The sequence below is a fragment of the Ruminococcus sp. AF31-8BH genome (assembly GCF_003460605.1).
Taxonomy (GTDB): Bacteria; Bacillota; Clostridia; order Lachnospirales; family Lachnospiraceae; genus Blautia_A; species Blautia_A acetigignens.
This window is the reverse complement of the sequence record NZ_QTVN01000003.1, coordinates 231,014-288,684: the sequence shown is the minus strand read 5'-3', so window position 1 is coordinate 288,684 and position 57,671 is coordinate 231,014. Positions and strand designations below refer to the sequence as shown.

Annotated in this window: 59 protein-coding genes, 2 pseudogenes and 1 riboswitch (2 of these 62 running past the window's edge); of the genes and pseudogenes, 49 read left to right on the top strand and 12 right to left on the bottom strand. The window is 45.5% G+C overall.

The genetic code is table 11. The annotated features are described in order from the left end of the window. Positions 1–894: the 5' portion of a TIGR01212 family radical SAM protein gene (locus DWZ38_RS05645; protein WP_117850798.1), read on the bottom strand. 36 nt of this gene lie to the left of the window's left edge; only the first 894 of its 930 coding nucleotides appear in the window; it begins with the start codon at positions 892–894; its stop codon lies beyond the left edge, outside the window. Then, positions 891–1,562, bottom strand: a complete 672-nt coding sequence (locus tag DWZ38_RS05640; RefSeq protein WP_243000165.1) for a YesL family protein — start codon at positions 1,560–1,562, stop codon at positions 891–893. The genes DWZ38_RS05645 and DWZ38_RS05640 overlap by 4 nt, the downstream gene beginning before the upstream one ends. 249 nt (positions 1,563–1,811) lie before the next feature. Here DWZ38_RS05640 and DWZ38_RS05635 point away from each other — a divergent pair, with 249 nt between their 5' ends. Further along, positions 1,812–2,138 (top strand): YerC/YecD family TrpR-related protein, encoded by a 327-nt coding sequence (locus DWZ38_RS05635; RefSeq protein WP_021926156.1) that lies wholly within the window; start codon positions 1,812–1,814, stop codon positions 2,136–2,138. Positions 2,139–2,262: 124 nt separating this feature from the next. Here the strand turns inward: DWZ38_RS05635 and DWZ38_RS05630 are convergent, their stop codons facing one another. After that, entirely contained in the window at positions 2,263–2,886 is a 624-nt protein-coding gene (locus DWZ38_RS05630; protein ID WP_117850794.1) for a DUF1836 domain-containing protein, read from the bottom strand. A 217-nt stretch (positions 2,887–3,103) separates the two neighbouring features. Here DWZ38_RS05630 and pcrA point away from each other — a divergent pair, with 217 nt between their 5' ends. The 6 genes from pcrA to DWZ38_RS05600 all read left to right on the top strand — a co-directional run bounded on the left by pcrA (position 3,104) and on the right by DWZ38_RS05600 (position 9,460). Then, complete coding sequence (gene pcrA / locus DWZ38_RS05625) at positions 3,104–5,335, top strand: DNA helicase PcrA (RefSeq protein ID WP_117850792.1); 2,232 nt, start codon at positions 3,104–3,106, stop codon at positions 5,333–5,335. A gap of 245 nt (positions 5,336–5,580) precedes the next feature. Beyond that, positions 5,581–5,811, top strand: a complete 231-nt coding sequence (locus DWZ38_RS05620; RefSeq protein WP_021926153.1) for a hypothetical protein — start codon at positions 5,581–5,583, stop codon at positions 5,809–5,811. Positions 5,812–5,889: 78 nt separating this feature from the next. Next, positions 5,890–7,269, top strand: a complete 1,380-nt coding sequence (gene rlmD, locus DWZ38_RS05615; protein ID WP_117850790.1) for a 23S rRNA (uracil(1939)-C(5))-methyltransferase RlmD — start codon at positions 5,890–5,892, stop codon at positions 7,267–7,269. Between the two features lie 80 nt (positions 7,270–7,349). Further along, on the top strand, positions 7,350–7,532 hold the full coding sequence (locus DWZ38_RS22135; protein ID WP_021926151.1) for a hypothetical protein: 183 nt from the start codon (positions 7,350–7,352) through the stop codon (positions 7,530–7,532). A 252-nt stretch (positions 7,533–7,784) separates the two neighbouring features. Then, positions 7,785–8,639, top strand: a complete 855-nt coding sequence (locus DWZ38_RS05605) for an alpha/beta hydrolase (protein WP_117850788.1) — start codon at positions 7,785–7,787, stop codon at positions 8,637–8,639. A gap of 14 nt (positions 8,640–8,653) precedes the next feature. Next, positions 8,654–9,460 carry a class I SAM-dependent methyltransferase gene (locus DWZ38_RS05600; RefSeq protein WP_117850786.1) on the top strand — a complete coding sequence of 269 codons (807 nt, stop codon included), beginning with the start codon at positions 8,654–8,656 and terminating at the stop codon, positions 9,458–9,460. Between the two features lie 85 nt (positions 9,461–9,545). On the opposite strand, the gene DWZ38_RS05595 is transcribed toward DWZ38_RS05600, so the two are convergent. The 3 genes and pseudogenes from DWZ38_RS05595 to DWZ38_RS05585 form a co-directional block, all read right to left on the bottom strand. Continuing rightward, complete coding sequence (locus tag DWZ38_RS05595) at positions 9,546–10,094, bottom strand: DUF2812 domain-containing protein (protein ID WP_021926148.1); 549 nt, start codon at positions 10,092–10,094, stop codon at positions 9,546–9,548. Between the two features lies 1 nt (position 10,095). Further along, entirely contained in the window at positions 10,096–10,410 is a 315-nt protein-coding gene (locus tag DWZ38_RS05590) for a PadR family transcriptional regulator (protein ID WP_117850783.1), read from the bottom strand. 111 nt (positions 10,411–10,521) lie between these two features. Beyond that, positions 10,522–10,938, bottom strand: a pseudogene (locus DWZ38_RS05585) (type III toxin-antitoxin system ToxN/AbiQ family toxin). 181 nt (positions 10,939–11,119) lie between these two features. On the opposite strand from DWZ38_RS05585, the gene DWZ38_RS05580 reads away from it, so the two are divergent. From DWZ38_RS05580 to DWZ38_RS05500, 17 genes are all read left to right on the top strand, one after another. Then, on the top strand, positions 11,120–11,470 hold the full coding sequence (locus DWZ38_RS05580; protein ID WP_021926146.1) for an arsenate reductase family protein: 351 nt from the start codon (positions 11,120–11,122) through the stop codon (positions 11,468–11,470). A gap of 109 nt (positions 11,471–11,579) precedes the next feature. Next, entirely contained in the window at positions 11,580–12,131 is a 552-nt protein-coding gene (locus tag DWZ38_RS05575; protein ID WP_021926145.1) for a flavin reductase family protein, read from the top strand. Between the two features lie 27 nt (positions 12,132–12,158). Beyond that, a complete protein-coding gene (locus DWZ38_RS05570) occupies positions 12,159–12,923 on the top strand; it encodes a tRNA threonylcarbamoyladenosine dehydratase (RefSeq protein ID WP_117850780.1) in 765 nt (254 codons plus the stop codon). A 308-nt stretch (positions 12,924–13,231) separates the two neighbouring features. Next, a complete protein-coding gene (locus DWZ38_RS05565; protein ID WP_021926143.1) occupies positions 13,232–13,954 on the top strand; it encodes a LytTR family DNA-binding domain-containing protein in 723 nt (240 codons plus the stop codon). 102 nt (positions 13,955–14,056) lie between these two features. Next, on the top strand, positions 14,057–14,590 hold the full coding sequence (locus tag DWZ38_RS05560) for a hypothetical protein (protein ID WP_021926142.1): 534 nt from the start codon (positions 14,057–14,059) through the stop codon (positions 14,588–14,590). Positions 14,591–14,605: 15 nt separating this feature from the next. Continuing rightward, positions 14,606–15,580 carry a choloylglycine hydrolase gene (bsh, locus tag DWZ38_RS05555; RefSeq protein WP_117850778.1) on the top strand — a complete coding sequence of 325 codons (975 nt, stop codon included), beginning with the start codon at positions 14,606–14,608 and terminating at the stop codon, positions 15,578–15,580. A 207-nt stretch (positions 15,581–15,787) separates the two neighbouring features. Continuing rightward, on the top strand, positions 15,788–18,055 hold the full coding sequence (lon, locus tag DWZ38_RS05550; protein WP_117850775.1) for an endopeptidase La: 2,268 nt from the start codon (positions 15,788–15,790) through the stop codon (positions 18,053–18,055). Positions 18,056–18,214: 159 nt separating this feature from the next. Continuing rightward, the gene (locus DWZ38_RS05545; RefSeq protein WP_117850772.1) at positions 18,215–19,816 is read left to right on the top strand and encodes a DUF1002 domain-containing protein; all 1,602 of its coding nucleotides are present in this window, start codon (positions 18,215–18,217) and stop codon (positions 19,814–19,816) included. Between the two features lie 210 nt (positions 19,817–20,026). Further along, a complete protein-coding gene (locus tag DWZ38_RS05540; protein ID WP_021926138.1) occupies positions 20,027–20,638 on the top strand; it encodes an ECF transporter S component in 612 nt (203 codons plus the stop codon). Between the two features lie 197 nt (positions 20,639–20,835). Continuing rightward, positions 20,836–22,038: a class I SAM-dependent rRNA methyltransferase gene (locus DWZ38_RS05535; RefSeq protein WP_021926137.1), complete on the top strand. Its 1,203-nt coding sequence runs from the start codon at positions 20,836–20,838 to the stop codon at positions 22,036–22,038. 46 nt (positions 22,039–22,084) lie between these two features. After that, on the top strand, positions 22,085–22,498 hold the full coding sequence (locus tag DWZ38_RS05530; protein ID WP_021926136.1) for a hypothetical protein: 414 nt from the start codon (positions 22,085–22,087) through the stop codon (positions 22,496–22,498). Position 22,499: 1 nt separating this feature from the next. Then, positions 22,500–23,354, top strand: a complete 855-nt coding sequence (locus DWZ38_RS05525; protein WP_021926135.1) for a DUF5685 family protein — start codon at positions 22,500–22,502, stop codon at positions 23,352–23,354. Beyond that, complete coding sequence (locus DWZ38_RS05520; RefSeq protein WP_117850770.1) at positions 23,338–23,991, top strand: J domain-containing protein; 654 nt, start codon at positions 23,338–23,340, stop codon at positions 23,989–23,991. Before DWZ38_RS05525 ends, DWZ38_RS05520 begins: the two co-directional genes overlap by 17 nt. Before the next feature lie 193 nt (positions 23,992–24,184). Further along, on the top strand, positions 24,185–25,171 hold the full coding sequence (locus tag DWZ38_RS05515; protein WP_021926134.1) for a diaminopimelate dehydrogenase: 987 nt from the start codon (positions 24,185–24,187) through the stop codon (positions 25,169–25,171). 266 nt (positions 25,172–25,437) lie between these two features. After that, positions 25,438–26,943: an N-acetylmuramoyl-L-alanine amidase family protein gene (locus DWZ38_RS05510; protein WP_117850767.1), complete on the top strand. Its 1,506-nt coding sequence runs from the start codon at positions 25,438–25,440 to the stop codon at positions 26,941–26,943. 291 nt (positions 26,944–27,234) lie between these two features. Beyond that, the gene (locus DWZ38_RS05505) at positions 27,235–28,620 is read left to right on the top strand and encodes a C40 family peptidase (protein ID WP_021926132.1); all 1,386 of its coding nucleotides are present in this window, start codon (positions 27,235–27,237) and stop codon (positions 28,618–28,620) included. Positions 28,621–28,879: 259 nt separating this feature from the next. Further along, a riboswitch (cobalamin riboswitch) is annotated at positions 28,880–29,068 on the top strand. A 343-nt stretch (positions 29,069–29,411) separates the two neighbouring features. Continuing rightward, positions 29,412–29,717 (top strand): cysteine-rich small domain-containing protein, encoded by a 306-nt coding sequence (locus tag DWZ38_RS05500; protein ID WP_021924987.1) that lies wholly within the window; start codon positions 29,412–29,414, stop codon positions 29,715–29,717. 111 nt (positions 29,718–29,828) lie between these two features. On the opposite strand, the gene DWZ38_RS05495 is transcribed toward DWZ38_RS05500, so the two are convergent. Beyond that, positions 29,829–30,542: a phosphatase gene (locus tag DWZ38_RS05495; protein ID WP_021924988.1), complete on the bottom strand. Its 714-nt coding sequence runs from the start codon at positions 30,540–30,542 to the stop codon at positions 29,829–29,831. A gap of 330 nt (positions 30,543–30,872) precedes the next feature. Between DWZ38_RS05495 and DWZ38_RS05490 the strand changes: the two genes are divergently transcribed. The 16 genes from DWZ38_RS05490 to DWZ38_RS05415 all read left to right on the top strand — a co-directional run bounded on the left by DWZ38_RS05490 (position 30,873) and on the right by DWZ38_RS05415 (position 43,372). Next, entirely contained in the window at positions 30,873–31,250 is a 378-nt protein-coding gene (locus DWZ38_RS05490) for a BMC domain-containing protein (RefSeq protein ID WP_021924989.1), read from the top strand. 6 nt (positions 31,251–31,256) lie between these two features. Further along, positions 31,257–31,805: a EutP/PduV family microcompartment system protein gene (locus DWZ38_RS05485; protein ID WP_117850765.1), complete on the top strand. Its 549-nt coding sequence runs from the start codon at positions 31,257–31,259 to the stop codon at positions 31,803–31,805. Between the two features lie 235 nt (positions 31,806–32,040). Next, positions 32,041–32,913, top strand: coding sequence for a class II aldolase/adducin family protein (locus DWZ38_RS05480; RefSeq protein ID WP_117850762.1), 873 nt, complete (start codon positions 32,041–32,043; stop codon positions 32,911–32,913). A gap of 75 nt (positions 32,914–32,988) precedes the next feature. Then, positions 32,989–34,377, top strand: a complete 1,389-nt coding sequence (locus DWZ38_RS05475; protein WP_117850760.1) for an aldehyde dehydrogenase family protein — start codon at positions 32,989–32,991, stop codon at positions 34,375–34,377. Between the two features lie 17 nt (positions 34,378–34,394). After that, positions 34,395–35,633: a zinc-binding dehydrogenase gene (locus DWZ38_RS05470; protein WP_117850757.1), complete on the top strand. Its 1,239-nt coding sequence runs from the start codon at positions 34,395–34,397 to the stop codon at positions 35,631–35,633. 23 nt (positions 35,634–35,656) lie between these two features. After that, on the top strand, positions 35,657–35,971 hold the full coding sequence (locus tag DWZ38_RS05465) for a BMC domain-containing protein (protein WP_117850755.1): 315 nt from the start codon (positions 35,657–35,659) through the stop codon (positions 35,969–35,971). Between the two features lie 126 nt (positions 35,972–36,097). Continuing rightward, positions 36,098–36,373, top strand: coding sequence for a BMC domain-containing protein (locus DWZ38_RS05460; protein WP_117850752.1), 276 nt, complete (start codon positions 36,098–36,100; stop codon positions 36,371–36,373). A 21-nt stretch (positions 36,374–36,394) separates the two neighbouring features. After that, positions 36,395–36,697 (top strand): BMC domain-containing protein, encoded by a 303-nt coding sequence (locus DWZ38_RS05455; protein ID WP_117850750.1) that lies wholly within the window; start codon positions 36,395–36,397, stop codon positions 36,695–36,697. A gap of 203 nt (positions 36,698–36,900) precedes the next feature. Further along, positions 36,901–37,179 (top strand): BMC domain-containing protein, encoded by a 279-nt coding sequence (locus DWZ38_RS05450; protein ID WP_005427721.1) that lies wholly within the window; start codon positions 36,901–36,903, stop codon positions 37,177–37,179. Between the two features lie 47 nt (positions 37,180–37,226). Beyond that, positions 37,227–37,871 carry a phosphate propanoyltransferase gene (locus DWZ38_RS05445; protein WP_117850748.1) on the top strand — a complete coding sequence of 215 codons (645 nt, stop codon included), beginning with the start codon at positions 37,227–37,229 and terminating at the stop codon, positions 37,869–37,871. A 107-nt stretch (positions 37,872–37,978) separates the two neighbouring features. After that, on the top strand, positions 37,979–38,245 hold the full coding sequence (locus DWZ38_RS05440; RefSeq protein WP_117850917.1) for a EutN/CcmL family microcompartment protein: 267 nt from the start codon (positions 37,979–37,981) through the stop codon (positions 38,243–38,245). 4 nt (positions 38,246–38,249) lie between these two features. Then, positions 38,250–39,578: a 4Fe-4S dicluster domain-containing protein gene (locus DWZ38_RS05435; RefSeq protein WP_117850744.1), complete on the top strand. Its 1,329-nt coding sequence runs from the start codon at positions 38,250–38,252 to the stop codon at positions 39,576–39,578. Positions 39,579–39,594: 16 nt separating this feature from the next. Then, on the top strand, positions 39,595–40,143 hold the full coding sequence (locus DWZ38_RS05430) for a BMC domain-containing protein (protein ID WP_117850741.1): 549 nt from the start codon (positions 39,595–39,597) through the stop codon (positions 40,141–40,143). Positions 40,144–40,180: 37 nt separating this feature from the next. Then, positions 40,181–40,942 carry a DeoR/GlpR family DNA-binding transcription regulator gene (locus tag DWZ38_RS05425; RefSeq protein WP_021924669.1) on the top strand — a complete coding sequence of 254 codons (762 nt, stop codon included), beginning with the start codon at positions 40,181–40,183 and terminating at the stop codon, positions 40,940–40,942. 26 nt (positions 40,943–40,968) lie between these two features. Next, on the top strand, positions 40,969–42,120 hold the full coding sequence (locus tag DWZ38_RS05420; protein WP_117850739.1) for a 1-propanol dehydrogenase PduQ: 1,152 nt from the start codon (positions 40,969–40,971) through the stop codon (positions 42,118–42,120). Between the two features lie 187 nt (positions 42,121–42,307). Continuing rightward, positions 42,308–43,372, top strand: coding sequence for a cob(I)yrinic acid a,c-diamide adenosyltransferase (locus DWZ38_RS05415; protein ID WP_117850736.1), 1,065 nt, complete (start codon positions 42,308–42,310; stop codon positions 43,370–43,372). 111 nt (positions 43,373–43,483) lie between these two features. Here DWZ38_RS05415 and DWZ38_RS05410 read toward each other — a convergent pair whose 3' ends face one another. The 3 genes from DWZ38_RS05410 to DWZ38_RS05395 form a co-directional block, all read right to left on the bottom strand. Next, entirely contained in the window at positions 43,484–43,744 is a 261-nt protein-coding gene (locus DWZ38_RS05410) for a heavy metal-associated domain-containing protein (RefSeq protein ID WP_021924666.1), read from the bottom strand. A 29-nt stretch (positions 43,745–43,773) separates the two neighbouring features. Further along, positions 43,774–44,010, bottom strand: a complete 237-nt coding sequence (locus tag DWZ38_RS05405; protein WP_117850733.1) for a hypothetical protein — start codon at positions 44,008–44,010, stop codon at positions 43,774–43,776. A 631-nt stretch (positions 44,011–44,641) separates the two neighbouring features. After that, positions 44,642–45,490 carry an AraC family transcriptional regulator gene (locus DWZ38_RS05395; protein WP_021924664.1) on the bottom strand — a complete coding sequence of 283 codons (849 nt, stop codon included), beginning with the start codon at positions 45,488–45,490 and terminating at the stop codon, positions 44,642–44,644. A gap of 244 nt (positions 45,491–45,734) precedes the next feature. On the opposite strand from DWZ38_RS05395, the gene DWZ38_RS05390 reads away from it, so the two are divergent. Then, the gene (locus DWZ38_RS05390) at positions 45,735–47,531 is read left to right on the top strand and encodes an L-fucose isomerase (protein WP_117850728.1); all 1,797 of its coding nucleotides are present in this window, start codon (positions 45,735–45,737) and stop codon (positions 47,529–47,531) included. A 229-nt stretch (positions 47,532–47,760) separates the two neighbouring features. On the opposite strand, the pseudogene DWZ38_RS05385 reads toward DWZ38_RS05390, so the two are convergent. Then, positions 47,761–47,997: pseudogene (locus DWZ38_RS05385) on the bottom strand (transposase); the annotation flags it as partial. A 500-nt stretch (positions 47,998–48,497) separates the two neighbouring features. Here DWZ38_RS05385 and DWZ38_RS22130 point away from each other — a divergent pair. Further along, the gene (locus DWZ38_RS22130; RefSeq protein WP_178105279.1) at positions 48,498–49,730 is read left to right on the top strand and encodes a hypothetical protein; all 1,233 of its coding nucleotides are present in this window, start codon (positions 48,498–48,500) and stop codon (positions 49,728–49,730) included. A gap of 111 nt (positions 49,731–49,841) precedes the next feature. Here the strand turns inward: DWZ38_RS22130 and DWZ38_RS05375 are convergent, their stop codons facing one another. Further along, positions 49,842–50,285: an RbsD/FucU domain-containing protein gene (locus DWZ38_RS05375; RefSeq protein WP_021926662.1), complete on the bottom strand. Its 444-nt coding sequence runs from the start codon at positions 50,283–50,285 to the stop codon at positions 49,842–49,844. A 253-nt stretch (positions 50,286–50,538) separates the two neighbouring features. Between DWZ38_RS05375 and DWZ38_RS05370 the strand changes: the two genes are divergently transcribed. From DWZ38_RS05370 to DWZ38_RS05340, 7 genes are all read left to right on the top strand, one after another. Beyond that, complete coding sequence (locus tag DWZ38_RS05370; protein ID WP_021926663.1) at positions 50,539–51,387, top strand: class II fructose-bisphosphate aldolase; 849 nt, start codon at positions 50,539–50,541, stop codon at positions 51,385–51,387. A gap of 11 nt (positions 51,388–51,398) precedes the next feature. Beyond that, entirely contained in the window at positions 51,399–52,406 is a 1,008-nt protein-coding gene (locus DWZ38_RS05365; protein WP_117850725.1) for a LacI family DNA-binding transcriptional regulator, read from the top strand. After that, positions 52,403–53,917 (top strand): xylulokinase, encoded by a 1,515-nt coding sequence (gene xylB, locus DWZ38_RS05360; RefSeq protein ID WP_117850723.1) that lies wholly within the window; start codon positions 52,403–52,405, stop codon positions 53,915–53,917. The genes DWZ38_RS05365 and xylB overlap by 4 nt, the downstream gene beginning before the upstream one ends. 14 nt (positions 53,918–53,931) lie before the next feature. Continuing rightward, complete coding sequence (locus tag DWZ38_RS05355; protein ID WP_117850720.1) at positions 53,932–54,981, top strand: galactitol-1-phosphate 5-dehydrogenase; 1,050 nt, start codon at positions 53,932–53,934, stop codon at positions 54,979–54,981. 4 nt (positions 54,982–54,985) lie between these two features. After that, entirely contained in the window at positions 54,986–55,915 is a 930-nt protein-coding gene (pfkB, locus tag DWZ38_RS05350) for a 1-phosphofructokinase (protein WP_117850718.1), read from the top strand. A gap of 44 nt (positions 55,916–55,959) precedes the next feature. Further along, complete coding sequence (locus DWZ38_RS05345) at positions 55,960–56,970, top strand: aldo/keto reductase (RefSeq protein WP_021926668.1); 1,011 nt, start codon at positions 55,960–55,962, stop codon at positions 56,968–56,970. A gap of 365 nt (positions 56,971–57,335) precedes the next feature. Next, positions 57,336–57,671, top strand: the 5' portion of a protein-coding gene (locus DWZ38_RS05340; RefSeq protein ID WP_021926669.1) for a response regulator. Its footprint extends 1,287 nt past the window's final position; the window shows 336 of its 1,623 coding nt (coding positions 1–336); the start codon lies at positions 57,336–57,338; its stop codon lies off the right edge, out of view.

Genomic DNA, 57,671 nt, shown 5'->3' with positions numbered 1-57,671 from the left:
TCTTTCCTTCAATCGGTGGTGAAGAAGATTGAGGACTTCTCTTTTGCGGCTTGCCCATAAAGGTGCAATGAGCAGATCTTTTGGGCCGTCCCCGGTAACCCGGTGGATCACAATGGACGAGTCCAGATGCTCCAGACAGTCGATTACAAGGTCAATGTATTGGTCTCGTTCCAACACTTTAAATTTCCCGGCAAGATAATCATATGCAAGGTCGGTGCCTTTCAGAACATGGAGAAGCTGCAGCTTAATGCCCTGGATGTCACAGGCACTTAAGTAATCCATAGTTGCCAGCATATCTTCCCTGTTTTCCCCCGGAAGTCCGAGAATGGTGTGCACCACCACTTCAAGTCCAGCTTTTCGAAGCCTGCAAAGTGCATCCTCGAAGCAGGAAAGAGGATAGCCCCGGCGGATATAGGCGGCAGTAGATTCATGGATGGTCTGCAGTCCAAGCTCTACCCAGACGGGCTTTCTTTTATTCAGGCGAGAGAGAAGTTCTATCACATCCTCTCCCAGGCAGTCTGGACGGGTGCCGATGGAAAGCGCCACAATCCCTGGATGGGAAATGGCTTCCGTGAAAATCCGCTCCAGATAAGGAACCGGAGCATAGGTATTGGTATATGCCTGGAAATAGGCAATATATTTGTGGATTGGACGCTTGGCGGACAGCATTTCAATCTGGCTGTCAATCTGCCTGGTGATGGAAAGGGCTGCGCTTGCGGCGAAATCTCCGCTGCCCCCTTCACTGCAGAAAATACAGCCGCCGTGCCCGATGGTGCCGTCCCGGTTGGGACAGCTCATGCCTCCGTTCAGTGTAACCTTGTAAACCTTTTCCCCGAACCGTTCCCGCAGCATATAGTCAAGGGAATGATAGGGCTTGCCGTTCCAGTTATTCATCGCACATCAGGATCCTGGCTGTGATTTACTACACAATCCGGATCTGGTTCGCTGGTTTCCTCCGGGATGTATTTGTCAAAAATTTTCACAAAGAAATGTGAATTGATGTAAGCAATTCCGGAAAATCCAAGGAGCACCAGAAGCAGGATCACGGTAGACTGGAGCTGGGCGCTTGGAATAAAGAATGCCAGGGCCGGTGCAGCAGAGATCAGGATCATCAGTGCTGTATAAGGAAGATGACGGATGGACATCAAAAATGCGTTGGTAAAGGTGTTCTTGATGGTGTTGTAAAATTTGGCAAGTACCGGGTAGATGTACATGAAAAGCATCAGGTAAACCACCAGGATCATCATGAAGATCACCAGGAGTACCTTGCCAAGGGAGCCTGCTGTGCCGCGGCAGATGCTGATGTCAATGGCAAGGAGAACTGCGGCAGCCAGCATGATCAGATTGATGACGATGCCCTGCTTCAGATTCTGCTTAAAGGATTTGAAAAAGCCGCGTACAATGTAGGATTCTTCATTGCGTACCATCTTCATTGTGACATAGAACATGGCAGAAATGGAAGGGCCGATTGTAACAATTGGGATACAGCAGACGATGCACAGAATATTCAGAATGATAAGATCTGCTACTCTGCTCATAAAGGTGAAAAATTTGTTATCCATGTTGAAGAAACGATCCATTCATATACTCCTCTTTTCTGTTTGTTGTAAAGCCGGAATCAGTCCCGGCGTTATAGCTTATGCAATAGTATAACGAATCTGTGGAAAAAAAGCAATTTGAAAATCAAAATGTATAAAATTTTCACAAAAAAATATTCTCGAAATTGCTTGCTTATCACACGTTAGCGTGTTAAAATAGTAATTATTGAAAATAGAATAGCAACAATTAAAGATAGAAAAAGGAGTAGCGAAATGAGTAAAAATATCAGAACTGAGGCAGTTGACCATCTTTTTGAGGCCATACTTTGTCTGAAGGATAAGGAAGAGTGCTACACTTTCTTTGAGGATGTGTGTACCATTAATGAGCTTCTTTCTTTATCCCAGAGATTTGAGGTTGCCAAGATGCTGATGGATAAGAGAACTTATCTGGACATCTCTGAGAAGACAGGTGCTTCCACAGCGACCATCAGCCGTGTAAACCGTTCCCTGAACTATGGTAATGACGGCTACGACATGGTATTTAAGAGAATGGAAGAGAAGAAGGAGCAGAATCGTCCGCTGGACCAGAAGGACGAATAAGGAGCTTTGAAGTTCCCGCTCTGGAAATGACAGACAATAGAACAGGACTTACATGCACGAAAGAAAACCCGCGGATCATTGGATGGTGATTCGCGGGTTTTGTGGCGGTGTAGGGAGAGAAGTTTTATTTCTCTTTTGTTTTCTTGGAGGATTTATCCTCTGCGGGGGAGATGTCATCGATCATTTTCTCAATGATCATCTTCTTGATGTAGACGTCGAAGCTCATCAGGCAGATAAAGCTGAAGCGCTTTAAGAATTCCTGGTCCTCCTCGTCTGCATCCTGGAAGGTAGCGCTGGAGAAACGGTAGTCCTTGAGGACATTCTTGATCAGCTGGTCGATCTTGCGGTTCTCCATGCCGAATACTTCATTATATACATAGGTCATGTCCTTGCCTGGCTCGCCCTTGAAATACTTCTCCGTGATAGGACCCAGAAGCTTCTGGATGTCTGTGATGGACAAAATATTCTTAAAATAATAGATGAAGATCAGCATGAGAAGATGATCCTTGGAATAACGCTTCTTCTCCGGGGAAGGGAGCAGGTTGTTCTTCGCATAATTGTTGATCATGGTCTTGGTGAGGATCTTGTCGTCCTCGTGGCGCTTGGTGGATGCAAGCTGATTTTCCATGAAGGTTGTGACCTGATCCATGTAAAGATCAATGTTCGGGAGATCTTCCGGCTTTATATAATCCATTCCGGAAATGTGGTCCAGAATGCTTCTGAATACGGATTTATCGTCTTCTGTCATTTTTTTATCACCTCTGCTCCCTATTATATAGTTTTTAAAACTACTTGTAAACTGTTTTTTTCAGTTTCTGTAAAAATGGAAGAGGGAAACCGAAACTATGTTTGCTTTTTTGCATGCGCGGGGTTGTGGGAAAAGAGGATTTCATGTATAATGAATTTTACTGTTATGGTTACCCATATGAGACAATGAACCTGGAATTTTATATAGGAGAAAATAGATGAGCATATACGATACATTAAATCCGCCGCAGCGCGAGGCAGTGGCGCAGACTGAAGGACCGGTTCTGATTCTGGCTGGTGCAGGGTCAGGCAAGACCAGAGTGCTGACTCACAGAATCGCCTACCTGATGGAAGAGATGGGGGTCAATCCATGGAACATCCTTGCTATCACTTTTACCAACAAGGCAGCCCAGGAGATGAGAGAACGTGTGGACAAGCTGGTGGGATTTGGTTCCGAGAGCATCTGGGTGTCTACCTTCCATTCTGCCTGCGTGCGGATCCTGCGCAGACACATTGACAATCTGGGATATGACACCAATTTTACCATCTACGATACAGATGACCAGAAATCCCTGATGAAGGATGTGTGCAGGAAGCTGAACATTGATACCAAGGTGTATAAGGAGCGGTCCCTTCTGGCTCAGATTTCCCATGCCAAGGACGAGCTGCTGACACCGGACGATATGGAGATGAAGGCTGCAGGAGATTATAATATGAAGAAAGTAGCCTCCGTTTACCGGGAATATCAGGCTGCTCTTCGCAAGAACAATGCTCTGGATTTCGATGACCTGATCGTGAAAACTGTGGAACTTTTCCAGAACTGCGGCGCTGTTCTGGAGTACTATCAGGAGCGGTTCAAATATATTATGGTAGACGAGTACCAGGATACCAATACTGCGCAGTTTAAATTTATCAGCCTTCTGGCACAGAAATATGAGAATTTGTGCGTGGTGGGTGATGATGACCAGTCTATTTACAAGTTCCGCGGGGCAAATATTGGGAATATCCTTGGCTTTGAGCGTGTTTTTCCGGATGCAAAGGTAATCCGCCTGGAGCAGAATTACCGCTCCACCAAGAACATTCTGAACGCTGCCAACCAGGTGATCGCCAATAATACCGAGCGTAAGGCCAAGACGTTGTGGACCGAGAATGAAGAGGGCAGCAAGGTGCATTTCCGGCAGTTTTTCAATGCTTATGAGGAGGCGGAATATGTAGCAGGGGAGATTGGCAAAATGAAGCGGGAAGGGCTTGGAAGCTATCGGGACTGCGCCATTCTCTACCGTACTAATGCCCAGTCCCGAATTTTTGAGGAGAAATTTATTGCAGCCAACATTCCCTATAAGCTGGTGGGCGGCGTAAACTTCTATGCCCGTAAGGAAATCAAGGATCTTCTGTGCTATCTGAAAACCATTGACAATGCCAGAGATGACCTTGCTGTGCAGAGAATCATCAATGTGCCCAAGCGCGGAATCGGTGCCACTACACTTGGACGTGTCCAGGACTATGCAGACAATATGGGGATCAGCCTGTATGAGGCTCTTCGGGTGGCAGAGGAGGTTCCTTCCATTGGAAGAAGCCTGTCCAAGATCGACGGTTTTGTTACGTTTATCCAGAGCCTAAAGAGCAAGGCGGATGTGCTTTCTGTGGAAGAACTGCTGCAGGAGGTGATTGATGATACCGGATATGTGGCAGAGCTGGAAGCTGAGGATACGGAGGAATCCAGGGCCAGAATCGAGAACATTGACGAGTTGATTTCCAAAACTGTGGCTTATCAGGAGGCTATGGAAGAGCAGAATCAGCCTGCTACACTTTCCGGTTTTCTGGAAGAAGTGGCGCTGGTTGCCGATATTGATACGGTAGATCCGGATCAGGATTATGTACTGCTTATGACCTTACATAGCGCCAAGGGCCTGGAGTTTCCAAAGGTGTTTATGGTGGGAATGGAGGACGGCATTTTCCCAAGCCATATGACCATCAGCTATGGAGATGACGGAGAACTGGAAGAGGAGCGCAGGCTCTGTTATGTGGGAATTACCCGTGCCATGAAGGATCTGACGCTGACATGTGCACAGCAGAGAATGATCCGCGGGGAAACCCAGTACAATAAGGTTTCCCGTTTTGTAAGAGAGATTCCCCGTGAGCTTGTAGATCTGGGACATACTATCCAGGAGAAAAAGCCGAAGGCCGAGGATCTGATCCCAACTCCTACCAAGTATTCCAAGATGAAGGAGATTCTCCAGAGCCGTAACTACAAACCAAGGGAATTTAAGGTGACCAAATCCGGTTCCCTAGATTATGAGGTTGGAGATACGGTTCGCCATATTAAATTCGGCGTGGGAATCGTAAAGGAAATCGTGGAGGGCGGCCGGGACTACGAGGTTACGGTGGAATTTGACAAGGTAGGCGTCAAGAAGATGTTCGCAAGCTTCGCCAAGTTGAAGAAAATATAATTGTGCGCCCTGCGATTAGCGCTATGCTTTGAAACGAAAAATTCAAAATAAAAAGATTAACTATGGTAAAATGGTAGCAAAAGTGGTATAATAAATAAACCTGATGAAGATTGCAATAAATGTAAGTCGGGTGCCGGAGACTTTTTGAATACGCTCTGGTGTTTCGGTGCAGAAGTTAGTTGGCTATTTTAGGAAACTGCTTCAGAATGCACATGCAAGCTATATGAAAGAGAGGATGGTATCACATGAACATTAAAATGGATAAGCTCGAGGAATTATTATCATTACTTAAGAAAAAAGAAGAAGAGAAGCAGAAAAATACAGTCCTCTGGGTACTGGCAATCGTTGGTGCTGTAGCTGCTGTTGCAGGAATTGCATTTGCAGTATATCGCTTCTTTGCACCGGATTATCTTGAGGATTTCGAAGAAGATTTCGATGATGACTATGACGATTATTTCGAGGACGAAGAGAAATGATTAAGGATTAACGAATGAGGTATACGGGCATATGGCATTTATGCTCTCCCGTATACCTTATTTTTTTACGGAGGAATTATGAAAAAAGGCGAGATTTACGAAGGGGTTATTGAGAAAGTGGATTTTCCCAATAAGGGATATGTAAATATAGATGGAGAAAAAGTAATTGTAAAGAATGGAATTCCGGGACAGAAGGTCCGTTTTATGATCAACAAGAAGCGTTCCGGCCGGGTGGAGGGAAGACTTCTGGAGGTTCTGGAGAAATCACCTCTTGAGGTGCGGGAACCTGTCTGTAGCATTTTCCCTGCCTGCGGAGGCTGTATGTATCAGACCATGTCTTACGAAGAGCAGCTGAAGATGAAAGAAAATCAGGTGAAGAGTCTTCTTCAGGCAGCAGTTGGGGAGGACGTGGATCTTCACTGGGAGGGAATCCATGGAAGTCCCATTGAGTTTGGATACCGGAATAAGATGGAATTCTCTTTTGGGGATGAGTTTAAGGACGGTCCCCTGTCTTTGGGACTTCACAAGAAAGGAAGCACCTATGATGTGCTGACTGCATCCGATTGTAAGCTGGTGCATCCGGACATGACTGCCATTCTTTCCTGCGTGCTGGACTTTTTCACAGAGCTTGGAGCTGTACATTATAAGAAAATGCAGCACACCGGATATCTGCGCCATCTGCTTCTTCGAAGAGGGGTAACCTCCGGAGAGATTCTGGTTCACGTGATTACCACAAGCCAGGCCCAGTACGACTATGCGCCGCTGGTTTCCAGACTGCTCGCCCTTCCTCTTGAGGGCAAAATCGTGGGGATCATGCACATCATCAACGATTCCCTGTCTGATGTGGTGCAGAGCGATGAGACGCAGATTCTTTATGGACAGGATTATTTTTATGAGACACTTTTGGGCTTGCGCTTTAAGATCAGCACCTTTTCCTTCTTCCAGCCGAACTCTCTGGCAGCAGAAGTACTGTATTCCATTGTGCGGGATTACATTGGGGATACCAAGGATAAGGAAGTGTTTGACCTTTACAGCGGCACCGGAACCATCGCCCAGCTTCTTGCTTCTGTAGCGAAAGAAGTGATCGGCGTGGAGATTGTGGAGGAAGCTGTAGAAGCAGCCAAAGTAAACGCTGCCCTTAACGGCCTGACCAATTGCCGTTTCATCGCCGGAGATGTACTGAAGGCGCTGGATGACCTTACCGAGAAGCCGGACATGATCGTCCTGGATCCCCCACGCGACGGCATCCACCCCAAGGCTCTTCCAAAGATCCTTGCATACGGCGTAGAAAACATCGTCTACATCTCCTGCAAACCCACCAGCCTGGCCCGGGACCTCCCCTCCTTCCTCGCCGCCGGCTACCAGATCCAGCGCACCTGCAGCGTGGACCAGTTCTGCGAGACGGTACATTGCGAGACAATTTGCCTCTTGAGCAACCGAAAACCAGATGCACAGTAAAATCAGTGCGAATATGGAAGATTATTATTGCAATGTGTTAGCTGATAATGTATCTGATTTTTTTAGGGAGAAAATGATTTATGAACAAAGAAAAAACAGATATGCTTATTTATACGACAGAGGATGGTCTGACAAAAGTTGAAACAACTTTTGATGGTGATTTCAAGGAATTATTGCTTAGAAATTTGGCAATTAAGCAGATGGATACATTAGACCGTATCAATTTATCAGCAGTTTCGGCACTTCCTGGAGGTGCTATGTAAATGAAAGAAAAATAAAAGTATATTTATACACCAGTATTTCCATAACCATGTGGATAAATGGATATTCTGTGGATATCTGACTTATCCAAATTATGATTCGATTGAAAACATCTATCAGAAATGGTAGATGTTTTTTGATGCTTATATTTTTCTAAAAGATAAAATTGAAAAAATGAGAAAAAGAGCATATAATAAAAGTTAGTTGCAACGTACTGCAAAAACGTGGATGAAATAAAAGCGGGGAGGAAAGTTATGTCATATTCAGAGGATTTGAAAGCATTTGCGGCTTCACACAAATATGAAGATGTGATGGTTGATGGTGCGAAATTTCATTATGTATTAAACGGCAGGAAGGACAGCCAGACGCTCGTCATGCTGAACGGCGGCATGAATACGCTGGAAATGTGGATGAACTATGTGGATGCCTTTTCGGAAGATTACCAGGTACTGCTTTTCGATTACCCACAGGAGCTTCGGACCAACCAGGAACTGGTAACGGGCATGCATGCCTTTTTCAGGAAAATTGGCGTAAAAAAACCAATCTTTGTAGGAGCCAGTGACGGTGGAATGGTGGCGCAGATTTACATTCAGAAATACCCGGGTGAGGCAGGGGGAATGGTTCTGGTTTCCACCGGCGGAATGGATGCCGAAACCTTGAAAACTTTGAAAAAGAAGTATTTCTTTGCCCCGGTCATGCTCTGGTATATGAAGCACTGCAATTATGAAAAACTGAAGCCAAAACTGATCAAAGCAGGAATGAGCCATATCCGCAATGAAAGCAAGGAAGAGATTGCCTACGCCCAGGATATGTTTGAAATCATATTTAAAGATTACACAAAAGAGAAAGATGTACATATCTCTGGTTTGCTGGCAGATCTGATGAACCAGACTCCTGTTACAGCAGAAAATTTCCAGCAGCTGAAAGGAAAAATCCTTCTGATTCTTCCAGACCAGGATTTCTTTTCCGGCAAAATGCAGGAGAACCTGATTCGTCTCATGCATGATCCGAAAATTACATATGTTTCCGGAGGTCATCTGTCTACGATTTTGAAGTCGGAGGATTACGTGCGTACAATCCGCGATTTTCTGAAAACCTTTGAAAATTAGGGGGAACATCAGAAATGAATAATGAGAAAATCAAACCCAAATTAAACGGCACCGCCGAAACCATGCTTCAATGCTTTTATGCCCGTGCCATGCACAGCAAAAATCCCAAAAACAAATTTCACGATGCCAAGGCAGAGGAACTGATCGACCGTCTGGATTACGATTTCAGCAATGCAAAAAAAGATACCGCCATGAGCGGCGGAATTGTGGCAAGGAGCGTTGTTTTTGATGAACTGGTCAGTGAGTTTATTTCCAAATACCCGGACTGCACTGTGGTGAACATTGCCTGCGGACTGGACACCCGTGCATACCGTATGGACAATGGAAGGCTCACCTGGTATAACCTGGATCTGCCGGAAACCATAGAGGTGCGCGATTCAATCTATCAGGAAAAGGGCAGGATTTCAACGATCGCCTGCTCTGTTTTGGACGAAAAATGGGTGGAGCAGGTCAAAGTGCGGGGCAAAATGCTGTTTATCATCGAGGGGCTTACCATGTATATGACTGCAGACGAAGTAAAGAAGATGCTTGCAATTATACGGGATCATTTTGACAATGCCTATGTATGCATGGAAACCCTGTGTCCTTACTTCGTGAAAAAAGAAGGAATCGAGAAGTCCATCAAAGCTACCGGAGCCACCTTTACCTGGGGTGCCAACTGCTTTGACGACCTGGGAGACATTGCCGCAGGTTTCCGAAAAGTAAAAGACGACAACATCGTCCGCGGCATGCTAACCCTGACCCCTCTGTACGGCCTGGTAGCCTGGATGCCTATTGTGAAGAAATTCGCACAGAAGATTCTGGTATTTGAGAAAGCATAAAGAACAAACAAATTTAGAAAATATTACAGACAGCAGGTGGATTTTCGCCCGCTGTCTGTTTTCCGCTTGGAAACCTTAACTTATTTCATTTTATTGTAACTTCATCTTTTAATTTTTTTAGCTTCACTGTGCAGTGCACGATCAGATAAACATAAAATACAAGCAGGATACTGCAAATTACACTAAAAATAATATTACCTACACTTTCGGCAGAGATTCTTGTGGCGTTTGGAACCACGGCGCACAGGAAAATGGCCAGAATCGGGAGTAAGCGGACTTTGATCACATGCGCAATCATAGCGGCACGGGATTCATTATCAGAAAACAGCTCGCCGTCATTTTCTGTATGTACCTCTGCAGCTGGCTTCCTAAAATATAGCCATCCTACACAATGTTCGAAATATTCCCAGTTATAATCTTTCATCATTTGCATATAATCTGCATTTTCTCCGTTGTTTTTGAAATCAAGACGGTAGATTACATCCTCTGGCTGGCATTTCTCGAAATGATAGAAACAGGGCGGAACCATTTTCACAAGCTTCCATCCACTTTGGTGTTCTTTTCTCAGCCAGATTTCTTCTTCATTAAAGTCGGCAATTGTGTAAAATCTGATTTTAACTTTGGTCTCGCTCATACTATATTTCCTCCATGCTGTTTCTATACAGTCGTTTAATGCGCTGAATTTCCAGATCCAGTATTTCCCGTCCAAGAGGGGTGATCTGGTATAATTTTCGTTTCTCTTTTTCAGCAAAAAAGGCGATAAGCCCATCTTTTTCCATTTTGGAAAGAGTTCCGTACATAGTTCCCGCACTGATGGAAACTTCTCCATCTGTCATCTTTTTCACCTGCAGCCCAATTCCATACCCATGCTGCGGCTTCTGCAGACAAAAAAGAATGTAAAACCCTGTTTCCGTCATGGGAACATAAATCCTTTTTAATTTACTGTCCATATGTCCTCTTATACATTTTATTTCGATGTATCGAACTTCGATATAATGATTATATCGAGATTCGATATATATGTCAATGAAAATTTTGCACAATATAAGAATAAAAAATATTTAATGCGAACAATAGAGCATACATTTTTCTTCCAGCAACTTAAAATTGCAGCATCTCATAGCAAGGGAAGAGTCAGGCTTGGCAATGCATTTTTGATATAACTTCAGGGCTTTTGCGTGCAATGTGGTTTGAAGCTTATCAATTAGGTATTTTTCTTTTTGCAAAAGATATATATAATCTGTTTTTTCTTTGGAATTTTTAAAAGAACGGAATTGGTCGATTTGATTGTATTTTAATTAAGTTAGGCAGAAATCAGGAACCGGAATCATATTGTTGAGATTTAGTACGGCATAAAGATATCCAGTGCTTTCATCCTGGAGTTTGTGAAAATCCAGACTGTTTGCCATTTTTTGATGTTTGGGTTTTGCAGAAGAAAGGGGAACATAATAATGAAATTCGCCAATGGTAAAAAGAATGCCGACATGAAGTATTTATCTGTAGTTTTAGTATATGCAAGCTGCAATGAAAAATCAATAGTTTTTTGAAAAATTTATAATGTATTTTTACCCATTAACCAGAAGAGTGACTTGAGTGTCCTGCCCAGATAATGTATAATAAAAAAGATCACTGAAAAAATACAAAAAGGAGGCTGGTTCCATGTTGTTTTTAGAATATCCTAAGTGCTCCACCTGCCAGAAAGCGAAGAAATGGCTGGATGGGCACGAAATTTCATATACAGACCGTCACATTGTAGAGAATCATCCCACATACGAAGAGCTGAAGGAATGGTACCAGCGAAGCGGACTTCCGCTGAAACGATTTTTCAATACAAGCGGCATGCTTTATAAAGAAATGCAGTTAAAGGACAAACTGCCGGAAATGAGTGAGGATGAGCAGCTTTTGCTTCTTGCTACCAATGGCATGCTGGTAAAAAGACCGCTGATCGTGGCAGAGGATTTTGTGCTGACCGGATTTAAAGAAGCTGAGTGGGAAGCAAAACTGTTATAAGAGTGCGAAAAGAATCACAGGGGAAACACAGCTGAAAAACTGCATATGTCCTGTGAGATTCAAAAGCACTTTTTCCATGAAAAGAGAAGAAACAAGCAGGAGGAGAAAAATGAGCAGAGTAAATTTCGGAGTAAAACCCTGGTTATATCCAATGCCGGTACTGATCGTAGCAACCTATGACGAGAATGGCGTACCGGATGCAATGAACGCAGCCTGGGGCATTATCACAGACATGAACGAGATCAGTATCAGCATGGGCGAGCACAAAACAACAGAAAACATTGCCAAGACAGGTGCTTTCACCGTAAGCATGGCAACCGCGGATACCGTAACTGCCAGCGATTACGTTGGAATCGAGTCTGCAGCTAAGGTACCGGACAAGTTTGCGAAATCCGGTTTCCACGCGACCAGAAGCGAATTTGTAAACGCGCCTCTGATCGATGAGCTTCCTATGGCACTTGAGTGTAAAGTGAAAAGCTTCGACAACGGCATTCTGGTAGGGGAAATCGTGAATATCAATGCAGATGAGAGCGTGCTCACAGACGGACGCATTGACCCTGCCAAATTAAAACCAATCAGCTACGATCCGGTGAACAACGACTATCTGGTCCTTGGGGAGAAGGTAGGAAACGCTTTCAAAGACGGCCTGAAATTAAAATAAACCCAGTATACGAGGAGAAAAAATTTTATGTTAAATCAGTTTTCAAGAACCCAGCTGCTTCTTGGAGAAGACGGCATGAAAAAGCTTGCCAATGCAAGAGTGGCTGTGTTTGGAATCGGCGGTGTAGGCGGATATGTGTGCGAAGCTTTGGTACGAAGCGGTGTGGGTGCCTTTGATCTGATCGATGATGACAAGGTGTGCCTCACCAATCTCAACCGCCAGATCATTGCAACCCGCAAAACAGTAGGCAAATACAAGACCGCAGTCATGAAAGAGCGTATGCTGGAGATTAACCCGGATGTGGATGTACAGACCCATAACTGCTTTTTTCTGCCGGAAAATGCAGACGATTTTCCGTTTGAGGACTACGACTATATTGTAGATGCAGTAGATACAGTAACGGCCAAGATCGCCCTTGTAATGAAAGCCAAAGAAAAAGGCGTTCCCATCATCAGCTCCATGGGTGCCGGAAACAAGCTGGATGCAAGCCAGTTCAAAGTAGCAGATATTTATAAGACCAAAGTATGTCCCCTTGCCAAGGTAATGCGCCGCGAGTTGAAGAAGCGAGGCGTGCGCAAGCTGAAGGTGGTATATTCCGAGGAAGTGCCCACAAGACCAATCGAGGATATGTCCATCAGCTGCAGAACCCATTGCATCTGCCCGCCAGGAGCCAAGCATAAGTGCACGGAACGCCGTGACATTCCGGGAAGCGTAGCATTTGTGCCGTCCGCTGCAGGCCTGATCATTGCAGGGGAAGTGGTGAAGGACCTTTGTGCTGCATCCCCAAAATAAGATTTTATGTTACGGTTCTTTGGAAATATTTCGCGAAAATTCGAAATACAGGTTTCTCAATCCTTACTTGACGCATACAGTTTTTAGTGCTATATTTGGGAATACCAGAATCAAAAAGCTGTTTGTTCTTGCAAGGGAGAGGCTTTTGAAAAGGTAGAAAAAAGAAGATAAAGTTAGAAAAACGCTCTGCAGATGCTCCAGACCTGAGGATTGTGCTTAAAAAAGTGAGAGTTGTGCAGATTTTCTAAAAAGCGGAAAATTTCTGTTATAATAAAAAATGTAAAGTACGAGGAGGCTTTGGGAGAGCTTTGGTAAAAGAAATAGCCATATGTGATGACGTAGAGGTTGAACGATTTGTGCTGCGACGTCAGCTGATGGCGTACTTTCGAACAACCAGTGGGGAGGCGCAGATCCGGGAATTCGTTTCCGGTGAAAGCCTTCTTGCAGAAATCGAAGACGGTTATATTTGGCCGGATCTGATTTTTCTTGATATTTATATGGGTGAGTTGAACGGAATTGATACTGCCAGAAGACTGCGCAAGCTGGGGGTAGAAGCACCCATTATATTTCTGACTGCTTCGCCGGATTTTGCTCTGGAGAGCTATGAGGTGGAGGCATCTGGTTATCTGTTGAAGCCTGCTGATGAGGAGCAGACGAACGCTCTTTTGCAGCGCCTTTTGCGAACAGACCTTCGCAGGCGGATTGCGGTGAAATGCAGGCGGCAGTTCCGATATCCATTTATAGATGACATATTGTATCTGGAAAGTTACCGCCATACAGTGACAATACATATGCTGGATGGTTCTGAAATTGTAACTGTAGATAAGTTAGGTGAGCTGGAGAAGAGAATCGATGACCAGCGTTTTTTGCGTTGCCATCAGAGCTATCTTGTAAATATGGAACACATTGCAGATGTGCAGGAGGATTTTATCCTTCGAAATAAAGCCAGCGTGCCGATCCGGGTGAGGGGACGCAAGGAAGTGGTGGATGCCTATAACGACTACTTTACCAGACAGTCCGCGAAGCGTTAGGGCGTGACTGAAAAATCATTCCCGCAATCTGCACGCCCCACTTTGCGGCATATTTTGCCCGAATTCAGTTGCTATAGGATAGGAAAGGCGGTACGTCAGTGAATGCATACAGAAGAGAAAAATGAACAGAATATAAGGCAGCAGGAAGCTGTCCACAGGCTGCATGAATGCTGCACAGAGGAAAATCTGTGGAGATGCATTGCAGAGTTTCAGAATACCAGAATGTGGACTGCTTCCGGGCTGCCCTTTCAATATAAACTGAAAGTAGGAAGAAACGGCAGATTTACCAAGGAACTATGGGTAGACAGAAGAGAAGACAGCAAAAGTCTGGCGTGGAGTTCTGTGAAGCTGGCTTTTCACTCTTTGTATGATGCGGAGGCTGAAACAAGCCAGGAAAACATAGAGTGTATGGAATCTATGAAGCATACCGATTACACAGATCAGACAGATCAGGCGGAGGGCACTAGGATCCGGAAATATCATTATAATAAGAAGCTGGTTCTGCGCCCGAAGGCGCTTGGGGATATCCGTGGAATTTCCTATATTTATGCATTGTTTTACAGATTTGAACTGATTGAAGTGCCGGAGAAATCCAGGGAAAAAATGAATCAGGAGCCAAGCGAGGCTATAGAATAAGAGGAGGCAGGCAGCATGTGTACAGCAGCAACTTATAAGACGAAAGATTTTTATTTTGGAAGAACACTGGATTATGAGATTTCTTATGGAGACCAGGTGGTAATTACACCAAGAAATTATGTATTTGACCTGCGCAGCGGCGGTCAGCTGAAAAGCCACTATGCTATGATTGGAATGGCCTGCGTTATGCAGGACTATCCGCTGTATTATGATGCGGTAAATGAGAAAGGGCTTGGGATTGCAGGGCTTAATTTCGTTGGAAATGCCCACTACAATAAACCAGTGGCAGACAAGGATAATATTACCCAGTTTGAGCTCATTCCCTGGATCCTTGGAAAGTGCACAACTGTGAAAGAAGCAAGAGCCCTTCTTGAGAATCTGAATCTTACAGATATCCCATTTATGGAGAAGCTTCCCATGGCGCAGCTTCACTGGATCATTGCGGATAAAGAAGCGTGCATCACCCTTGAGTGTATGGAATCCGGAATGAAGGTTTATGACAATCCGGTAGGCGTTCTTACCAACAATCCGCCATTTGACTATCAGATGTTTAATCTGAATAATTATATGCACCTTGCCGTAGCAAACCACCCAAACACCTTTTCTGACGAGCTGGTCTTAAACCCGTACAGCCGCGGTATGGGCGGCATGGGACTTCCGGGAGATCTGTCTTCCCAGTCTAGGTTTGTGAGAGTTTCCTTTGTGAAAATGAATTCCCTTTCCGGTGATTCCGAGGAAGAGAGCGTCAGCCAGTTTTTTCATATTCTTGGCAGTGTGGATCAGCAGAGAGGCTGCTGCAAGCTTGGGGAAGATAAGTATGAGATTACCTTATACACCTCCTGCTGCAATACGGATAAAGGAATCTATTATTATAACACCTATGATAATCACCAGATCAGCGCAGTGGATATGCACAAGGAAGATTTAGATGGAGAAAAGCTGATATCCTATGCTTTGGTAAAGGGAGAGCAGTTTTTCAAACAGAATTAGAAGGTTTTACCGAATCCTGCGATAACAGCAAAGACCCAATATGAACTTCGGGCAGACAGAAAATTCCATCTTGCAAATTTGCAGACAGGTGTTATAATTGACCTATCATAGAATCAGTGGCGAATTCATATGAGTTCGCCATTTTCTATAAGATTAACCTGGCACTCAATACAACGGAGTGCTGATAAAACAAGGGAGGAAACATGTATGATCACAATACCAGTTTATGAACTTCTTCTTTTGCCGGGAGTTACATTTTTCTTTAAAAAAGATATGTTTCCGAAGGGCAGGATCACAGAAGAAAATATTGGAGAAGAGATTCTCTTTGTGTTACAGAAAAAAGAGATGGTTCCAGAAGAAATTTCCATGGAAAATATTTTTCCGGTGGGTGTGCTTGGAACCATTGAGAGCATAGATGAAGAAGGCAGCATTAAGGTAACGACGAAATGCAGGGTTCAGGTATCATCCGTAGAATATGCAGATGGCGCGGTGCAGGCGGAAGCAGTGGATCTGCCGGACATTCAGGATATTTCTCCAGAAGAGGAGAAGGAGAAATTCGATGCCATCAAGAAAGAACTGATGGATTTTGCCAAAGGTTTTCAGTGGGGCGTCTGGGTGCGCAGCATGATCTATCACTGGAAGAGTTATCCGGAAGCAATCTGCGCTTTGGCTGGCTATATGAGCCTTTCCTGGGAGGAAAAGTACCATATTCTTGAGGCGGATTCCCGGAAAGAGCGTCTGGAGCTGATGGAGCAGGCAGTCTATGAACTGATGGAGATTTTCCGTGTCAGTGAGGAAGCGGAGACTGCACAGAAGAATTCCAGTGAGAAGGTTTACCGCGAGTCCGCCATCAAGAAGCAGATTGAATTTCTGCAGCAGCAGCTGGACGAGATGCATCCGGAGAATATTTCCGATGTACGCCGTTTCGAGAAGAAAATCCAGGAGTCCGGCATGAACGAGGAAGCACGCAAGGAAGCCGAGAAGGTGCTGAGCCGAATGAAGCAGGAGGGGAAAGACAGCCATGAGTACGGAATGCTGTACGATTATCTTGATTTTGTTACAAGCCTTTCCTGGAAAACGGAGGAGCCGGCGAAGATTGACCTTGGTGAAGCGGAGGAAATCCTGGATGAAGACCATTACGGCCTGAAAAAAGTAAAGGAACGTATTATCCAGCAGCTGGCAGTTATGGCCTTAAATAAGAAACAATCCGGTTCCATTCTTCTGTTTGTAGGTGCGCCTGGTACGGGCAAAACCAGCATCGGACAAAGCATTGCCCGTGCCCTTCACCGGAAATACGTGCGCATCAGTCTTGGAGGAATCCGGGATGAAGCTGAGATTCGCGGACATAGAAGAACCTATATCGGCGCTATGCCGGGAAGAATTATGGAAGGGATGAAGCGAAGCGGCGCAGCCAATCCGGTTATGGTGCTGGATGAGGTGGACAAGCTTGCCAAGGATTACGGCGGCGATCCGGCCAGCGCTCTTCTGGAGGTACTGGATCCGGAACAGAACGGAAGCTTTACAGACCACTACATGAATGTGCCGTATGATCTGTCCAACGTATTATTTGTATGCACAGCCAACACTACAGATTCGATTCCGGAGCCTCTTTTGAACCGAATGGAAGTGATCCAGTTCCCTGGCTACACTGCAGTGGAGAAATTCCAGATTGCCAGACGCCATCTTTTGCCCAAGGCAATGAAGAGCATGGGAATCAAAGCCCAGAATCTGAAGGTGAGCGATGACGCAATCCGCCGGATCATTGAGGAATATACAGCAGAGGCAGGTGTACGCGGGCTGAAAAAGCAGATGGATGTGCTCTGCCGCTACGCTGCCGTGAAGCTGGTAAAAGGTGAGCAGAAGAGCATTACAGTCAGCGAGAAGCGGGTTCCAGAGTTCCTTGGAAATAACGGAATCCATCACGAAAAAATTCTGGAAAACCCAGCACCTGGCGTGGTAACCGGTCTTGCATGGACCAGTGCAGGAGGAGAGATTCTGTTCATTGAGACTTCTTTTACCAAAGGAAGCGGAAAGGTGATTATCACCGGACAGCTTGGGGATGTAATGAAAGAGTCTGCCCAGATCGCGATCACCCTTGTGAAATCCCTTTATCCGGATGCGGCAGAGAAGTTTGAGAAAAATGACCTCCACATCCACGTTCCGGCAGGTGCTGTTCCAAAGGATGGCCCATCCGCTGGAATTACCCTGGTGACAGCCCTTTCCTCTCTGGTAACAGGAAAGCCTGCTCCGGCAGAAATTGCTATGACAGGTGAGGTTTCTCTACGTGGAGGGGTTATGCCCATCGGCGGTCTGCCGGAGAAACTGATGGCAGCCCAGCGGGCCGGTGTAAAACATGTATTCATTCCATATGAGAATGTGGACAACCTGGATGATGTGGCAGACGAGGTGAAGGAGAAGCTTGAGATTACCCCTGTAAAGACTGTACAGGAAGTGCTGAAGCAGGTTCTGAAATAAAGGGTAAATTTCTGAATTGGTAAAAACCACCAAAACATATTTTCGATATTTGGACTGCAGCAGTGAATTAATATTACAAAACCAGAAAAAAGTATGCTATAATAGATTCATCAAATAAAAACAGACTCTAATCCGAACAGAAGTTATGGAGGGAAATTTATGAAGAAATCCAAATTATTAGCAGCGCTTGTATGCAGCGCATCCATGTTGATCGGAAGTGTTGTTCCGTCAGTTCCTGCCATGGCAGATGCCATGAAGGTTGTAACATTAGGAGCAGACCTTTCCGAGGATCAGAAGAACACCATGCTGAGATATTTTAAGGTGGATTCCAGCCAGGTGCAGATCATCTATGTTACCAATCAGGACGAGAGAGACCACTTAAGTTCCTATGTTCCGCTGGAGCAGATCGGTACCAGAACCGTAAGCTGTGCTTATGTGAAGCCTACCACATCCGGCGGCATCAAGGTACGTACAGCGAACCTGAACTGGGTTACCTGTAATATGATCGCAAGTTCTCTTTCCACATCCGGTGTAACTAACTGCGAAGTGGTTGCTGCCTGCCCGTTCGAGGTATCTGGCACCGGTGCTCTGACCGGTATCCAGATGGCTTATGAGACAGCCAGCGGTGAGAAGCTTGATGAGACCAAGAAGGAGCTGGCTACTGAAGAGATGGTAGTAACCGGCAACCTTGCAGATTCTGTAGGACAGAATGATGCTACTACAGTCATCAACCAGGCGAAGATGCAGGTAATCGCAGACAATGTGCAGAATGCAGATGACATCTACAACATTGTAGTAAATATTTCCAATAACAACAACGTATCTCTTACAGATGATGAGCTGAACACCATCGTAAGCCTGCTGACCCAGATCGCACAGCAGAATTACGATTATTCCGAAATGCAGGAGACTCTGGAGCGTGTGAATGACAACGTGACAGGTCAGGCAGATGAGAGCACAGCAGCAGACAGTTCCGAGGAAGATCCGGACAGCATTGTAAATGACGTAGATCAGAGTGCTCTTGGAGACAATGTAATCGAGAGTTCTACAGAGGACCCGGGACTTGCTGAAGAGACTGGCGCTTCTGACAGCAGCGACAGTGAAGACTGGGAAGAGTATCCGACAAGTGATGATTCTTCCGACAGCAGCGATGCAAACACAGAGGATGCTGCAGCTGACACCTCAGATGGAACCGATGAGTCTGGTTCTGATGAGATTACCGATATTTCCCAGCTGAATGCAGATTTCCTGGATGAGGATGCCCAGGCAAAATTCGAGAAAGCCAAGACTTTCTGCCAGGGTGAGTATGAGGGTGATGAGGATGCGCTTCGTCAGGTTATGGGCGATGATTCAGCTGCACTTGTAACACTGGATTCTGATACAGCCAATAAGCTTTCCATCCAGGTTCTTGAGAAATACCTTGGAATCCTTGGCAATGGAGCAGTTACTTACTCCGCAGACGGCACAGAGAAATACATGACTCCAGAGCTGAATATGCTGGATGAGCAGCTGAAGAAGCTTTTCGGAATTGATATCATTGATGACGGTTCCTCTATCGAGGATATCGATATTCTGGGTGCAGATGTATCTGACGAGGATAAGGATACCTTATACAAAGACACTATGAAGTTCTTTGAGAATCTTTACGGTGAGACAACAGACAGCGCAGAATACAGCGATGCAGTTGTAGATGACAGCGCAGCTGATGGGGCAGGAGAGGATTCCTATTCCGAAGACACAATTGAGGATGCTGCTGAATAAACAGGACAACTGTTTTGGGGAGACTTTGGTCTCCCCTTTTCTTATAGGGGAAAAGAGATTCTGCCAGGATGGAACTTGTGGAAGTGCTTTACAATTAAACTGACCATGCAAAAAAGTTTGAAAGTGGCTATTGGCGAGAAGACAGTATGTGGGTAAGATAGTGCTGATTATACAGGAACAGTATTTTGTTCCAGGAAAGGCAGAGAAACTATGAACAAACAGAACACTACCGTTATGAAACTTGCAGAGACAGCTCTTCTTGCTGCACTTTGCTACGTATCTTTCACATTTTTGCAGATTAAGATTCCGGTACCTGGCGGGGATGCGACTTCCCTTCACATTGGAAATACCTTCTGTGTACTTGGAGCACTGCTTCTTGGCGGCTGGTACGGCGGCCTTGCAGGAGCAATCGGTATGACCATCGCAGACCTTATGGATCCGGTTTACATTACAGGAGCACCGAAGACCTTTGTGCTGAAGCTTTGCATCGGCCTGATCACAGGACTGGTTGCCCACAAGCTTGCTAAGATCAATGAGACCAATGACAAGAAATACGTTTTCAAATGGAGTCTGATCGCATCTATCGCAGGTCTGGCATTTAATGTAGTTGCAGATCCGGTTGTTGGATACTTCTACAAACAGTACATTCTGGGACAGCCTCAGGAAGTAGCAAGCATTCTTGCAAAATTAAGCGCAGGCGCAACCTTCGTCAATGCGATCGTATCTACCATCCTGGTAGTTATTCTTTACAATGCCATCCGTCCGGCGCTGATCAAGGCGAATCTGATCGATGTCCATGTAATGGCATCTGCTAACAAATAAATATAAGAACTTCTATACTGGCTTCAGATTTTGCAGTGCAGAATCTGGAGCCATATTTTTTCCTAAGTTCATTTTTATAAAAATTTAAGATTAATGAAATTTCTGTGACTTTGCCCTGGAGACGCTGGAAATACTGGTAAATTGAAACATTGTGTGCTAAAATGATAGCTAAATCGCAAAAGCAAAGGAGAAATGCTATGAGTCTGGCAGTAGTAACCCTGAAAAAGGGAGAGGGACGACTTTTAAAATCCGGCGGCATGTGGATTTTTGATAATGAAATAGCTTCTGTAATGGGAAGCTTTGTAAATGGAGATATTGTTCTTGTTCATGATTTTGACGGCTATCCGCTTGGAAGGGGATTTATCAATACCAATTCCAAAATTGTGGTACGTCTTCTTTCCAGAGACGAGAATACAATGATCGATGAAGAATTTTTCGAGAAGAGAGTTTGGGACGCATGGGAGTACCGTAAGAAGGTGACGGATACCTCCAGCTGCCGCGTGATTTTCGGAGAGGCTGATTTTATCCCGGGATTTGTTGTGGATAAGTTTTCTGATGTGCTGGTGGTACAGTCACTTGCTCTTGGAATTGACCGCTACAAAGAGATGCTGGTAGAACTTTTGAAGAAGGTTCTGGCAGAAGATGGAATCCAGATCCGCGGTGTTTATGAGAGAAGTGACGTGAAGGTCCGCAAGCAGGAAGGAATGGAGCCATACAAGGGATTTATAGGTGAAGAATTTTCAACTCTGGTGGAGATCGTTGAGAATGGCGTGAAGTACCAGGTAGACGTAAAGGACGGACAGAAGACAGGATTTTTCCTGGATCAGAAGTATAACCGTCTTGCCATCCAGAAGCTTTGCAAAAATGCAAGAGTGCTGGACTGCTTTACCCATACCGGATCTTTTGCACTGAATGCAGGATATGCGGGCGCTAAGGAGGTTACCGGAGTGGATGCTTCCCAGCTTGCTGTGGATCAGGCAACAGCCAATGCGGCACTGAATGGTCTTTCTGATACGGTGAAGTTTATCTGTGAGGATGTGTTTGACCTTCTTCCGGCTCTTGAGGAGAAGGGGGAGAAGTATGATGTGGTGATTCTGGATCCTCCGGCCTTTACCAAATCCAGAAGCTCCATTAAGAATGCAGTAAAGGGATACCGCGAGATCAATCTTCGTGCCATGAAGCTTGTAAAGGACGGCGGATTTCTGGCAACCTGCTCCTGTTCTCATTTTATGGATTATGAGCTTTTTACACAGACCATCGGACAGGCGGCTAAGAATGTGCACAAGCGTCTCCGTCAGGTAGAGTACCGTACCCAGGCACCGGATCATCCGATTCTGTGGTCCGCAGATGAATCCTATTATTTGAAATTTTATATTTTCCAGGTTTGCAGCGACAGATAGTCTGGAGCTTTTTTTAACATACTCTGATAAGAAAGAAGGTATTTCATTGAGAGAAAAATTTATCCGGTTTATGCAGGGACGAAACGGAGTTGACCAGTTTTCCAGATTTACTATGGGAGTGGCACTGGTTGCAATCGTGCTGACTTTGTTTACAGGAACCAGAAATGGACTTGGGGCGTTCCTGGACATTCTGGGAATGGCAGCTCTTGTCTATACGTATTACAGGATTTTTTCCAAGAATATTTCCAAGCGCTATGCAGAGAATCAGAAATATCTTTCTGTTTCCGCCAAGTATAGATCCTGGTTTCAGAAAGAGAAGCGCATGATGAGCCAGCGTAAGGATTATCATATTTACAGCTGTCCGGGATGCGGCCAGAAGATCCGTATTCCAAGAGGCGGCTTTAAGAAAGTGGAGATTGAATGTCCGAAGTGCCATACCAAATTTATAAAGAGGCGCTGATATGTTTGGATATATTGTAATGAATAAGCCGGAGATCAAGATGAAGGATTTTGACCTGTACCGATCCTTTTACTGCGGCCTGTGCAGGGAACTGCGGGAAAAATACGGAATCTCCGGTCAGATTACACTGAGCTACGACATGACTTTTGTGATCCTGCTTCTTTCCGGGCTTTATGAGCCGAAGACTTATAAGGGGACTACCCGCTGCATCCTTCATCCGGTTCGGAAACAGCCGGTGAGGAAAAGTGAGGTCACAGAGTACTGCGCAGATATGAATGTCCTTCTTACTTATTACAAGTGTCTGGACGACTGGAAGGACGACCGGAAATATGTGAAGCTTGGCTATGCGAAGCTTCTTGAGGGGAAAAATAATCGCCTTCTTAAGCTTTATCCGGATAAGGCGAAGCGGATCGCAGAGCTTCTGGATGAACTTGGTGAGCTTGAGAAAGCAGGGGAGACAGATGTAGACAAAATGTCCGGTATTTTTGGTCATATTATGGAGGAGATTTTTGCCTACAGACAGGACGAGTGGGAGAGAAGCCTTCGCAGAATGGGCTTTTATCTTGGCAAATTCATCTATCTTCTGGACGCATATGATGATGTGGAAGAGGATGTGAAAAATGAAGATTACAATCCTTTCGCACAAAAATATACAATGGAAGGGTTTGAAGAGGAAGTACGCCGGATTCTTCTTATGATGATGGCAGAAACCTGCAGAGAATTCGAGAAGCTTCCTATTATTAAATATGGGGATATTCTTCGGAACATTTTATATTCTGGCGTGTGGTGCCGCTTCGAGGAAGTGAGCAAAAAGCGCAGGGGAGAACGGGAGAAAGAGCATGTTAGATCCATATAGCGTACTGGGAGTTTCCAGAAATGCGACAGACGAAGAGATAAAAAAGGCATACAGAAAATTAAGCCGGAAGTACCATCCAGATGCAAATATCAACAATCCCAATAAGGATCAGGCAGAGGAGAAATTTAAGGAAGTCCAGCAGGCGTACGAGCAGATCATGAAAGAGCGGGAGTACGGAAGTGCCGGCGGCTCCTCTGGCGGATACGGGGGATATGGCGGTTTCGGAGGATTTGGCGGCCAGCAGCGTCAGAGCACTTACGTGGATGAAGAAAGTGTCCGCAGACGGGCAGCAGCCAATTTTGTTCAGAGCGGACATTATCAGGAAGCCATGAATGTACTGAATTCCCTTTCCCAGAAGAATGGAGAATGGTATTATCTTTCCTCCATGGCGAACATGGGTATGGGGAATAATGTGAAGGCGCTGGAGCAGATCCGCGAGGCTGTGCGCCTGGAGCCAAATAACCAGCAGTACCGCATGCTTCTGAACCGTATGGAAGGCGGCGGAAGCTGGTATGAGACACAGCAGGGACCTTTTGGAGGAATGCCGGCGGCAGGGGATGACATGTGCCTGAAGCTTTGCCTGGCAAATGCCCTTTGCGGAATGTGCTGCCCTGGAGGCGGCGTGCTCTGCTGTTGATAAAATTTCCTGAAAGGGTTTAGAGCCTTTCTCAAACATGCTCAGGCTCCTTAGTTTTTTCTAAAAAATAATTGACAACACAACTGGCACGTATTAAACTGTTAAAGCGTGAAATAGAGTTGCCGCAGGTAGATTCTGATCTGGAAGCGGAAGCAGAATATCCCATATGCGGTGGTATAGGAGGAATCAGAGAATGAGTATTCGTATTGGTATCCTGGGCTATGGTAACCTGGGACGTGGAGTAGAATGTGCAATCAAACATAATCCTGATATGGAACTGGTGGGCGTATTTACCCGTCGTGCTCCTGAGACTGTTAAGATCCTGACTGAGACAGCCAAGGTATATTCTGTAGATGACGCAGAGAAGATGAAAGACCAGATCGACGTTATGATCCTCTGCGGAGGAAGTGCTACCGACCTTCCGGAGCAGACACCGAAGTATGCGCAGTGGTTTAACGTAGTAGACAGTTTTGATACCCATAAGAGAATTCCAGAGCATTTTGCCAATGTAGATAAGGCTGCTTCTGAGAATGGTCATGTTGGAATTATTTCCGTAGGCTGGGATCCTGGAATGTTCTCTTTGAACCGTATGTATGCAAATGCAATCCTGACTAACGGCAAGGATTATACATTTTGGGGCAAGGGCGTAAGCCAGGGACATTCTGATGCAATCCGCCGTATTGATGGTGTTAAGGATGGCAAGCAGTACACAATTCCGGTAGAGTCCGCACTGGAAGCTGTAAGAAGCGGCAAGAATCCGGAGCTTACCACAAGAGAGAAACACACAAGAGAGTGCTTTGTAGTAGCAGAGGAAGGTGCTGATCTTGCGAGAATCGAGAATGAGATCAAGACCATGCCGAATTACTTTGATGAGTATGACACCACTGTACACTTTATTTCTGAGGAAGAACTGAAACGTGACCACAGCGGTATTCCGCACGGTGGTTTCGTAATCCGCAGCGGCAAGACCGGCTGGAATGACGAGAACAATCATGTGATCGAGTACAGCCTGAAGCTGGATTCCAACCCGGAATTTACTTCTTCTGTTATCATTGCATATGCAAGAGCTGCATACCGCATGAACCAGGAAGGACAGAAGGGCTGCAAGACCGTATTTGATGTTGCACCGGCTTACTTAAGCGCATTAAGCGGCGAAGAGTTAAGAAAGACCCTGCTTTAATTCACTGGCTTTGTTTTAGGAAGAAGTGAGACTTCGGACTGAGAAAATAGAAATAGACAGATAGTTAAGAAGGCAGTTTCTGCATATCACAGAGGCTGTCTTCTTTTTGTAAAAAAATCCGGTGAAAATGTTGTGCAAATTTTACAGAGTTGTACTTTAATGTTGACGGAAAAGGGTTTCTGTACTATAATGAGCTACATAAAGATGTAACAACTTTGTAAAAACTTGCACTGATAAATAACAATTATGAAAAAAGGAAGGTAAGCATGCAAAGCAGAATCAAAAAATTCAGATGGTGGACACTCCTGTTACTGGTGATGGTTATGGCAGCTGGAGTTACATGCCGTGCTACATCTAAGGATGTTCAGGCAGCTACGAAGACCGGATTTCGTAAAGAAAATGGAAAAACCTACTACTACGATTCCAATGGTCAGAAACACAAAGGATGGCTGACATTAAGGGGAAGAAAATATTATTTTAATAGAAATACTGGTGTTCAGATAAAAGGATGGGTGAATGCGTCACAGGGCAGAAAGCGTTATTTTACCAGCGGCTCTGGAGCGATGGTAACCGGGTGGCTTACCAATTCTAAAGGACAGAGACGTTATTTTGATCCGTCCACAGGATATATGAAAACTAAATGGCTGAAGCTTGGAAACAAGACATATTATCTGTATTCTAAATCAGGTATTGCTGCTACAGGGTTTGTAAAGGATAGCAAGGGAAATACCCGTTATTTTACTAAGACAGGAATCATGGCTACAGGATGGCTTACCAGTTCTTCCGGAGCGAAACGATATTTCCAGGCTAATGGAGTTATGGCGAAAGGCTTTAAGAAGCTCAATAACGTTACATACTATTTCTATAAAGGCTCTGGAGTGATGGCTACAGGCTGGGTAAACAATACAAGCAAGGGTACCAAGTATTACTTTAACAAGTCAACAGGCGCAATGTATACAGGGGTACAGACCGTTGACGGCAAGAAATATGAGTTCTCAAGCTCCGGTATCTGCCTGGGTGAGAAGAAGGACGACCCATCACCAAGTGGAAATACAGGAAGCAAGACCATTAAGAATTACCTTGCAGGTGCGCTGAAACCGGTTGGAAAAGCTCTTTATGTCTGGGGCGGCGGCTGGAATGATTCTACCAGAAAGGGCCTTAGCTCCACTATGACAGACTGGTATAACAAGTGGCTTTCTAATCCATCCGGATATGATTATAACAATTATCGTGATCTCTCTGTTTCCAACAGGGCGAAAGGATTTGACTGTTCCGGCTTTGTGGGCTGGTCCGCTTATCAGGTAATGCAGACCAAGTCTGGTGTTGGTTCCGGATATACAGTAGTGTCTGGTGAAATTGGAAGTTATTATAAGAGCCTTGGATGGGGAACTGTTCTGAATCAGGCAGCTTTGTCAAAGGCAGGCTGGACACTGAAACCAGGTGATATTGGTTACAACTCTGGTCATACCTGGATCGTAATCGGTCAGTGCAGTGACAAGAGTGTTGTAATCGTTCACTCTACTCCTCAGGCTGGTGTTCAGATTTCCGGAACAACTACACCGACTGGAAATTATTCCAGCCAGGCAGTGGCTCTTGCAAAGAAATATATGGCAATGTATTCCGGATACAACAAATTCAATTATCATACATCCAGCGGAAACTATATCCGTAATGGTAATTATCTGAGATGGAACAGCAGTACTCTTTCTGATCCGGACGGATATTTAAACAAGACAGCTGATCAGATTCTTTATGATCTTTTTGGCAAATAATTTCACAGTGATTTACACAGGAGGAAATCAGTTTGAAACTGGTTTCCTCCTTTTTGAGTATTACGAATTACAAAAATCAATTTACGGTTGTGGGATTTTGCTTATAAGAACGCTGTATTTCTGGCAAATGAAATACAAATATATTACGAAATGTTACAGAAATTTAAAATTTATTGCATTTTAGGGTTGAAATGTTTGCGAAGCTGTGTTAATATGTAGCAAGATTGATTGAAATATTGCAAACATATTACAAATTTAGATATTTAGATTAAAAAATGAGGGTGACGAAACATGAAGAAAAGAATTGTATGTCTGACACTGGCAATTTTAATGTGCGGCTCACAGGCAGTAAGCGTAATGGCTGACCGCGAGAGCGACTTAAGAGAAGAGCAGGCTTGGACAAGCCAGCAGCTGGATGCTACATATGCACGTATGAATGCTCTCTGGGAGCAGAAACAGCAGCTTGAGAGCCAGATCGATTCCCTGAATTCCGATCTTGTTAATGTCATGGTTTCCATTCAGACTCTTGAGAATGATATTGCTTCCAAGGAAGCGGAAATTGAGAAAACCCAGGGCGACCTGACTAAGGCACAGAACGCCAAGGATAAACAGTACAGCTCCATGAAGAAACGTATCCAGTATCTTTATGAAAAAGGCGGAAACAATGCATGGTTCCAGATGATGCTCAACGCAGACAACCTTGCAGATCTTCTTACCAGGGCAGAGTACACACAGCAGATGTATGAGCAGGACAGAGAGAGCCTTCAGAAGTATGCGAGAACCATTGAAGAGGTTCAGAAGTTAGAAGATCAGTACGAGCAGGAGAAAGCTGATTTCGAGACAATGAAACAGGAGTATGAGGCACAGCAGTCCAATCTTCAGTATCAGCTGGATGTAACCCGTGCAAACAGTGCTGACTGCGAGAATGAGATCGCATACGCGCAGCAGCAGGCTACCGAGTATGCAAACCTTCTTGCAGAGCAGCAGGCTGAGATCGAGCAGCTTGAGGCAGAGCGTATTGCAGCTGAGGAAGAGGCAAGACGTCAGGCAGAGGCAGAAGCAGCCGCTGCAGCAGCTGCCGCACAGGAAGCAGAAGAGTCACAGAGTGATGAAAGCTATGATGACTACAGTGAAGATGATAGTGAGGACTACAGCGACAGTTCAGATACAGATGTTCAGTATGACGAGGATGGAGACGTTGTAAGCGGAAGCTCTGATTCTTCTTCTGATTATGAATATGATGAGTATGGAAACGTAATCGACAGCGATAATACAGTAGATTATGACAGCTACTCTGAAAGTTCTTCCAGCAGCTCATCCAGCAGTTCTTCCGGCTCAGGATCTTCTGTAGTGAACTATGCAACACAGTTTGTTGGAAATCCATATGTATGGGGTGGAACAAGCCTGACAAATGGTGCTGACTGCTCTGGGTTCGTACAGAGCGTATATGCAAACTTCGGCGTCAGCCTTCCGAGAACTTCCTATGAGCAGCAGAATGCAGGAACTGAAGTTTCCTATGCAGATGCACAGCCAGGAGATCTGATCTGCTACGGCGGTCATGTCGCAATCTACATGGGAAATGGACAGATTGTACACGCGTCCAACTCCAGAGACGGAATCAAGATCAGCGACAATGCTGCATACAGAACCATTACATCTGTAAGACGTCTTGTGTAATTGCAGCATAGGCCTGAATAAATACAGTACCTGCATCGGCGGGCATATTTAATGAAAGAATTTGAATCCCTCCCGGATCCTCGCTATGGAATCCGGGAGGTTTTTGATGGTGGGATTGTTTTGGGCTTTATGGTGAAAACTTGAGGGTGTCCGAAACAGAGTATAAAAGCGGAATTTGCTTTCCATAATTTTGATAAATAAATAACAGATTACGGGTTGACAAATACTTAGGCAGGTGGTACTATGATGTCAGTATAATTCCATATTGAACATATTAAGTGCTGGTAGCTATTAGCTGGCAGAAAGAGGGAATCAGGTGAGAAACCTGAGCGATCCGGTCACTGTAACAGAGGAGCAAGTCTCAGAGTCCATTGTGCGTATGCATGAGAAGGAGAGATGATGCGATGATTCTGGAGCCAGGAAACCTGCTTAGTATGGCGAGGTTAAACTTCCGATGAAAGTGTAACAACCAGTTTTAGGGAATCCGCAGCCCTGGAATGTTGTCCGCTTTTGTGAGTGGACATTTTTTATGGAATATCGCCTGTTCAGATGAATTATACAGATTAAATGGCAGGCGATACTACTTTGGATGAAACCGTTCCCTCCGCGTATATATGAACGGGTCATATTCTACCCCGGAGTAGCATCGCTCCCTCTTAAATATCTGCGAGAATTTTGAAGCCGCGTAAGCGGTTATTTTTTTATTTAATTGAAAATGATATAGAAGATTTCTACTATAAAAATCCTGCGGAAAAGGAATTTGTTAGGGCAGATGAGAAAGGAGCAGGAAAATGGAAAAAAATTATTGGGAAGGCAAGGAATATTCCTACTTCAGTCATAAGAACTGCGAATTTTTTCCCTGTCATAAAGGCGCAGATCCGGAGGATTTCAACTGCCTGTTCTGCTATTGTCCCCTCTATGCATTAGGGGATAAATGCGGCGGGAATTTCCACTACAACGAAAAAGGCTTCAAGGACTGCACTAACTGCCAGCTTCCCCACAAACGGAAAAATTATGGCTATGTCACCGGGAAGTATCAGGAACTGGCTGATTTGATGAAGAAGGTACGTGAAAATCAGGACGTAAAAGAAAAGTAAAACAAAAAGTTTCCCTACCCACAAATTGGGTGCAGGGAAACTTTTTATTTTGCAGATAAAATTAGCAGGAGCGGTATTTACTAACAAGTCGTTTGCTTGAACAATCACACACTACCGCATACTGAGAATCATCTTCAGCTTCGGAATCTGGTTATTCAGGATCAGTCCCTCCGGGAACATAGCCTGATGGACAAAATCTGCCGCATAAGTGAAATCCCCAATATGCTCTGCCCCATGACTGTCGCTGGACAGTACAATTGGAACCAGATATTTGCGGCAGCATCTTAAAATTTCCGCACAGTTGCTGCGGGTATCTCCGCGATAGCCATAAGGCGCAAGAGAAGCCTCATTCATCTCCAGAAGAACCCCATTTTCTCCGGCTGCCTTTACAACTGCATCATAATCTACCGGATACTGGGTATTATCAATATGCCCCAGAATCTTTACCATAGGATTTTTCATCACATTAAGAAAGGCTTTGGTGTTTTCCTCTTTGCTGGCTGGATGGAAATTCTGGGCGTGTATGCTGGCAATAGAATAGTCCAGCTTCTCAAGCAGCTCCTGCTCCAGGTCAACCTTGCCGTTCACATCCAAAATATTCAGTTCAATCCCATATAATAATTCCACATTAAAACGCTTCCGCGGCGAATAAGTAAGACTGCGGAAATAAGACGCGGTTCCTGCTGCAAGAGTAGCTGGCCCGTGGTCTGTAATGCCAAGAAGCTTTAACCCTTTGCGTGAAGCTGACTTAGCCATGTCGCTGATGGTGCAGCTTGTTCCGTGCCCGCTTGCGATAGAGTGGGTATGCATATCGGAAAGATACATAAAAAATCATCTCCTGTTAAGAAGTCTGTGCATTCGGAAAGTTTAAAAAGCTGTGAATGCCTGTACTGTTTTCAGTATGACAGAGCAGAAAAAGACTGTCAACTGTAAAATAAGAAAAATTTGGAAAAACAAATAAAAACAACACACAAACACAAGAAAAACCACATATATATGTAGGAAAAGTGTTGCTTTTTGTTGACAGTCAAAACACCGGATAGTATAATTACGGTAGAAAAACAGCAAAAGATTTTGTATATATATTAAACTTTCAGGTATGGGAATGCTGTATGCTGACGGCAGGATCAGCCAAAGTTTCAGACAGGAGGAAAAATGGGATATACAGATAACATGTCTCCGGAAATGAAGCAGCGCATTGTGCAGGAGCTTGTACCAGGCAAGCAGATTTCCCTGGCACATATCATTGCCAATCCGGATAAGATTCTTTACACCAAATTAGGACTTGACCCGTCTCTGGATTATTCAAGGGCAGCCATTGGAATTATGACTGTCAGCCCTGCAGAGACAGCCATTATTATGGCAGACATTGCCATGAAGTCATCCGGCATTGAGCTGGGCTTTGTAGACCGCTTCAGCGGAAGCCTGATCATCACAGGCACTGTATCTGAGGTGGAAGCTTCCACAAGCGCCATTCTGGACTATGTGGGAAACAAGCTGGGCTTTACCTTATGCCCGATCACAAGGACCTGATATAATATGAAGAAACTGGTTCTCATCGGCCGCAGCGAAGCTGGCAAAACAACCCTGACCCAGGCTTTGCGCGGAGAAAAAATACACTATCACAAAACACAATATGTAAATAATTTTGATGTAATCGTAGACACGCCAGGAGAGTATGCCCAGACCCAAGGGCTTGGACACGCCCTGGCGTTGTATACATATGAATCCGATGTTGTGGGACTTCTGGTATCAGCTATCGAGCCGTACTGCCTGTTTCCCCCATGCATCACCTGCATGGCCAACCGCGAGGTGATCGGCATTGTCACCAAGATCCATAATCCCCAGGCCAATGTGAAGCTGGCAACCTCCTGGCTGCAGCTGGCCGGCTGCAAAAAGATCTTTTATGTGGATTCCAAGCAGCAGGAAGGCATCCCGGAAATCCTGGAATATCTCCGGGAAGAGGGAGATGTAATGCCCTGGGAAGAGGCTCCTGGAAAGCCAAAGGCGGACCTGGATGAGCCTGAGGATACTTCTGCAGAACCATCCGGGAAAAGCACAGAAGAAAGCAAAGAAAACAAACCTTGAGAATGTGGGAAAAATATCAAAACCACGTAAAACAACATAGCAATTCTCCAAAGATTCCACACAAAACAACATAAAACAACGGAAAAACCTTGACTTATGATGTGGAATGGTGTAAACTTACAACATAACCATAAAAGTAACAGGCTGACTATGTCCAGCCATGATAAGTTACCCGGTGCGGTACTATAAAATACATAATCCACCGCACCTGAATGTGCTTAAGGAGGAAAAAAGCATGGTAAACGAATACGAAATCAAAAAACAGATTTGCGACATCGGAAGAAGAATCTATAACCGCAACATGGTTGCAGCAAATGATGGCAACATCTCTGTAAAGCTTAACGACAATGAGTTCCTTTGCACACCTACTGGTGTATCCAAAGGCTTCATGACTCCAGAGTTCATCTGTAAAGTTGATGCAAAAGGAAATGTTATCCAGGCTAACCCAGGATTCAAACCATCATCTGAGATCAAGATGCATATGAGAGTATATGAGAAGAGACCGGATGTAGGATCTGTTGTACATGCTCATCCAATTTATGCAACATCCTTCGCTATCGCAGGAATCCCGCTTACACAGCCGATCATGCCAGAGGCAGTTATCGCTCTTGGATGCGTTCCGATCGCTGAGTACGGTACACCTTCTACAATGGAGATTCCGGATAACCTTGAGAAATACCTTCCATACTTCGATGCAGTTCTTCTTGAGAACCACGGAGCTCTTACATGGAGCACAGATCTGAACGCTGCATACATGAAGATGGAATCCGTAGAGTTCTACGCACAGCTTCTGTATCAGAGCAAACTTCTTGGCGGCCCGAAGGAATTCGATAAAGAGAACATCAAGAAACTTTATGAGATCCGTCGTAAATTCGGTATGCCTGGAAAACATCCTGCAAACCTCTGTCAGAACAAAGACGGCCTGAACTGCCACAACTGCGGCGGCGCTTGCCACAACGAGGACTACAAACAGTTCCCAGGATATCAGTATGATTTCGTTGGCGGAAGCGATGCTCCGACAGCAGACACAGCTAACAACGCTAATGCAGATGCAGAGTTAGTAGCTAAGATCACAAAACAGGTTATGGCACAGTTAGGCCTGAAATAATCTGAAAAATAAGAAATGCGGCTGCCCGGAGTGGTACCAGGCGGCTGCGTGAAACCTTTAAGGAGGAACAATCTCATGCCAATTAGCGAGAGCATGGTACAGGACATTGTACAGGAAGTTATGGCGAAAATGCAGATTGCAGAAGCTCCGGCCGGTAAACATGGAATTTTCAAAGATATGAACGAGGCTATCGAGGCAGCGAAAGCTTCCCAGAAAATCGTTCGGAAAATGTCCTTGGACCAGAGAGAAAAAATTATTACCTGCATTCGTAGAAAAACAAAAGAAAATGCAGAAATCCTTGCACGTATGGGGGTTGATGAGACCGGAATGGGAAATGTTGGGGACAAGATCCTCAAACATCATCTGGTAGCAGATAAGACACCAGGTACAGAAGATCTCAGCACTACAGCATGGTCAGGCGACAGAGGACTTACTCTGATCGAGATGGGACCATTCGGTGTGATCGGAGCAATCACTCCATGTACCAACCCAAGTGAGACCATTCTGTGTAATACGATCGGCATGCTGGCAGGCGGAAATACAGTTGTATTCAACCCGCATCCGGCAGCAATCAAGACCTCTATTTATGCGATCAACCTTCTGAACGAGGCTTCCCTGGAAGCCGGCGGACCGGACAATATCGCAGTAACAGTAGAGAAACCTACATTAGAGACAAGCAATATCATGATGAAACATAAAGATATCCCGCTGATCGCAGCAACAGGCGGCCCTGGCGTAGTTACCGCAGTTCTTTCCTCTGGAAAACGTGGAATCGGCGCCGGCGCAGGAAACCCACCTGCAGTTGTAGATGAGACAGCTGACATCAGAAAAGCTGCTCAGGATATCGTAAACGGCTGTACATTCGATAACAACCTTCCTTGTATCGCAGAGAAGGAGATCGTTGCAGTTGCTTCTATTACAGATGAGCTGATGCATTATCTGGTAAGCGAGAATGACTGCTATCTTGCTTCTAAGGAAGAACAGGACAAACTTGTTGAGACTGTTCTTGCAGGCGGCAAGCTGAATCGTAAATGCGTAGGACGTGATGCGAAGACATTACTTTCCATGATCGGAGTAAATGCTCCTGCAAACATCCGCTGCATCGTATTCGAAGGACCGAAGGAACATCCGCTTATTGCTACAGAGCTTATGATGCCAATCCTTGGCGTTGTGAGAGCAAAAGATTTTGATGATGCAGTAGAGCAGGCCGTATGGCTTGAGCATGGCAACCGCCACTCTGCACACATTCATTCCAAGAACATTGATAATATCACCAAATATGCGAAAGCAATCGACACCGCAATCCTGGTTAAGAATGCACCTTCTTATGCAGCACTTGGATTCGGCGGAGAAGGCTACTGTACCTTCACAATCGCAAGCCGTACAGGTGAGGGACTTACAAGCGCAAGCACATTCACCAAGAGAAGACGCTGCGTAATGGCAGACAGCCTTTGCATTCGCTGACAGGAGGAAACATAAAAATGGATATGAATAACGTAAATATTGAAGAAATCGTAAAACAGGTTCTTGCTGGAATGGCTGGAACTGCTCCGGCAGCTTCTGCACCAGCAGCTGCCCCGGCACCGGCTGCAACACCGGCAGGCGCTATCCCGAAAACTGCACATGTTGCAGTTCTTACTGAGAAAGAGCATTTTGATATCAAAGAGTACCCGATTCCACCAGTTGGTGACGACGATATCCTTGTTAAAGTAGAAGGCTGCGGCGTTTGCGGTACAGATGCTCACGAATTCAAGAGAGACCCATTTAACCTGATCCCGGTTGCACTTGGACATGAAGGAACTGGTGAGATCGTTGCTATGGGTAAGAACGTTAAGACAGATACAGCTGGAAAACCGGTTAAGATCGGTGATAAAGTTGTTACCTGCATGATCTTCAAGGATGATCCGGAGATCACAATGTTCGACCTGAACAAGAAGAACGTTGGCGGAGCTGATGTATACGGACTTCTTCCAGATGATGATGTACATCTGAACGGATGGTTCTCCGATTATATCTTTATCCGCGGCGGAAACTTCGGAAGCACATTCTTCAACGTAAGCGATCTTGACCTGGATTCCCGTATCCTGATCGAGCCATGTGCAGTACTTGTACATGCAGTTGAGAGAGCAAAAACAACTGGTATCCTTCGTTTCAACAGCAGAGTTGTTGTACAGGGATGCGGACCGATCGGTCTGATCTGCATCGCAGTTCTTCGTACCATGGGTATCGAGAACATCTGCGCAGTAGACGGAAACCAGCAGCGTCTTGATTTCGCTAAGAGAATGGGCGCTACCATGAGTGTAAACTTCATGGAGCACAAAGGAATTGAAGCACTTGCTGAGGCAGTAAAAGAGCAGTTCGGCGGACATCTTGCAGACTTTGCATTCCAGTGCACAGGATCACCTGTTGCTCATGCAAACATCTACAAATTCATCCGTAACGGCGGCGGTCTCTGCGAGCTTGGATTCTTTATCAACGGCGGAGATGCTACAATCAACCCGCACTTTGATATCTGCTCCAAAGAGATCACAATCGTAGGATCCTGGGTATACACCTTAAGAGATTACGTTACAACATTTGACTTCCTTAAGAGAGCAAACGCAATCGGACTTCCAATGTCTGAGCTGATCACAGACAAGTATCCGCTTGAGGAGATCAATGAAGCATTAAAGAAGAACCTTGCTATGACCGGTCTTAAGATCGCAGTCGTAAATAAATAATAGCCGGATAAAGGAGAATCAAGATGGCAGAAGCTGTAGGAATCTTGGAGGTGTTCGGACTGGCAACAGCATTTGTGGCGGCCGACGCCGGCTGTAAGGCAGCAAATGTCCATCTGGAGGTTTTTGATAAAAATAAACCTGCAAATGCGGACAGTCTGCCGGTACCGCTCCTTGTCTGCATCAAGTTCCGCGGAAGCGTATCTGATGTAACAGAAGCTGTGGAAGCGGGAATCAGAGTGGCAGAGAGTATGACTGGTGTGGTACAGCACTATGTAATACCCAATCCGGAAACCGGTACAGAAAAAATGCTGAAAATCAGCGCACTGGATAAGGAATAGTTATTGCGAACCAGTGAAGAAACATCTATAATAAAAATGAACAGTCATGCGGAGCATGACAGGTACCTCACAGCAAGTGCGCTGGAGCGTACTTGAATAGTTGAGATAAATCAGGAGGAATTCATCATGGCACAGGAAGCTTTAGGAATGGTAGAGACCAGAGGACTTACAGCTGCAATCGAGGCAGCAGATGCAATGACAAAAGCAGCAGAGGTTTCACTGGTTGGTACAGAGAAAATCGGATCCGGTCTTGTAACTGTTATGGTTCGCGGCGATGTTGGAGCTGTTAAGGCAGCAGTTGAGAGTGGAAGCGCAGCAGCATCCAGACTTGGAGAGCTTGTAGCTACACACGTAATTCCAAGACCTCATACAGATGTGGAGAAAATCCTTCCAAGCATCTAATGAACTAAAAGGAGTTCGCTCATGAGTAAATCATATGGTTTTATTGAAATCACAGGTGTTGTAGCGGCTATGGATGCCTTGGACATCATGTGTAAAACGGCAGACGTTGAGCTGGCGTCATGGGAGCGTAAGCTGGGCGGACGACTGGTGACCATTATTGTACAAGGCGATGTGGCAGCTGTTACAGAAGCCGTGGAAGCGGCAGCAACACATGCCATCAAGAAACCGGCAAGCTATGCAGTAATTGCCAATCCCCATGAGGAAATCGTCAAAATGGTGGAGTTAAGCGCAAGTCGATGGAGAAAGAAAAAGGGGGATGAATAATGGCTGACGAAGAAAAGAAAGAGACAGCGAAAAAAACAGCCCCTAAAAAGGCAGCCGCTCCGAGAAGAACGGCCAGAACAACAAAAGCAAAAGCCGCAGAGGTAAAAGCGGAAGAAGCCAAAACCACTGCAGCAGATGAAAAGATTACAGAAACCAAACATATAGAAGCTGAGAAACCAGCAATTCATAAGGAGGAAAAAATCATGACACAGGAAGCTTTAGGAATGGTAGAAACCAGAGGACTTACAGCAGCTATCGAGGCAGCTGACCAGATGTGCAAAGCAGCTAACGTTGCATTAGTTGGAACAGAGAAGATCGGATCCGGTCTTGTAACTGTTATGGTTCGCGGAGATGTTGGAGCAGTTAAATCTGCAGTAGAGAGCGGAAGCGCAGCAGCATCCAGACTTGGAGAGCTTGTAGCTACACACGTAATTCCAAGACCTCATACAGACGTTGAGAAAATTCTTCCAGTTCTTAAATAATCCACGCCTAGATTATTAGATAATCCAGGAAGAAAGCAGGTGTACTTTTGGAAACCAATAATGTTGAGCTGATCACCAGAATGGTGCTGGACGCTCTTAACAAAAAGGAAGAAAAAGGCAATGGCTTCATGGTGCCGATCGGAGTTTCCGCAAGACATATCCACCTGACACAGGAACATGTAGAGGCTTTATTCGGACCAGGATATCAGCTTACTAAGAAGAAAGAGCTGATGGGCGGACAGTTTGCTTCCAATGAGACAGTTACCATCGTTGGACTTAAGCTGCGCGCAATCGAGAATGTACGTATTCTCGGACCGGTCCGCAAGGCTTCCCAGGTTGAAGTATCAGCTACAGACGCAATCAAGCTTGGCATGAAAGTGCCGGTTCGTGAGTCTGGAGATGTTAAGGGAAGTGCTCCTATTGCAATTGTCGGACCGAAAGGTGCAATTTATCTGAAAGAGGGATGTATCGTAGCAATGCGCCACATCCACATGTCCCCGAAGGATGCCCAGGCAGCCGGAGTGAAGGATGGAGATATTGTTTCCGTTAAGGCAGACAATGAGAGAGGAACCATTTTTAATCAGGTGAAGATCCGTGTAGACGACAGCTTTACACTGGAAATGCACATTGATACAGACGAAGCAAATGCAGCAAAAATTGCCACAGGCAATACAGTTACAATTATAAAGTAATGCAGTCGGGGATTTTTCCCTCATTACGAAAATAAAGATGTTCAGCCATGCGGGATCTGGCAGTACAGATTCTGCATGGCTGTGCTGACATAAATTTGGAGGTTCACATGATAGTTGGCAAGGTAGTAGGAAGCGTTGTTTCCACAAGAAAAAACGAAAAGCTTATCGGCAATAAGTTTATGATCGTGGAACCGGTTCATCACATGAAAGGTGACCTCAGCCAGATTGTTGCAATCGATATTATCGGTGCAGGAATCGGAGAATATGTATTGGTGGCACAAGGAAGCGCGGCAAGAATTGGCTGCGGCGTAGAAACAGCACCGGTAGATGCCGCCATTGTAGGTATCGTTGATGACGGTGCAGGATTGGAGTAACGCCATGGATATCAAAGAATTACAGAATATTATACAGGAGAATGGTGTAGTTGGTGCCGGCGGTGCAGGATTCCCTACATACATGAAGCTGACAGACAAAGCTAATACCATTCTTATGAACTGTGCAGAGTGCGAACCTTTACTGAAATTACACAGACAGTTATTAGAGAAGCACGCTTACGAAATTATGAAAACTTTCCATATGGTTCAGGAGACCGTTGGTGCTGCTGAGTCCATTATTGGAATTAAGAAATCCTATGTTCAGACAGTAAATGCTCTGAAACAGCATATCGAGGAGTTCCCGGGAATGCGCATCCACCTTCTGGATGAGGTATATCCTATGGGAGACGAGGTTGTACTGATCTACGAGGCAACTGGTAGAGTTGTAAGACCTGGCGGACTTCCTATTGAGCAGGGAGTTGCAGTATTCAACGTAGAGACACTGTACAACATTTATCAGGCAGTAGAGAAAAAAGAGCCAGTAACATCCAAATATGTATCTGTTGTAGCTGAGGTAAATCATCCGGTCACTGTAAGAGTACCTCTTGGATGTACCATGGATGATGTAGTAGCCCAGGCTGGCGGAACTACTGTAAAAGACCCGGTTTACTTTGTTGGTGGACCGATGATGGGAAGAATCGGAAAAGGTTCTGACCCTGTAACGAAGACAACAAATGCGATTCTGGTTCTGCCAAAAGACCATTTAATCGTACAGAAGAAGATGCGGACTTCTTCCATAGATTTGAAACGCGCAGCATCTATCTGCTGCCAGTGCAATACCTGTACAGACCTTTGCCCACGTAACAATCTGGGACATCCGATTGATCCGGCACGTTTCATGCGTGCAGCATCCAATCATGATTTCAGAGACATGAATCCATACATCAATGCAAGCTTCTGCAGCTCCTGCGGTGTTTGTGAAATGTATGCATGTCCGCAGAGTCTTGCTCCAAGAACACTTCTTGCAGATATGAAGGGCGGACTTCGTCAGGCAGGTATTCGTCCTCCTCAGGGAGTACAGCCAGTACCGGTTAAGGAATCCAGAGAATACCGCAAGGTTCCGGAAGAGCGCCTGATGGCACGTCTTGGTCTTACCAAATATGATAAGGACGCACCAATGGACGAGACACTGGTTGAGATTCCGAAGGTAAAAATTCTTTTGAGCCAGCATATCGGAGCACCTGCAAAGGCAATTGTCAAGGTTGGAGATCAGGTGACAAGAGGTCAGATGATCGCAGAACCTGCCCAGGGCTTAAGTGTTGGCATCCATGCAACCATCTCCGGTAAAGTTACCGAAGTGACAGATCGCTGGATCGTAGTTGCAAAGAATTAGAAAGGACGTGCAGAAAATGAGTAAAGCAATCGGAATGATTGAATTCAAAACTACAGCTACCGGCGTTACTGCAGCAGATGCAATGGTTAAGACATCTGATGTAGAAATCGTTGAGGCGCAGACCGTGTGTCCGGGTAAATATATTGCAATTATTACCGGTGATCTCAGTGCGGTAAAAGCTGCCGTTGATACAGCTGTAACAACATACGAGGACAAGTGCATTGACAGTTTCGTACTGGGCAATCCACATGAGTCCCTTTTCCCGGCAATTTATGGAACTACTCAGGTTGAGGAGATCAGTGCACTGGGAATTCTTGAAACATATGATGCAGCTTCCATTATTGAAGCTGCAGACCAGGCTGCAAAGACTGCAATCGTTGATCTTATTGAGCTTCGTATTGCAAAAGGTATGTGCGGAAAATCTTACATGATGATCACTGGTGAGGTTTCTGCAGTATCTGCATCTATTGACAGAGCCAAAGAGCTGGTTGCGGCAAAAGGCATGTATCTGGATTCATCTGTTATCGCACATCCGGATAGGAGAATGATCGACAGCCTTCTGTAAGCTTCTGGTCTAAAAAAATAAGCGCGGAGGAGACCTTATGCTTGCATTAGAGAGACGAAATCTGATTCTGGAAAAACTACAGGATGAAAAACGTGTAGTTGTAAGTGAGCTTAGTCAGATGTACGGGGTTTCTGAGGAGACCATCCGGCGAGATCTGGATAAGCTGGAAAAAGAAGGTCTTGCAATCAAAAGCTACGGCGGTGCTGTGATCAATGAAGATGTGAGCATTGACCTGCCCTTTAATGTGCGCAAGAACCAGAATGTAGTGGGAAAACAGAAGATGGCGGAAATTGTAGCCTCTCTTGTGCATGACGGGGAACATCTGCTTCTGGATGCCAGCACCACTGCGGTGTTCGTGGCGAAAGCACTGAAAGAAAAAGAGCGCCTGACTGTGATCACCAATTCCATGGAGATCCTTCTGGAACTGGCTGATGTGTCAGGCTGGAATATTATTTCCACAGGCGGGATGATGAAGGAAGGCTACCTGGCTTTCCTTGGTTCCCGCACAGAAGAAGTCATTCGCTCTTATTTTGCTGATACCGTTATTTTCTCCTGCAAGGCTCTTGATGAGAAGCTTGGAGTAATGGAATCTCAGGAGGCTTTCGGAACTGCGAAGAAAGCTATGCTGGATTCCGGACGTAAGAAAATCCTGGTTGTGGACAATACAAAATTTGACCAGACCGCGTTTTCCGTAGCAGGAAAATTGCGGGACATTGATATCATCGTGACAGATGAAAAGCCTTCCGACAAATGGCTGCAGCTGTTTGAAGAGGTGGGCGTGGAGTGCAGATATCCGTAAGCTGTCCGATAAAGGAGCATTGAATTATGAAAACTTTTGAAATGAAAACAGTCATCCATTTTGGTGACAATTCCCTGGATAGACTGGCAGAACTGCCATACAAAAAAGTTCTGGTGATCACAGATCCATTCATCGCAAAAGGGGAAATGATCAATCTGATCACAGAGCCTCTGAAACGCGGTGGTAAGGAGTTTGAAGTATTCAGTGATGTTGTGCCGGATGCACCGGTAGGAAAAATTGCAGTAGGTGTAAAGAAGTTCCTGGAGTATCAGCCAGAGGTTGTAGTAGCTGTTGGAGGCGGCTCTGCAATTGACTCTTCCAAGGCAATCCGTGAGTTTGCCCTGAAGATCAACAATTACGGCAAGGTAGGTCTTATTGCAATTCCTACCACAAGTGGTACAGGATCTGAGGTTACCTCTTTTGCAGTTGTAAACGATACAGAAAATCATGTGAAATATCCGCTGATCTCAGACAGCCTGACTGCTGATGAGGCAATTTTGGATGCAGAGCTTGTAAAGAGTGTTCCGCCTTCCATTACAGCGGATACAGGTATGGATGTACTGACTCATGCCATTGAGTCTTATGTAAGTATCAATCACAATGAATTTTCATCTGCTCTTGCAGAAAAGTCAATTGAAATCTGCGGAGTCTTTCTGTTAAGAGCTTACCTTGACGGCAGCGATATGCATGCCCGTCAGAAAATGCATGTAGCTTCCTGTCTTGCTGGACTTTCCTTTAATGCAGCAGGACTTGGAATTACACACAGTATGGCACATCAGCTTGGAGCTGTGTTCCACATTCCTCACGGCCGTGCCAATGCCATGCTTCTTCCTCATATTGTTGAGTTTAATGCAGACATTAACAAACACAGCAAGAGCCAGAAAGAATATCTTCCGGCAGTGAAGAGATATGCAAATATTGCTCATATTCTGGGTCTTAGCAATTACAACAAAGTAATGTCCGTCAGATCTCTTGTAAACTGGATCCAGTTCATGCAGAAGGAAATGAATATTCCGCTTACCATTCAGGAACTTGGAACCATTTCTCCTGATGAATATTTTGGAGCTATCGACAAGATGGCAGACGCAGCACTTGCAGACGCCTGCACACCTGCGAACCCGAGAGTTCCTACCAAGGAAGATATCGTAAAGATTTACAAGAAACTGTGGTCATTCTAAAAGCGGTATCGCCACAGGCGGTATTTTGATGAATGCAATGGGCTTAAGGCAGATACTTAACGGGTCTGTCTTAAGCCAGTTTATCAATTACACAGTGAGAAGCCTACCAGTATAGTGAACATCAGGCAACAGCTTAGGTTGTCTTATTTTCAGTGTACTGGTAACAAAAAGACCGGGAGAGTGCCATATGAGTATTTATACAAAAAATGGAGACAAGGGAACCACCAATCTTGTCCATACCAAAAATGTTTCCAAATCGGATGACCGAATCCAGTTGGAGGGAACCATAGATGAGCTGACCAGCCATATCGGTGTGGTGAAAACCATGATAAGCGACGGGGATACTATCCGTTTCCTGGAGAAGATTCAGGAAAATCTTGTCAAAGTAACGGCAGGAGTGGCAGATCCTTATAACAGAGAATATAAGATCAACGATGATAAGACGGAACTTTTGGAGGAAGAAATTGACCGTCTGGAAGGTTTGTTTCATTGTCCGAAGGATTCCGTTCTTCCGGGAGCCTGTCCTTTGTCTGCCCAGATTGATGTGACCCGTTCTGTTGCAAGAAGGGCTGAGCGCGCACTTGCAGCAGTAAGCGTAAAGTTCGGTACGGATTCCGGCAGTAAGAAATATATGAACCGTCTGGCTGACTATCTGTATGTGCTGGCAAGGTATGCCGATGCCAGTATGTCTGGGAAGGGATTATCTGGCGCAGCTGATCATGAGGCGCCAGGTACGCCCCTGTCTTCGAAAGAGAAGGCACAGCCGTCCGGCGGCGTTTCTTCTGATTCTGTAGATGAAGCCGTGATCCAGGCAGTTTTAAGACGTCTTGGTGTTTCCGGCAGAATTACACTGGACGGAGCCAAGAAGCTGATCGAGAAGATTGAGCAGGAAGCACTTCGCCGGGGCAAACGTGCAGTGATCGCAGTCTGTGGACCAGACGGAAATCCCATTGCAGTTCATGTAATGGACGGAGCATTTCTGGTAAGCTTTGATGTAGCACTTAAGAAAGCCTATACCTCCGTGGCAGTGAAGATGTCCACCATGGAGCTTTCCGCCCTTGCCCAGCCAGGAGGAACTTTTTACGGCGTAGATAAGATGGATGGAGGCAAGATTGTGATCTTTGGCGGCGGCGTCCCGCTGAAATCCGGAGATACCATTATCGGAGGACTTGGCATCAGCGGCGGCACAGGTGAAGAAGACCACAGCCTTGCAGAATACGGACTGTCTGTACTGCCTGAGATTCTGGGCTGAAGCTTATAGATGGATGATAGAATTGAGAATGGGAAGACCCTGCTTTTCTCTTTTATAAGAGCGTAAGCAGGGTCTTTTTATGGGGTTATTAATTATTATGGAAAAGAGGGCTTATTTTTTCAGGAAGGAAAAAAGACCCTTCTTTTTCTCGTAAGGGGATTTGGAGATGGAAAGCAGCTGATAACCGGTCTTATCGATGGTTTCCTTCAGCTTCTTCTCATCAAGATCTTTCTCAGTGAGGATGATGGTTTCTCCCTTTGCCTGGGAAGAGGTAACCTTTTTTACGGAAAAAGCATTTCGAATGCTTTCATTTACGTGAGATTCACACATTCCGCACATCATTCCGTCTATTTTTAAAGTATATTGCTGCATAATCGTTGTTCTCCATTCTGTAAATATTTTTAAGCTGTATAGTCAAATCCCTCGAAGGACAGCTCGCAGTTTGCAATACGGCTGCAGATGTTTACTGCAGAATACATTACTACAGAAAATTCACCATCAATGGTGTCTACATGCAGATAACGTCCATCATCTGAAATTGAGGCAGTTTTCACATCGCCCCGCTCCGTAAGTTCTTTTAAGATTTCATTTGTCTGGTCTTTTGAAACAGCTTTTGATAAATGATATCGTCTTCCCATGATCTGACAGCTTCCCTTCTTCGTACTTTTGTTAGCATCTTCTAACTAAAACTATTATAGCACGTTTATTCCAAAAGAAAACGCTGCATATTGATAAAATATCTCAATAACAGCAGAAAATGACGGGAACGGCTGTCGATTTATAAGAGAATTTTACGACCGAATTTTATTGTAACAGACCAAAAACTTTGTTAGAATAGAGGAAACGAAAGAGAAAAACAAATTTCTGATTTTCTGCGGCGTTCTGCTGCAGTATGTGCGGACAGTTTTCTGCCATGGGCTACTCAGCCTGATCAGCAATCATTCCATCATCCATTTAACTCGAGACGCGCAGCATAAGGGTCCTGGAATAACCAGCCTGTAACCAGCCTGTATAACGAAAATACGATTTTTCGTGTCTGTACAGCAAAAGAAGATGCATAAAGTGCATCACCATAGCCCGCATGAAAATGCGGGAATAGTTCTCTGTCGTTTTCTTGCGGCGAAAAAAATCATATCTTCTACATATCTGGTGCTTTTTGAAAAAAGAATAAAGTTCTTTTTCACGGGCGGGGGTAAAGGTGCATTCCCGCCCGGCACAATTCCGAAAATCAATTTTGGCTTCAAGCTGTTCCCTGTTTTTCAAACTGGATCAGCTTTTTTTATATTTTCCAGGAGTGGTTCCCTTGTATTTCTTAAAAGTACGGATAAAATAACTCAGATCATTAAAGCCGTTGCGATAGGCAATATCCGTTATGGAATCGTCTGTGGTGGAAAGCTGGTAGCAGGCCTGCTCAATGCGCTGGCGGTTCAGATAGTCCATAGGAGTCTGATGGGTCATTTCCGAAAAGAAGCGGCAGAAATACTTGGGGGACATGGATACGGAATCAGACAGCTGCCCCAAGGTAAGAGGAGAAGCATAGTTCTTTTCAATAAATTCCACTACCTGCTTCAGCTGCAGGATCCTCTTGTAATCCCGGCGCGCTTTGGGCTGGCTGTCAAGGTAGTAATGATTACCAAAAACAATACCGAAAAAGTGGTAAAATTGTCCGATTACAGAAAGCTCATATCCAGGCTTTTTTTCATCCATAGACTGAAAAAGAGAATTTACTGCCGAAAGAACATCCGGATAACGCTGGTCAAAGTGGTGAAAAATCAGAATATCCTGGTGGACGATCTTCTGGATGTAATCCGCGCATACGGAATTCAGCTTCAAAAATACGTTCATATCAAAGACAATGCACTGATAGACACAATTGACAGGAATTCCGGAATGCAGGATTCCGCTGTGGACAAAAATCACATCACCCTGCACTGCTTTAAAACTTTTTTCGTCTAAAGTGACGGTAAATTCTCCGGTAAGAATGCGGATGATTTCATATTCCACATGCCAGTGGTAAGACATCACATATCTGGGATGGCTCTGGTCAATGTGGTGAAACTCAAAAGGAAACTCATAAGTCCCTCTGGGACGGTCTTCATTCTGATCTATAATCTGCAAAATCATTCCTCCTTCCGCAAATTTATTGAAATTTTGTCATTCCAACAGAAAAGGTGAATATTGTACTATTATTTGCCATTATAACACAAGTAATTTTCCAGAATCAATCATATAATGTAAGATATGAGAGGTTAAGGGAAATCAGAAGAATTGCTGAACCCTTGACAGCACCCAGGCGCAGAACCTGACGCAGAAAATGTTTATAAAAAGCAAATTTTATTTATAACAGGAGGTATGAACTACTATGGCAAAGAGCAGATTAATCGGAAGCTACCCTGTAATCGGTATCAGACCGACAATTGACGGACGTAGAGGAGCCCTCGACGTAAGAGGATCCCTGGAAGAGCAGACCATGAATATGGCCAAATCCGTTAAGGAATTATATGAGGCAAACTTAAAATATTCCAATGGCGAGCCTGTAAAGGTTGTAATCGCAGACAGCACCATCGGACGTGTTGGTGAGGCTGCTGCATGTGCTGATAAGTTCAGACATGAAGGCGTTGATATTACTGTAACCGTTACACCTTGCTGGTGCTACGGCGCAGAGACAATGGATATGGATCCACAGACCATCAAGGCTGTATGGGGATTCAATGCAACTGAGAGACCAGGTGCTGTTTACCTTGCATCCGTTCTTGCTACACATGCACAGAAGGGTCTTCCTGCATTCGGTATCTACGGACATGAGGTTCTGGATGCTGATGACACAGTAATGCCAGAAGATGTAAAAGAAAAAATGTTAAGATTCGGCCGTGCAGCTGTTGCTGTTGCAACCATGAGAAACAAATCCTGGCTGCAGATCGGTTCCGTTACAATGGGTATCGGCGGATCTATTATCGATCCTGATTTCATCGAGTCCTATCTTGGAATGCGTGTAGAGTCTGTTGACGAGGTTGAGATCATCCGCCGTATGACAGAGGGCATCTATGATCACGAAGAGTTCGACAGAGCAATGAAGTGGGCAAAAGAGAACTGCACCATCGGCTTTGACAAGAACCCGCCGGAACTTCAGATGACAGAAGAGCAGAAAGAAGAGCAGTTTGAGTTTGTAGTTAAGATGGCAGTTATCATCCAGGAACTTATGAATGGATGCGACAAGCTTGATCCGAAATTCTCTGAGGAAGCAATCGGACACAATGCCCTTGCAGCTGGTTTCCAGGGACAGAGACAGTGGACAGACTTCTATCCGAACGGTGACTTTGCAGAGGCTATGCTGAATACTTCCTTCGACTGGAACGGAGCAAGAGAGCCATACATCCTTGCTACAGAGAATGATGTACTCAACGGTCTTGGAATGCTGTTCATGAAACTCCTTACCGGACGTGCTCAGATGTTTGCAGACGTTCGTACATACTGGAGTGCAAATGCAGTAAAACGTGTTACAGGATATGATCTTGAGGGCGTTGCCAAAGAGAACGATGGTATCATCCACCTGATCAACTCTGGTGCATGCTGCCTTGACGCTTCCGGTGTTGTGAAAGATGAGAACGGCAACGGCGTAATGAAAGAATGGTGGAACGTTACAGAGGAAGATCAGAAAGCAATCATGAAAGCTACTACATGGAACGCAGCTGACAACGGATACTTCCGTGGCGGCGGATTCTCCTCCAGATTCGAGACAAGAGCCACCATGCCGGCAACTATGATCCGTCTGAACCTTGTAAAAGGACTTGGACCGGTTCTTCAGATTGCAGAGGGATGGACTGTAGAGCTTCCTGAGGATGTATCTGATACACTTTGGAAACGTACTGACTACACATGGCCATGTACATGGTTTGTACCGAGATGCGATGGCAAAGACGGTGCATTCAAGACTGCTTATGATGTTATGAATAACTGGGGTGCTAACCACGGTGCAATCTCCTATGGACATATTGGTGCAGATCTGATCACAATGTGCTCTATGCTGAGAATCCCGGTTTGTATGCATAACGTACCTGAAGCAGATGTTTTCCGTCCGGCAGCTTGGAATGCATTTGGAATGGATAAAGAAGGTGCAGACTTCAGAGCTTGCAAGAATTATGGACCTCTTTATAAATAATTAGCTTTTTATAATCGCCTTCTTTCTCCCCCCAAGACTTCGAAAGAAGGACGCGAAAGGGGCTGTCGCATTAGCAAATATTTTTTGCTGGGCGGCAGCCCTGCTTTAAGCCCAAATGGCATCGAAACTGGTTGTGGTTTCGATGCCATTCTCTATAAACACAGTTCATTCCCAGACATCCCTTTCGGCATGCCTTATTTCGAACTGTTTTATTTTCAACCATCTAAATCTATGCCGTCTTTAATGAAAAAAGATGACTTCCTGTTCTTCCGGTCTGAATCTTGCAATGAAGCTTATTGATATTTCGTCCCATTGCAAGAAGGATGCTCTCTGCCAGTGCATTCGCTTTTCCTCGGTACAGGTATCTCCGAAAATTCATGTCTTCTTTTACATCGGCAAAAGAACCTTCTGCCTGAATACTGCGGTTCATACGGAGCATCGTTCCATACTCACTTGTGATCCGTTCCAGATCTTCTGTCTGTTCCCCGCAATGAAAAGATAGTTTTTTTTACTTTCATATCCGGCATCTGCAACGATCTCTGAATACTTAAATCCTAAGTGACTCTCCATATCTTTCAAAAAAGGGAAGTTCTTCGCATTCAGCCACAAAAGAAGTTAGTTTCGTGTATAACCGGGTCTGGTTTTTCGTAATAGCCCGTTTCCATGCCTTCCTGATATCCCGGCTTGAGTAGATTCGATTCATTGCTGCATAGATAACGAGTTTCAGCATCTGACGCGGCGTTGCCTGATTTTTTCTGATCCTGCCGTAAGTTTTATACAGTTCAGAAAAGTAGCATAAACTGATTATACCACGAACGCCGGGCCTTTTGTCGTTCAAGAAGTAAAACCACTCTTATCCGGCTCGAATACTGGAAAAATAAAGAAAAAAGTGGTTGCAACTTCTTGGTGATGTGGTACAATAAAGACTAGCATAAAAAAGTATATAACAGGGAAAAGGGGACATTTATGAAGAAAAAGCTGGGATTGCTGCTGGCTGTGGTTCTCACCCTCTGTATGTCTGTAAGCGCTTTTGCAGATGCAGGGAAATCACAGCAGGTAGATTATAAAACCGATTATTATATGATTGTGGAATCACCGGACGGCGGAGTGGACATGTTTTCTGAGACAAGTACTGACAGTCCGAAGCTGAACGATGAACTGATTCCTAATGGAACGGCTATCCATGTAGAAGGAGAGAGCAAGGACGATGCAGGAAACCTGTGGCTGTATACACAGCTTCACGGAATGTTTGGCTTCCTTGAAGAGAAATATCTGAAGCCAGCAACTCTTGCTGAGGCTGTTGCTTCCGAGCTTGCCCTGTATGGAAGTACAGATGTGAATTATGACATTACCGTAAATGCCAAGGAAGATGGTTCTGTTTCCCTTTACAAGGGACCTGGCAAGAAATATGGCACAGTATCCGGCGGCTGCAACATTGCCAACGGCGAGAAATTACATATTGACGTAGAAGTTGACACCGGCAAGGACGGCATCTGGGGCAAAACCACAGCAGGCGATGTATCTGGCTGGGTAGACATTGCACAGGCTACTAATACTGAGCAGAGCAGTGTAGAACTGATTCCTGACACTGCGCAGGCAGCAGAAGAGACAGGTACAGCTGATGCAGCAGTGGCTGCAGATACGGATGAAACGAACGCTGCAGGCAATGGATCAGAAGAGGCTGGAGCAGCTGACAATTCTGACGTGGCAGAGCCGCAGGCGGAAGATGGAATTGATATGAATTCTGAGGATGATGCACAGGCTGTTGGAAAAGCTGCAGCAGACACTAAGGCAAAGGCAACTGCAACCCCAACTCCGAAGCCAACCAACACCCCAACTCCAGAACCAACCAATACCAGCACCCCAACTCCAGAACCAACCAATACCAGCACCCCGACCCCGGAACCAACTAATACAAGCACTCCAACTCCGGAACCAACTAATACAAGCACTCCAACTCCGGAGCCGACTGAGACCAGTACCCCAACTCCAGAGCCGACTGAGACATCCGCACCTACAGAGAAGCCAACTGAGGCTGCCACTCCAACGGACAGTGCAGGACAGGAAGCATCCAGTGAGAATGTGGAGAAGACCTCTTCCGGCATGACATCACTGATCTGGATTCTAGTCGTTGTAATCATTATCGGAATTGCAGTTGTGATCTGGCTCCTTAAGAGAAACAAAAAAGACAATGATTAAGTAAATAAGAATACAAAATAAAGCTCCGCCGGAATGAAAACGGCGGAGCTTTTTTGATAGGAGGCTGTTATAAAACAGCAGCAAGGCTGTATTTTTTCATAGAGTCTGGAATTAATTGTTGATAACAACACCCTTCTGAAGCATAACATTTGCGTAAACTGCCTTCTCACCTGTAGCGATGATGCAGTATGCTTTCTTGGCTTCTTCGTAGAATGCAAAGCGCTCAATATTTCCAACAGCGTCTGCACCGCGGTCGTCATGCTTGGAAACGATTTCCTTATAGGTATCCCAGATCGGGGTCTTAACTGGATCACCAGGCATAACTTCCATTAATGTTACCGGCTTCTCTACATAAGAATCAAGCGGGATAACAGTCAGGATCGCATCCAGAAGCTCTGGAACGCCATGTCCGTCACAGCGTACAACAACTGCATTCTTACCCATGGATTCTACAGGGAAGTTGCCGTCTGCGATTACAATACGGTCGCTGTGGCCCATCTCACATAATACCTTTAAAAGCTGTGGTGAAAGTATTTCCGGAATTCCTTTTAACATAATTTAATCTCCCTTCGTTCTTTCTCGGAAAACCGAAATCTGCCTGAAACATACTTCGGTTCCGAAAATATTCTACTCTATAAATTACCCGTATTTAAACAACATTTCAAGTTAAAATTTTACGGAAAAAGATGAAATATTTACAGTTGACAGGAACTGGCAAAAGAGTTATTATGAACTTAAACGGAAACGTTTCGGTTTCTGAAAAAACGAAAGCTTACAGCCTGTCCGGCACAGGCAGAAGGAGGAAAATATGCCACTTGTTACATCTAAAGAAATGTTACTGAAGGCTCAGCAGGGAGGTTACGCAGTCGGTGCATTCAATGCAGAGAATATGGAGATGGTGAAAGCAATCATCCAGGCTGCAGAGGAGCTGAAGGCACCGGTTATGATCCAGACTACCCCGTCTACCATCAAGTACGGAACTTTGGAGACCTATCAGGCAATCGTTGCAGCAGAAGCTGCCAAGGCTTCCGTTCCTGTATGCCTGCATCTGGATCACGGCAGCAGCTTTGACCTTGCGATGAAGGCTCTCAAGGCCGGATATACTTCTGTTATGATCGATGGCTCCAAGCTGGATTATGAGGGCAACATCGAGGTGAGCAAGAAGGTTGCTGATGTTGCAGCATCCATGGGAATTCCATGCGAGGCAGAGCTTGGCAAGGTTGGCGGTAAGGAAGACGATCTGGTTGCTGTAGCAGATACCAATACAGATCCGCAGGAAGCAAAGGAATTTGCAGAGCGTACAGGTGTTACCTCTCTTGCAGTTGCAATCGGTACTGCTCACGGATTCTATGTAGGAACACCAGTCCTTGATAAGGAGCGTTTAAGCGAGATCCGTAAGGTCGTAGATATTCCGTTAGTTCTTCATGGTGCTTCCGGACTTAGCGATGAGGACGTAATGGATTGTGTCAAGAGAGGAATCTGCAAGGTGAACTTTGCTACAGAGCTTCGTGCAGCATACTCCAAGGCAGTAAGAGAGACACTGGAAGATGAGAAGGTATTTGACCCGAAGGCATACGGCAAGGCTGGAATTGCAGCTGTGAAAGAGCTTGTAATGGCCCGTATGAAGGTTTGCGGCTGTGACGGCAAAGCTGAATAAGAGGCAGCCCTATGGCAGCGACGATGAAAGACATTGCCAGACGGACAGGTCTTGGTTTGGCAACGATCTCCTCTTATTTTAACGGGGGTAATGTAAGGGAGAAGAACCGCATCAAAATCGAAGAAGCCATCGAAGAATTACACTATGAAGTGAATGAGGTTGCCCGCGGACTGAAGACTAATGCCACGAAGACAGTGGGGGTGGTGATCCCGGAGCTGAATAACGTATTCTGCGCCGAGATCATCAGCGGCATGGAGGATATTCTGCGCAGTCATGGATATGCAGCCATTGTCTGTGACTGCAGGACCGATAAGAACCTGGAGAGGGAAGCTGTGGACTTTCTTACCAGGAAGCGCGTGGACGGAATCATCAATATGCCTGTGGATATGACAGGTTCCCATCTGAAAGAGTTTCAGAGAACTGGGAAGCCCATCGTGCTTATTGACCGTATGATCCAGGGACTTTCCTGTGACTGTGTGCTGGTAGATAATGAGATGGCTGCTGAGAAGGCAGTTACCATGCTGGTGGAGCAGGAGCATCATAAGATTGGGCTGATCGGCGGTCCGGATGAGATCTATACTGCCAGACAGCGTATGCTTGGATATATCAAGGCACTGAAGAAGCACGGCATTCCTGTTGATGAGAAGTTGATCTGTCACGGGGATTACACCATTCAGGGCGGCGTTCAGGCTGTGGAAGCCCTGGTGAAGGAGAATCCGGATATGACCGCAGTTTTTGTCACTAATTACGAGATGACTATGGGAGCTGTGATCGGATTGAATGAGATGGGAGTATCCCTGCCAGAGGAGATTTCCATGGTGGGCTTTGACAATCTTCCTTTTGCCCGGGCCTGTCGCCCGGCACTTACCATTGTATCCCAGCCCACAGAGAAGATTGCCCGCGAGACGGCCCAGCTGATGCTGGTACGCCTTGAGGGAAAGGAAGAACTTCAGGAGCCAGTGGTGCGGAAGCTTCAGACCGATATTTTTATGGGGAAATCCATAAGGAGACAAGGATGAGCAAGAACTATTTATTAGGAATTGATATTGGAACCAGTGCCTGTAAGGTGGCTGTGTTTGACAGAAACGGACAGGTAATGGCTTACGCAAATGGAGACTATCCTGTGTATTATCCCAGGGAGGGATGGGTTCAGCAGAATCCGGAGGAATGGTGGCAGGCTGTGTGCGGTGCCATAAAGGAATGCTTAAGCAAAGGAGAAATTTCCCCGGAGCAGATTGCAGGAGTGGGAATCGACGGACAGAGCTGGTCAGCCATAGCCATTGACAAGGATGGAAATGTGCTGACAGATACACCAATCTGGATGGACACCCGGGCACAGGAGATTTGTGACAGACTCAATAATGAAATTGGCAGCGAGAATATTTTTGAAGTTGCTGGTAATTCCCTTCAGCCTTCCTATACTACAGCGAAGATTCTGTGGTATAAGGAGAACATGCCTGAAGTATACAGCAGAATCTACAAGATTCTTCAGTCCAACAGCTTTATTGCCTACAGGCTGACCGGTGCAGTGACACAGGATCTTTCCCAGGGATACGGACTGCATTGTTTTGATATGCGCACTGGTACATGGGATGCGCAGATGTGTGAGAAGCTGGGAATTCCAATGGAATTTCTTCCGGAAATCGTTCCCTGCGATCAGGTAGTAGGAACGGTAAATGAGAAGGCAGCAGCCCAGTGCGGACTTGCAGCAGGCACTCCGATAGTAGCCGGCGGTCTTGATGCAGCGTGCGGTACACTTGGAGCTGGCGTGATCCATCCTGGTGAGACACAGGAGCAGGGCGGACAGGCAGGCGGCATGAGTATCTGCACGGATACCTACAAGGCAGACCCAAGCCTGATCCTGGGATTTCATGTAGTGCCGGGAAAGTGGCTCCTTCAGGGAGGCACCACCGGAGGCGGCGGGGTTATGCGCTGGTTCGAGCGGGAGTTCGCAGATTTTGAGAGAAGCCGCAAGGAAGAGACAGGCAAGTCTTCCCTTGACCAGCTCAACCAGATTGCACAGGAAGTACCAGCCGGAAGTGAAGGTGTGGTATTCCTTCCTTATATGTCCGGAGAGCGTTCCCCAATCTGGAACCCATATGCCAAGGGTGTTTTCTATGGCCTTGATTTTTCCAAGACCAAGGGACATATGGTAAGGGCCTGTATGGAGGGCGTTGCATTTTCCCTTCGTCACAATCTGGAAGTGGCAGAGAAGGCTGGGGCTCAAGTGAAGGTGCTCCGTGCAATGGGCGGATCTGCCAATTCCCTTCTCTGGACCCAGATTAAGGCAGATATAACAGGCAAGGATGTAGTAGTGCCTGCTTCTGACACCGCGTCTACTTTAGGGGCTGCGATTCTTGCAGGAGTAGGTGTTGGATTTTATAAAGATTATGAGGAAGCGGTTTCCCTGACGGTCAAGGAGACAAGACGTCACCAGCCGGATCCTTCCAGGAAAGAAGTTTATGACAAGGCATACCGTACATACAGAGAACTTTATGACTCTCTGAAACATATGATGGTGCGGCAGTAAGGAGGTATTTTAAGATGAAAGCAGCAGCTGTAGTTGCAAATGAGGATGTTCAGTATCAGGAAGTGGAAGAGCCACAGGCAAAGCCAGGCTGGGTCAAAATTAAAGTAAAAGCTTCCGGTATCTGCGGATCCGATGTGCCGCGTGTACTGAATCACGGCGTTCATTTCTATCCTATCGTTCTGGGACATGAATTCTCAGGAGACGTTGTAGAGGTTGGAGAGGGCGTTACCAAAGTAAAAGTAGGCGACCGTGTATCCGGTGCACCTCTTCTTCCTTGTATGAAATGTGATGACTGCCAGAACGGAAACTTCTCCCTGTGCAAGCATTACAGCTTTATCGGCTCCAGACAGCAGGGAAGCAATGCGGATTATGTAGTAATTCCAGAGCAGAATGCCATTCCATTTGATCCATCTATTTCCTATGAGCAGGGAGCTATGTTTGAGCCTTCTACTGTTGCCCTTCACGGACTTCTTCAGAATGATTATCAGGGCGGACAGTGTGTGGCAATTTTAGGATGCGGCACCATCGGAATCTTCACTATGCAGTGGGCGAAGATTTTCGGTTCCAAGAAGGTTGTAGTGTTTGATATCAGCCAGGAGCGTCTTGACCTTGCGAAACGTATGGGTGCAGACGCTGTAATCGATACCACCAAAGAGAACTATATGGAAGAGGCTATGGCAATTACTGGCGGTAAGGGCTATGGTTACGTATTTGAGACAGCAGGACAGGTTCCTACCATGCATATGGCATTTGAACTGGCTGCCAATAAGGCTCATGTATGCTTTATCGGTACTCCTCATGCTGACCTTACCTTTACACCGAAGCAGTGGGAGAACATGAACCGTAAGGAATTCAAGCTGACCGGTTCCTGGATGTCCTACAGTTCTCCATTCCCGGGCAAGGAGTGGGATCTTACCGCACACTATTTTGCAACCGGACAGTTGAAATTTGACCCGGGATTTATCTATCGCAAGATGCCTATGAGCCAGGCGCAGGAAGCCTTCCAGCTTTATAAGACACCAGGTCTTGTAAAAGGCAAGATTCTTCTGATGAACGAGGACTGAGCATATGATACTGACAGTAACATTAAATGCTGCAATTGATAAGCGCTATGTAGTAGAGGGCTTTCGCACCGGCGAGGTAAATCGTGTGAAAGAGTGCACCTATGTACCGGGCGGCAAGGGACTGAATGTGTCCAAGCCAGCTTCCATCTATGGAGCAGAGGTAGTGGCTACCGGATTTGCGGGGGGCCACGCTGGTGCCTATATTGAGGATGCACTGAAGCCTTTTGGAATCAGGAGTGCTTTTTACCATGTGGATGCTGAGAGCAGATCCTGCATCAATATCTGGGATGAAGTGAATCAGGTACAGACCGAATTCCTGGAACCTGGATTCACTTTGACAGAGGAGGATTTCGCTGGTTTTGAGGCGAAGTTTCGCCAGCTGGTTCAGGAAGCCAAGGTAGTAGCCATGTCGGGAAGTGTTCCCAAGGGACTGGACGGAACTGCATATCAGCGCCTTGTAAAAATTGTGAAGGATGCTGGAATTCCAGTGATCCTGGACACCAGCGGCAAGCTTCTTGAGATGGGAATTGAGACTATTCCTACCATGATTAAGCCAAATATTGATGAAATCCGTATGCTTACAGGCAAACGCTGTGATGATATTTCCGAGATTATCGAAGCTGCCAGGGCAATCCACGAGAGAGGCGTGAAGATCGTGGCTGTTTCCCTTGGTGCAGACGGATCCCTTGCAGTGGGAGATGATGGAATTTTCCGTGCCCGTGTTCCGAAAATAGATGCAGTGAATACAGTAGGATGCGGCGATTCCATGATCGCAGGCTTTGCCCTTGGTTTGTCCAAGGGACTCCCGTTAGAGGAGACCCTGCGTCTTGCAAGCGCAATCTCCGCGGCAGCAGCCATGAGAGAAGAGACCGGATTTTTCGTAATGGAAGATATGGAGAAGCTGCTGCCTCAGATTGAGATTACCAGACTGTAATAATAAATATAAAAAATGTGCGAAATGTTAAGGAGGATAAAAAGATGACAATGATCGATCCGGCAATTGTTCCGCAGAGAACACTTTATACTGGCGCGAAGTTGCCAGCAGTAGGAATGGGAACATTTGGAAGTGACCATGCAGATGCAGATGCTGTTTCCGCAGCAGTGGCTGGCGCAATCCGTGTAGGTTACCGTTCCTTTGACTGCGCTGCCTGCTATGGCAACGAGGATATGATCGGACAGGTTTTTGCTGACGCGTTTGCAGAAGGTGTTGTAAAAAGAGAAGATCTGTTCATCGCATCCAAGGTATGGAATGACATGCATGGTGATGGAGATGTACTGATTGCCTGCGCTAAGACACTGAAGGACCTGAAGCTGGATTATCTGGATATGTACTATGTTCACTGGCCATTCCCGAACTATCATGCACCTCACTGCGATGTGGATTCCAGAAACCCTGATTCCAAGCCATTTACAGTAGAGCGTTTCATGAAGACCTGGCGTCAGATGGAGCGTCTGGTAGACATGGGCCTGACCAAGCACATTGGTATGTCTAATATGACCATTCCGAAGCTTGAGGCAGTTCTTCCTCTTTGCAGAATTAAGCCAGCCGCAATTGAGATGGAGCTTCATCCATGCTTCCAGCAGCCAGAGCTGTTTGAGTACTGCCAGAAACAGGGCATTGAAGTAGTTGGATTCTGTCCAATCGGTTCCCCGGAGCGTCCGGAGCGTGACAAGATGCCAGAGGATATTGCAGATATTGAGCTGCCAGAACTGAAGGCAATTGCTGAGGCACATGGCGTTCATCCGGCAGTAATCTGCATCAAATGGGCAGTACAGAGAGGCATTTCTCCGATTCCGTTCTCTTTGAAGGAGAAGAACTACACTATGAACCTGAAGTGCGTAACAGAAGATCCGCTGACAGATGCGGAGATGGAGACAATCCGTTCCTTAGATAAGAACAACCGTCTGATCAAGGGTCATGTATTCCTGTGGGAAGGCGCCAAAGACTGGCACGACCTGTGGGATGAGGACGGCGTTATTGTGAAATAACGCACATCTTGCAGAAAGCCTTTTTCAAACACACTCTAGGAAAACAATAAGATTTCATACAAAAGCTGCAAAGTCCTTGAAGCAAGGGACAACTTTGCAGCTTTTGCTGCCCAATAGCACGTTTCTCGATGCCAGGAAAGACAAATCTTCTTGTGTAATGCGCAAGAAGCAGCGCTTGCTACGCAAACTTAATTCTCGGGTTTTCTGTGAATTTCACATACTCTTAGTTGTTTGGTTTGCATAATGATATGGCATGTGATAATATGATATTTGGTAAATGTTTTGAGGAAATATGGTACAGACCGGCACCGGGGGGAGCCGATCAGATACATACGAATAACAGACAGAAAGGGAAAGCAAAAACTATGTATCGAATTTTACTTGTTGATGATGAAATCCTGGTACGAGATGCGATTAAGGAGAATATTGATTGGAAATCCATGGATTGCGAACTGGTGGGGGACTGCGAGAACGGGAAGCAGGCCGCTGATTTTGTGAAGACTCATCCGGTGGATATTGTTCTTACCGATATTCTCATGCCATATATGGATGGCATGGAATTAAGTCATTTTCTCCACGATAATTATCCGGAAATTGTGATTGTGATCTTCAGCGGTTTCGGGGAATTTGAGTATGCCAAGAAGGCAATCCAGTATAATGTAAGTGAATATATGCTCAAGCCGGTTACCGCCATGGAGCTT

Bases quoted from the DNA above. Each gene is read 5' to 3' on its own strand.
- DWZ38_RS05470 (WP_117850757.1), top strand. From the start codon at position 34,395: ATGGATATGAATAACGTAAATATTGAAGAAATCGTAAAACAGGTTCTT.
- rlmD (WP_117850790.1), top strand. From the start codon at position 5,890: ATGAAAAAAGGCGAGATTTACGAAGGGGTTATTGAGAAAGTGGATTTT.
- DWZ38_RS05390 (WP_117850728.1), top strand. From the start codon at position 45,735: ATGGCAAAGAGCAGATTAATCGGAAGCTACCCTGTAATCGGTATCAGA.
- DWZ38_RS05515 (WP_021926134.1), top strand. From the start codon at position 24,185: ATGAGTATTCGTATTGGTATCCTGGGCTATGGTAACCTGGGACGTGGA.
- DWZ38_RS05450 (WP_005427721.1), top strand. From the start codon at position 36,901: ATGACACAGGAAGCTTTAGGAATGGTAGAAACCAGAGGACTTACAGCA.
- DWZ38_RS05540 (WP_021926138.1), top strand. From the start codon at position 20,027: ATGAACAAACAGAACACTACCGTTATGAAACTTGCAGAGACAGCTCTT.
- DWZ38_RS05605 (WP_117850788.1), top strand. From the start codon at position 7,785: ATGTCATATTCAGAGGATTTGAAAGCATTTGCGGCTTCACACAAATAT.
- DWZ38_RS05475 (WP_117850760.1), top strand. From the start codon at position 32,989: ATGCCAATTAGCGAGAGCATGGTACAGGACATTGTACAGGAAGTTATG.
- DWZ38_RS05580 (WP_021926146.1), top strand. From the start codon at position 11,120: ATGTTGTTTTTAGAATATCCTAAGTGCTCCACCTGCCAGAAAGCGAAG.
- DWZ38_RS05520 (WP_117850770.1), top strand. From the start codon at position 23,338: ATGTTAGATCCATATAGCGTACTGGGAGTTTCCAGAAATGCGACAGAC.
- DWZ38_RS05455 (WP_117850750.1), top strand. From the start codon at position 36,395: ATGAGTAAATCATATGGTTTTATTGAAATCACAGGTGTTGTAGCGGCT.
- DWZ38_RS05405 (WP_117850733.1), bottom strand. From the start codon at position 44,010: ATGGGAAGACGATATCATTTATCAAAAGCTGTTTCAAAAGACCAGACA.
- pfkB (WP_117850718.1), top strand. From the start codon at position 54,986: ATGATACTGACAGTAACATTAAATGCTGCAATTGATAAGCGCTATGTA.
- DWZ38_RS05370 (WP_021926663.1), top strand. From the start codon at position 50,539: ATGCCACTTGTTACATCTAAAGAAATGTTACTGAAGGCTCAGCAGGGA.
- bsh (WP_117850778.1), top strand. From the start codon at position 14,606: ATGTGTACAGCAGCAACTTATAAGACGAAAGATTTTTATTTTGGAAGA.
- DWZ38_RS05595 (WP_021926148.1), bottom strand. From the start codon at position 10,094: ATGAGCGAGACCAAAGTTAAAATCAGATTTTACACAATTGCCGACTTT.
- lon (WP_117850775.1), top strand. From the start codon at position 15,788: ATGATCACAATACCAGTTTATGAACTTCTTCTTTTGCCGGGAGTTACA.
- DWZ38_RS05465 (WP_117850755.1), top strand. From the start codon at position 35,657: ATGGCAGAAGCTGTAGGAATCTTGGAGGTGTTCGGACTGGCAACAGCA.
- DWZ38_RS05420 (WP_117850739.1), top strand. From the start codon at position 40,969: ATGAAAACTTTTGAAATGAAAACAGTCATCCATTTTGGTGACAATTCC.
- DWZ38_RS05345 (WP_021926668.1), top strand. From the start codon at position 55,960: ATGACAATGATCGATCCGGCAATTGTTCCGCAGAGAACACTTTATACT.
- DWZ38_RS22135 (WP_021926151.1), top strand. From the start codon at position 7,350: ATGAACAAAGAAAAAACAGATATGCTTATTTATACGACAGAGGATGGT.
- DWZ38_RS05590 (WP_117850783.1), bottom strand. From the start codon at position 10,410: ATGGACAGTAAATTAAAAAGGATTTATGTTCCCATGACGGAAACAGGG.
- DWZ38_RS05415 (WP_117850736.1), top strand. From the start codon at position 42,308: ATGAGTATTTATACAAAAAATGGAGACAAGGGAACCACCAATCTTGTC.
- DWZ38_RS05485 (WP_117850765.1), top strand. From the start codon at position 31,257: ATGAAGAAACTGGTTCTCATCGGCCGCAGCGAAGCTGGCAAAACAACC.
- DWZ38_RS05355 (WP_117850720.1), top strand. From the start codon at position 53,932: ATGAAAGCAGCAGCTGTAGTTGCAAATGAGGATGTTCAGTATCAGGAA.
- DWZ38_RS05600 (WP_117850786.1), top strand. From the start codon at position 8,654: ATGAATAATGAGAAAATCAAACCCAAATTAAACGGCACCGCCGAAACC.
- DWZ38_RS05435 (WP_117850744.1), top strand. From the start codon at position 38,250: ATGGATATCAAAGAATTACAGAATATTATACAGGAGAATGGTGTAGTT.
- DWZ38_RS05365 (WP_117850725.1), top strand. From the start codon at position 51,399: ATGGCAGCGACGATGAAAGACATTGCCAGACGGACAGGTCTTGGTTTG.
- DWZ38_RS05480 (WP_117850762.1), top strand. From the start codon at position 32,041: ATGGTAAACGAATACGAAATCAAAAAACAGATTTGCGACATCGGAAGA.
- DWZ38_RS05575 (WP_021926145.1), top strand. From the start codon at position 11,580: ATGAGCAGAGTAAATTTCGGAGTAAAACCCTGGTTATATCCAATGCCG.
- DWZ38_RS05535 (WP_021926137.1), top strand. From the start codon at position 20,836: ATGAGTCTGGCAGTAGTAACCCTGAAAAAGGGAGAGGGACGACTTTTA.
- DWZ38_RS05545 (WP_117850772.1), top strand. From the start codon at position 18,215: ATGAAGAAATCCAAATTATTAGCAGCGCTTGTATGCAGCGCATCCATG.
- DWZ38_RS05630 (WP_117850794.1), bottom strand. From the start codon at position 2,886: ATGACAGAAGACGATAAATCCGTATTCAGAAGCATTCTGGACCACATT.
- pcrA (WP_117850792.1), top strand. From the start codon at position 3,104: ATGAGCATATACGATACATTAAATCCGCCGCAGCGCGAGGCAGTGGCG.
- DWZ38_RS05635 (WP_021926156.1), top strand. From the start codon at position 1,812: ATGAGTAAAAATATCAGAACTGAGGCAGTTGACCATCTTTTTGAGGCC.
- DWZ38_RS05410 (WP_021924666.1), bottom strand. From the start codon at position 43,744: ATGCAGCAATATACTTTAAAAATAGACGGAATGATGTGCGGAATGTGT.
- DWZ38_RS05430 (WP_117850741.1), top strand. From the start codon at position 39,595: ATGAGTAAAGCAATCGGAATGATTGAATTCAAAACTACAGCTACCGGC.
- xylB (WP_117850723.1), top strand. From the start codon at position 52,403: ATGAGCAAGAACTATTTATTAGGAATTGATATTGGAACCAGTGCCTGT.
- DWZ38_RS05525 (WP_021926135.1), top strand. From the start codon at position 22,500: ATGTTTGGATATATTGTAATGAATAAGCCGGAGATCAAGATGAAGGAT.
- DWZ38_RS05560 (WP_021926142.1), top strand. From the start codon at position 14,057: ATGCATACAGAAGAGAAAAATGAACAGAATATAAGGCAGCAGGAAGCT.
- DWZ38_RS05640 (WP_243000165.1), bottom strand. From the start codon at position 1,562: ATGGATAACAAATTTTTCACCTTTATGAGCAGAGTAGCAGATCTTATC.
- DWZ38_RS05495 (WP_021924988.1), bottom strand. From the start codon at position 30,542: ATGTATCTTTCCGATATGCATACCCACTCTATCGCAAGCGGGCACGGA.
- DWZ38_RS05460 (WP_117850752.1), top strand. From the start codon at position 36,098: ATGGCACAGGAAGCTTTAGGAATGGTAGAGACCAGAGGACTTACAGCT.
- DWZ38_RS22130 (WP_178105279.1), top strand. From the start codon at position 48,498: ATGAAGAAAAAGCTGGGATTGCTGCTGGCTGTGGTTCTCACCCTCTGT.
- DWZ38_RS05375 (WP_021926662.1), bottom strand. From the start codon at position 50,285: ATGTTAAAAGGAATTCCGGAAATACTTTCACCACAGCTTTTAAAGGTA.
- DWZ38_RS05570 (WP_117850780.1), top strand. From the start codon at position 12,159: ATGTTAAATCAGTTTTCAAGAACCCAGCTGCTTCTTGGAGAAGACGGC.
- DWZ38_RS05510 (WP_117850767.1), top strand. From the start codon at position 25,438: ATGCAAAGCAGAATCAAAAAATTCAGATGGTGGACACTCCTGTTACTG.
- DWZ38_RS05500 (WP_021924987.1), top strand. From the start codon at position 29,412: ATGGAAAAAAATTATTGGGAAGGCAAGGAATATTCCTACTTCAGTCAT.
- DWZ38_RS05505 (WP_021926132.1), top strand. From the start codon at position 27,235: ATGAAGAAAAGAATTGTATGTCTGACACTGGCAATTTTAATGTGCGGC.
- DWZ38_RS05425 (WP_021924669.1), top strand. From the start codon at position 40,181: ATGCTTGCATTAGAGAGACGAAATCTGATTCTGGAAAAACTACAGGAT.
- DWZ38_RS05440 (WP_117850917.1), top strand. From the start codon at position 37,979: ATGATAGTTGGCAAGGTAGTAGGAAGCGTTGTTTCCACAAGAAAAAAC.
- DWZ38_RS05490 (WP_021924989.1), top strand. From the start codon at position 30,873: ATGGGATATACAGATAACATGTCTCCGGAAATGAAGCAGCGCATTGTG.
- DWZ38_RS05620 (WP_021926153.1), top strand. From the start codon at position 5,581: ATGAACATTAAAATGGATAAGCTCGAGGAATTATTATCATTACTTAAG.